Origin of the sequence: Kitasatospora sp. MMS16-BH015 (assembly GCF_002943525.1) — a bacterium.
In the GTDB taxonomy this organism is placed as follows: Bacteria; Actinomycetota; Actinomycetes; order Streptomycetales; family Streptomycetaceae; genus Kitasatospora.
Map to the genome: position 1 here is coordinate 7,861,171 of NZ_CP025394.1, position 56,916 is coordinate 7,918,086.

Sequence of the window (56,916 nt, forward strand, 5' to 3'; positions counted from 1 at the left end):
AGGTGGAGGTCCTCGGGGCGCAGCTGCTCCTGGCGGGGCGCCTGGTGGGTGGCGCTGACCCGCAGCTCGTGCAGGCTGCGGCGGCGGTCCGGATCGGGCAGCGCCTTGAGCCCGGCCAGCACCCCGCCGGGGCCGGCCACGGCCCGGGCCCGGCCGCCGTGCCGGGCCAGGTACTCGGCCTCGTGCCACCAGAACGGCTGATCGGTGCCGATCAGCTCGGCTATCACGAAGGCGGCCGCCGGGATCCGCCGGGCGGCGAGCTGCGGCAGTGCGGTGGTGAGCACGGTGCGGTCGGCGTCGTCGAAGGTGATCAGCACGCTCCGCGGCGGCAGCGGCCGGCCCTCGGCCACCGCCCGCTCCACCTCGAGCAGCGAGACCGGGGTGGCCAGTCGGCGCAGCCGGTCCAGCTGGGCGGCGAAGGAACGCGGGTCCGGCACGCCGTGGTAGGCGAGCACGGCCAGCCGTCCGGCGGCGCGGGTGCGGCGGCGCGGCTGGCCGTGCGAGCGGCGCAGCCGGCTGCGCCGCAGCCGGGACAGCTGGGCGGGGGCGGCCGTCGGCGGGGCGACGGGCTCGGCGGCACTGGTGACGCCGGCGGCCGTACTGGCGCTGACAGTACTGGTGGTGGGCATGGACTGCGGCACGGTTCCCCCCTCGGTCGCCGATGACGGCGCGGCGGTACCACCGGAAGCCGTGCGTGGGCGGCGACCGGTCAACCCGGGCGCGGCGGCTCCGCTCCCTGGCAGGCAACGGACCACGGGGACTCCCGACCCGTGAGTGTCCGCTACCGGATCGCTCAATGTAGTGGAGACCGCCGACGTCCACCGATGGTTGTACGGCAGATGACACCTTTTCTCACAGAGGCGCGCGGCATGCGCACGAGGTCTCCCACCCACCCACGCCGCGCCGCCGCAAGCGGTGCTCCCGTGCGCCCCGGGGTATACGGTTGGGAGCATGGCCGAAACCGAACGTGACCGACCGATGACCCGGGCGGCCCGGCTCTTCACCGGCGGCGCGCTGCGCCGCCACCCCCTCCTGCTCGCGCTGGTGGGCGCCGCCTGCGTGGGCATCGGCATCATGACCGCCGTCGCCGTCCCGGACAGCGACGGCCCCGCCTGGGCGATGGCGGTGGCGGGCTGCCTGGCCGCCGGCGTGATGCTGCTCGGCCGGGTCGCGTTCGCGCGCCTCCGCCCCCCGCTGCGCCAGTGAGCCCCGGACGGTCGTGACTCGGCCGCACCGCGGGTGGGCCGCCGCGTAGGGTCGGCCCCATGCCTATTCCTCCTTTTCTGGCCGAACTCCGTTCGTTCGTCGGCACCCGCCCGCTCTGGCTCTCCGGAGTGGGCGCCGTGGTGCTGGACGGGCAGGGCAGGGTGCTGCTCGGGCGCCGCGCCGACTCCGGCGAATGGGCGCTGATCGGCGGCATCCTCGACCCGGGGGAGGAGCCGGCCGACTGCGTGGTCCGCGAGTGCTTCGAGGAGACCGGCGTGGTGGTCCGCCCCGAGCGGCTGAGCTCGGTCTCGGTCTCCCCGATGACCCAGTACCCCAACGGGGACCAGGCCCGTTACCTGGACCTGACCTTCCGCTGCCGACTGGTCTCCGGCGAGGCCCGGGTGAACGACGACGAGTCGCTGGAGGTCGGCTGGTACGTCCCGGCCGACTTCCCCGAGCTGGACGCGTACACCCGCCGCCGGATCGACATCGCGCTCGCGGACAAGCCGGAGACGGTGTTCGAGACCACCGTCTGAGGCCCCGGCCGAGGCCACCGGCTGAGGCGTCGAGACCCTCAGAGCTTGCGCTGGCGGTACATCTCCTCGGCCGCGTCCAGCACGGCGGCCAGGTCGCCGCCCGCGGTGGCGGTGGCCACGGCGGCCACCGCGCCCTCGACGAAGGGGGCGTCGGCCAGCCGGACGGGGAAGGGCAGGCCGTGCTCGTCGGCGGCGGCCAGCAGGGCGTGCACGGTCGTGACGGCGGTGCCGAGGTCGGCGAGGATGGCCACCCCGTGGCCCTGGTCCACCCGGCGGGCCGCCGCCGCGACCAGGACCGCGCTGGTGCCCGGGCCGTCCGCGAGGCTGCCGCCGGTGGTGGCCACCGGCGCCGGGTCCGGGCCGCCGCCGAGGGCCACGGCCAGCGAGCCGGCCGCCGCGGCCAGCTCCTCGCTGTGCGAGACCAGCACCAGCCCCACCCGCCCGTGCCCGCCGGGCCGGGGCGCGGGGACGGGCGACTCGGCGGTCACGGCGGAGGGGGCGGTCGAGATCGGGATCACCTCGGCGCGGTGGTCGGTGCGGTGCATCGGCTGCTCCAGGGGCAGGTCAGGGCGGCCGGGCGCCGCCGCAGACCGCCGGCGCACCCGGACCCCCACTCTGGCAGCCACCGTGCCCGCTAGCACACTCGCCGCCCCGAAGCGGGCCGATCGGCGCATCTCGGCCCGTGCGGAGGAAGCCTCGCCGAAGCACCCGCCGGGCGGCGGCGGGGTGGATACGCTGGCAGCCGGACGACCGTGGGAGGAGCTGCGCAGTGGCGGCGAACAGTGGGACGCGGGTGGAGGCCAAGCCCGAGCTGGACCTGACGGGGGCCGAGTGGCTCTCCAGCAGTCAGGGGGTGGGCGACGTACAGATCGCCTTCGTCGAGGGCTACATCGCGATGCGGGACGGCCGCCAGCCGGAGGGCCCGGTGCTGGTCTTCACCCCGGCCGAGTGGCGGGCCTTCGTCCTGGGCGCCCGGGACGGCGAGTTCGACCTCACCTGAGGCTCCGCCGAGCGGCGCCTGAGCAGCACCCCTGAGCAGCACCTGAGTACCGGCTCTGCGCCAATCCCCGATTTGTCGTTGACTGTTCGACAAGAAACAGCCCACAGTATGTGCAGCAGGCAGACGCCGTGCCCATCGCCCCCACGCGACCGAGCACGGCGCCTGCTGTGACGCCCGGCACGAGTGCCGAGCTCCTCCCGTGGTGTTGCCCGGACGCACCAGGGTGCGTCGGCCGGTCCCGGCCCCCGAAGGGGTCGGCAGTCGCCGGGAGGCGTGGCACCTTCGTCCGAGAGCGACTCGGGCGCAGGCGCCGGGTTGCCCGCGATCCGCACGCCCCCACGCGGCGGTGTCACGGGCGAGGTTCGCGGTGCGACGGGCCGGGGCCCCGCGAACCTGGCTTGTGGAGTGGTACTTCAGGTGTACGTCAGGTTGGAGTACTACGTCAGGTCTGTCGGTGTTCGTCAGGTCTGAGCGGTGGTTCTGTCGCACGACGATGCGCACAGCTGAAGGAAAGCGCACGCGGGCGCGCCGCGACATGCCGCCCCCCGGTGGATCGAGCCCACAGCGGCTGTCGTGCAGAACCGAACGTAGCCCGGACGGTTGCTCAGAGTCAACATTGGTCTCTGAGCGTGGATCTGGGCCGAGCCGCCGACCCGCCCCGTGAGCAGGCCGTGACGGGCACGTACGATGGTGTCATGTCATTTCTCCGCCGACGCTCCGGCTCGCCCGCAGGACCGGACTTCGACGTGCTCGCGATGGACCCGGGCGACTGGCCCGGCCACTTCGGCGCCATGACGATGACCGGCACGGATGGCTCGTGCCAGGGGATCTTCCTGCGCTACGACCTCTTCGGCGGCCGCGGCCCCGCGATGTTCATCGGCAATCTCCCCGAGGGCTCGCCGGCCCGGGACGCGGCCGACGGAGTCCCGTTCGAGGTCCGTCAGCTCCTGGCGGCGCTCGAGGTCGAGGAACCGGTCGAATTCGTCTCCGCCGAGGACTTCCCGGTGATGCTCGGGGACGACCTGCTGATCGTGAAGAAGATCAAGGTCAGTGAGGGCCGGGTGTTCTGCGCCCAGTTCGGCCGCAGCGACGGCGTGCAGGTCACCATCGCCTCCTGGGACAGACCGATCGCGGACGACCTCTACCAGCTGCTCAAGCCGCTGCCGGCCGACATGTTCCAGCAGGGCTGAGCGCCAGGGCATCGGCAGGGCAGCGGGTAGAGCTGACGGTGCCTTTCGGCCATGCTTGACGTGTTCGATCAACGATTCGTACAGTCACCAGCATGCCGCTCCGCCGCCTGCTGCTGACCGGTCGCAGGTACCTGGATCTGCGGCGCACCGCGAGCGCGGCGTGTCCGGGGACGCGAGTGAGGGCTCTGTAAACCCTGAGGCTCCGTCAACCCCGCACGCCGACGCCCCAGGAGGCGCCGCACCATGACCCCCACGCCCCCCACCACCGACGCCCTGACGGTGGGCCGCACCGTCGCCGACGCCCTCGCGGGCCTGCCCCGGGTGGTCGACCTGCTCGCGGCCCGCGCCGAGGAGCACGACCGGGACGCGACCTTCCCGTACCAAGGCGTCGAGGCCGTGCACGAGGCCGGGCTGCTCACCCTCACCGTGGCGCAGCGCCACGGCGGGCCGGGCGGCGGGCTGGCCGACACCGTGGCCGTGCTGGCCGGGCTCGGCCGCGGCGACGCCTCGGTGGCCGTGCTGACGGCCTGCACCCTGCTGCGCCACGCCGAGCAGGCCCGCACCGGCGGGTGGCCGGCCGCCGCGTACCGCAGACTGCTGACCGAATCCCGGCGCGGGCCCACCCTGCTCAACACGCTGCGCGCGGAGCCCGGCGGCACGGGGGCGCTGCCCGCCACGGTGGCCCGGCGGGACGGCGAGCAGTGGCTGCTGACGGGACGCAAGACCGGCTGCGCCGGGGCCGAGGCGCTGGCCTGGATGGCGGTCTGGGCGCGCACCGACGAGCGGGTGCCGCGGACCGGGCTGTTCCTGCTCCGGGGCGACGGGCCGGGCATCGAGATCGACCCGGTCTGGGACCAGCTGGGCCTGCGGGCCAGCTCCGGGCACGATGTGGTGCTCACCGCGGCGCCCTGTCCGGCCGGGCAGGTGCTCGGGCTGGCCGCGCCCGGCGAGGTGGCGCCGTTGGAGGCGGCCTGGCACGACCTGGCCTTCGCCGCCGTGCAGCTCGGGGTGGCCCGGGCCGCCCAGGACTGGCTGGTGCGCTACCTGGCCACCCAGGGGGCGGCCGCGCGCCACCGGAACGCGCTGGGCGAGCTGGAGGCCGCCCTGATCGTGGCCGAGGAGCTGCTGGCCGGGCTGGCCGGCCGGATCGACCGGGGCTGCCTGACCGCCGCGAGCCGGGCCGGCGCGGCCCGACTGCACGTGGTGCGGACGGCCACCGACGCCGTCCAACAGGCCGTCAGCCTCACCGGCACCCCGGGCCTGAGCCGCCGTCACCCGCTGGAGCGTCACCTGCGCGACTCGCTCAGCGGGCGCGGCCACTTCACCGCCGAGGACCTCACCCTCGACGGACTGGCCCAGGCCGCGCTCGACCGCCGATAACCCCTCAGCGGGTGCCCACCGCCGCGCGGACGGCGCGGCGGGCCAGGGCGGCGTCGTCGTAGAGGCGGCGGATCATGATGCGCTGCTCCTCGCCCGCGCCCGGCACGTCGTGCAGGCGTAGCTCGCGCATCAGCACCAGGACCAGGTTGACCAGGAAGGCGTCGCGGGCCACCGTGCCGCCTGACTGGGCCAGTTGGCTGATCTGGCGGCGGGCGGCGGTGTCGCCGGAGAGCACGCTCCAGAGCACCGCGAGGTCGTAGCCGGGCAGGTACCAGCCGGCCTCCTCCCAGTCGACCAGCACCGGGCCGGAGGGGGCGAGCAGCATGTTGCCGAGCAGTGCGTCGCCGTGGCAGAGCTGGAGCGGGGTGTGCGCCAGGCCGTGCAGCAGGGCGCGCAGGTCGGCCGCGTCCCGGTCGGTGAGCTGGCCGACCGAGTGGAAGCGGGCGATCTCCAGCTGGTAGTCGAGGGGCTTGCCGAACACGTCGGTCGGCGGGCGCCAGAGGTTGAGGGTGCGGACGGCGCCGAGCACGGCGCGCACCTCGCCCGGGGTCGGCGCGTTGACCGGGTGGCGCTCGCGGGAGGCCGGGCGGCCCGGCACGCGCTCCAGCACGAGCACGCACCGGTCCGGGTCGGCCGCGACCAGGCGGGGCAGGCGGATCGGCGGGCGGTGCCGGACGAAGGCCCGGTAGACCGCCACCTCGTGGTGGAAGCGCTCGGCCAGCAGCGCGTGCTGCTCGGTGCGCAGGGCTTGCGGGGCCAGGCACTTGGCCACCACGGGGGCGCGGCCGATGGTGCCGGCGATCAGGATGTGGCGGCTGCCGTCGCGGAGCACCTGGCGCGGCAGGAAGGCGGGGCATATCCGCGAGATGTTGGCGAGCGCGGCCCGCACCCCGGGGGTCTGCAGGGTGGCGGGGTCGATCCGGTCCGGGGTGGGCTCGGTGGCGGGGCGGGCGCGCAGCAGCCGGTCGGCGCCGGGGCGCAGGCCGTACGGCTCGGGGCCGCGGGGGACGGGGGTGTGCGCCGGGAGCGCGGTGCGGCCGGCCAGTGCGCGCTGGTCGCGCAGGGCCGTGGCGGGGGAGGCACCGGGACGCGGGCTCGGGGACGGCCCCTGCCCGGCCCGGCCGCCCACCGTGGTGGGGGGGCGCAGCGCGGCGCGGGGTTGGGTGGAGGTGCCGGTGGTCGCGGAGGAGTACATGGGGTGGTGAGGATCCCTTCCTGGCCGACGGTGGCCTCAGCCTGTGAGAGCTGCCTGGGGTGGTCGCCCCGCCCGAGGGCGGCGGAGCCGGGGAGCGGCAGCTGACCCCTGCTCGCCGGACGGGGAGCAGGGCGGTGGCGGGTGGGGGACGGGGTGGAGCGCAGGCGCCGGGCGCGGAGCACGGCCGCCCGGCTGCCCGCGCCCTGGGGAGAGCGGGTGCCCGTGCCTGCCGTGGCCGTGCCCGGCGCCTCCGCGCCACCCGGCCGCGCCACCCCCTCGGATGAGGCCACGGAAGTGCCGTTGACCGACCGTCAGAACGTGGCGGTGCCAAGCCCTGACGGGGCTTCCGGCCCTCCCGAACCGAAGTTGGGGTGGCGCAGCTCTACATGACACCCGGAAGCCACTGGTACACCATGTGGCGGACCCTGGCGAACCCTGGCGAATGGTTACGTGGCACATGCCGAGAGCACTAGGGTCGGTCGCAAGCCGAGATTTCCTGGGGGCTTACACGTGAGCAAGGGGCCGAACACCAGACTCGCGGACCTCTTCGCCCTGACCGGTTGGTCCAAGGGCGAGTTGGCCCGGCTGGTCAACCGGCGCGGTGCCGCGATGGGGCAGCAGCAGCTCTCCACCGACACCTCGCGGGTGCGGCGCTGGATCGAGCAGGGGGAGGTCCCCCGCGATCCGGTGCCGAGGGTGCTGGCCGCCGTGTTCACCGAGCGGCTCGGTCGTGTCGTCACCACTGAGGACCTCGGTCTGACACGACATCGGACTCCAGGAGCGGGCGGGGCATCCCCTGACGAGCCCGGTGGGCCCTGGGAGCCGGATCGGACGGCTGCGGTCCTCACCGAGTTCACGGGAATGGACCTCATGCTCAACCGACGCGGATTGGTCGGAGCCTCGGCCGCGCTCACGGCCGGGGCCGTCATCGCCGACAACCTCTACGACTGGCTCAGCGGGCACGACGTGGCGTACGCCGCCGGCCGCCCCGGCCCCCGGAAGGTCATCACGCAGGGCGGCGGACGCCCGGCACTGGACGTGTACGAGCCCGGGCCGGTCGGCCCGGACGAAGTGGCGGCGCTGGAGAACGCGGTGGACATCTTCCGCGCCTGGGACGCCTCCCGGGGCGGCGGCCTCCAGCGCAAGGCCGTGGTCGGCCAGTTGAACGAGGTGGGCGGGCTGCTCACCCACGACCTGCACCCGGCGGTGCGCACCCGGCTCTGGACGGTGGCGGCCAACCTGGCGGTGCTGGCCGGCTGGATGTCGCACGACGTGGGCCTGGAGCCCACCGCCCAGCGGTACTTCGTGATCGCGGCCCAGGCCGCCAAGGAGGCGGGCGACCGCCCGCGGGCCGGGGAGGCGATCTCCCGGGCCGCCCGCCAGATGATCCACCTCGGCCGGGCCGACGACGCGCTGGAGCTCGTCCAGCTGGCCCAGGCCAGCGGCGGCGAGCAGGCGCTGCCCCGGACGCGGGCCATGCTGCACACCGTGGAGGCCTGGGCGCAGGCCGCGATGGGCCGCTCGGAGGCCGTCCGCCGGGTGCTCGGCGAGGCCGAGGAGCTGTTCGTCCGGGAGGCCGACGGGCCGGCCCCGAGCTGGATGCAGCTCTTCAACGAGGCCGAGCTGCACGGGATGGAGGCGCTGGTCTACCGCACCCTGGCCGAGCACGACCCCGGCGCCGCCCGGCTGGCCGAGCAGCACGCCCGGCTGGCCCTGGAGCTGCGCGAGCGCACGGGCATGGAGCGCTCCACGCTGTTCGACCGGATCACGCTGGCCTCGGTCTACTGGATCTCCGGCGAGCCGGACGAGGCCCAGGTGCAGGCCAAGCTCGCGCTGGCCCTGATCGGGCAGACCTCCTCCACCCGCACCTGGGACCGGCTCCGGGAGATGTACCGCCTCTCCGGGCGCTACCAGGGCGAGGCCGGGGTGGCGGAGCTGCGGGCGCAGATCGAGGGCGCGATGCCGAGGCGGCGCCGGCCGGTCTGAGGCCGGTGGGTGAGCGCGGTACTGCCCCGGATTGCTCCGGGCACGAAGAAGGCCGAGGCGACAGGGGTGCGCCTCGGCCTGTTCACGACTCTCCCACATCCCGGGCCGGCCGGCGGGCCGTTCCGACAAATTCGCTTGATACGTCCCAGGGGCATATGCATTTCGGCAGGTTGTCGGCCTTGTGTGCGTATAAGGCCCTCAGGCGGTAACCTTCGGTGATTCCGGCGCCCGGGCGCCCACCGCAGGACCCACCAGACCCCCGGCGACGGAAATCCCGTTGCCACTACGATCGCCGCAACGGATGCTGACCTCATGTTCGAGCCAGTGATAGCACCCAGTGCCAGCCTCCTCGGCCTCCTCCAGCGAGGCCGGGGTGACGGTCAGTTGCATGCGCTGGCCGCCGACCGCACCGAGGCGATCGCCGCGCTGGAGCACTGCGTCACGAGCGACCCCAGGGCCGACTGGCAGCTGGAGAACAGGTCGCTCTACTACGCACGCCTCTACATGGAGCTGGAGGCACCGCTCAGCGGTCTGGAGCTGCACCTGCACGCCCCCGAGGACGCGCTGGACGACAGCGAGAGCCGCACCGGCCTCACCCTCGCCGTGCTCGGCCACCTGGCCGGCTACGGGCGGCGCGACGCGCTCGACCTGCTGCGCGGCTACGTGCTGAGCGGCAGCAACTGGGCCTGGGCCCTGGACGAGCTGGCGCTGCGCGACGACGACCAGGCGCTGCTCTCGCTCGCCCCCGCCGTGCTGGCCCGCTTCCCAGCCGACGAGGAGGGCGAGGCCGAGCTGCGCGCCGCCGTCCGCGCCGCCTACGAGCCGCGCCCCTGGCACCTCTGGGCCGCCCACCACCCGCGGGTGGCCGCCGCCACCGAGCAGTCGCCCTTCGACCTGTGGCAGCGCCAGCTCAACCGGGCCGGTGTCACCCCCGGCTGGAGCACGGTGGACGTGCTCGCCTGGGCCGACACCCCCGCGCACCAACCCGGCGACACCCGGGGCGTGGCGCGCCGCGGGGCCGCCGCGGCCCGCTGCCTGGCCGCCGTGGTCCGCCCCGAGGACCGCCCGATCGTGCTCGACGCCGCCCGGGCCGGCGCGCCCGGCGGCAGAGTCGCCGCCCTGCGGTACCTGCTGGACCAGCAGGACGAGGAGACGGCCGGCCTGATCGAGCTCGCCGCCGCCGACGTGGACCACCGCATCGTGGCCGCCGCCCTCGACCTGGTCGGCCGGATGCGCGGCCCCGCCGCCCTGGCCCACGCCCGCCGCTGGGCCGACCCGGCCACCGGCGGCGCCGACAGCGCCCTCGGCGAGGCCGCCGTCCTGCTGCTCGCCGACGCCGGCGAGCCCGGCGACGGCCCTCGGGTGGTCGCGGCGCTGCGCCGCTGGATCTCCGTCCACGGCGTCACCGGCGCCGGCCTCGGCACCCTGGTCGACGGCGTCGGCCGGCTGGCCGCCGCCGGAGCCGTCTCGGCCCTGCGCCACGTCTACGGCGAGGCCGCCTCCTCCGAGCTGCGCGGCCGGGCCGCCCAGGCCCTGGCCCGGGTCGACGGCTACTTCGCCCGCGGCATAGCCGTCGAGTGCCTCTGGGACTGCGAGGAGACCACCCGCGAGCTCGCCGCGCGCCACGTCGCCACCACCGGCGACGTCCGCGTCCTCGAGCGGCTCCGCCGCCTCGCGGCCGATCCGGCCGAGGAGGCCGAGGTGCACGCCGCCGTCCGGGGGCGGCTGACCGCGCGGGACAAGGCGGCCTGAGCGGCGCAGCGGCGCACGGCGCTTCGCGGGTGGGGTGCCGGGCTTCGGTTCCGGGGCGTTAGGCGTCCCACCTGACATTGGGTGGCCGTCGGCGATGCGTGATCGTCGACCCGCTGGGGCATGATGGGCCGGACGCCGTCCGCCGCCTCTTCGAACCCGGAGTGCCCGCCCGCATGAACCGCTCCCGCACCCTCGCCCGCCTCGCCGTCCCGGCCGCCGCCCTGCTCGGCGCCCTCGCGCCGGCCGGCCCGGCCCTCGCCCACGTCGAGGTGGAGCCCGCGACGGCGCAGGCCTTGGCCGTCGGCGCGGTGGTCGGCTTCAACGCTGAGGGCGAATCGGACACCGCCGGCATCACCAAGCTCCAGGTCGTCCTCCCCACCGGCCTCGCCCCGGCAGACATCACCCTCGCCGAGGGCCCCCAGGGCTGGCAGCTCACCCCCGGCCCCGACGGCTACACCCTCACCGGCACCGCCCTCGCCCCGGGCAAGGCCGCCGACTACAAGATCAAGGTCCGCCAGCTCCCCGACGCCAAGGAGCTGGTCTTCAAGACCCTGGTCACCTACTCCGACGGCCACATCGACCGCTGGATCGACCTCCCCACCGGCGGAGCCGAACCCCAGCACCCGGCCCCCATCCTGAAGCTCACCCCCGCCGCCGCAGGAGCCACCCCCCTCCCGGTCGCTTCCGCCTCCGCCACGGCCACCCCGTCCTCCGCCGCCCCGTCGGCGCCTGCCACTCCGGCGCCGGCCACGACGGCCTCGGACAGCAAGTCCTCCTCCTCGAACTCGGGCACCGTGGTAGGCGTAGTGATCGCCATCGTGGTGGTCGCGGTCGGCGGCATCTTCTGGTGGCGCCGCCGCTCCTCCGGCAACTGATCGAGTCCCGCAGCAGCGAGTTGCGGGTCACCGCTCGACAGGTGCGTGGGCCTGGCGGTACCAGCGGTGGTGGACGATCGGCTCGACGGACAGCATCGCCGCGCCCGCCACTGCGCCGATCAGCAGGGAGGCCCACCCGCCGTGGTGGAGGAGTGCGGCGAGGCAGGCGGCGGCGATGGCCAGGGGGCGCAGGAGGGTGAGCGGGCCGAGGCCGATGACCGTGGCCAGGGTGCCGGCGCGGAACGGCAGCACGAAGTAGGCGGTCAGCGAGAGCAGGACGGCGGCGGCGTAGGCGGTGAGCGGGAGCAGGTAGCCGAGTCCGCCGGCGGTCAGTGCGGCGTAGGCGTGGTCCGGGGCGGCGGCGGTGAGCAGGTGGAGGGCGGCGGTCAGTGCCGGGGCGAGCAGCAGGACGGCTCCGACGGCCAGCCCGCGTAGGGCGGCGCGCGTGTTGGCGCGGTGTTTGCGGATGCGGGCGTCGCGGCCGGCGTAGGCGCGGAAGCCGCTGAAGGCCGCGTCGACCAGGCCGAGCGCGGCCAGGGGGAGAGCGGGCGTCATCGGGTGGCCCGGGTGAAGTGTTCGGGGCCGAGGAGTCGGCGGGAGGCGCGGCCGAGGGCCTGGCGCAGGGGGGCTTCCAGCTCCGGGCGTAGGCCGAGGACCGGGCGCAGGGTGGTGCAGAAGGGGTTGGCGGCGCGGCGGGGCTCGTAGAGCAGGGGCCGCAGGCCCGAGGCGGTGGCGGCTCGTAGCAGGGACTCGTCGCTGTGGGCCCGTCGGGCGGAGGCCACGCCGTCGTGGCGGCCCAGGGGGTGGCGCATCCGGGCGCGGTGGAACATCCATGCGCCGATGGGGGCGAGGCCGGTCGCGGCGATGTCGTAGTGGCAGAACGCCAGGGCGGGGGAGGCGCCTTGGGCCCGGAAGAAGTCGGTCAGCGCGGGCTCGGGGAAGTGGTGCAGGACCCCGGTGGAGATGTACACGGTGGCGGGCTCGGGCAGGGCGAAGGCGTTGCCATGGACGAAGCGGCAGTCGAGCCCCTCCTCGCGGGCCAGGCGGGCCGCCTCGCCGACCAACGCGGCGTCGAGGTCGACGCCGACCAGTTCGACGTCGGGGGCGAGTGCGTCGGTGGCGGCCAGCCAGCGGACCAGGTAGCCGAGCCCGCAGCCGATGTCGACCAGGCGGTACGGCCCGGGCCGGCCGGTGGCCCGGATCGCGGTGAAGAGCGGGTCGAGCAGGTGGACGAGGCGTTCGCCGATGCGGAGTTCCTCGCTCAGGCGCTGGAGCTCGGTGTGCACGCTGATCAGCAGGCGGTCGACGGCGTCCGCGTCCAGGATGCCGTCCCGGTCGGCCGGCAGGCCCGCCACGATCCGCGCGGCCCGGTGGTCACCGTTCGCGCGAAGCCGCTCGACCACCTCGGAACGCCGCACCGGCAGCCGCCGGCCGTTGTCCGGGTCGACCGCGGTGATCAGGTCGGAGATCTCCAGCTGGGGCACACGCAGCACTCTACGACGGCAGGGTGGGGATCCGTTCCGTCCGGGGCGGCCGGTCAGTGGGTGGTGAGGCGGGTGTGGAGGGCCTCGGCGTCCGGGAGGAACCAGAGCTGGCGGCCCCGGTTGCTCTCGAAGACGAAATCGCGCAGCGCCGTGCTGGTGTCCAGGTAGGACTGGATCTCGCCGAGGACGGCGAGGCCCAGGCGGTAGGTGGCGAACTTCTGGACGACGGTGCCCGCGAGGCCGGTCCGCAGCTGGAAGAACTCGGGTGGCAGGCGTTCGACCGGGAGGGCGACCCACTCGGCGCCGAGGCCCATGGCGTCGCCGAGGAGGTCGGTGGCCGCGCGTTCGTCGGCGATCGGCGGGCCGTCCGGGGCGCAGGCGAGGACGGGGGTGTCGGCCAGGTGCCGGAGGTGGTCGGGCATGGCGGGGCTGCCTTCCGGAGGGGTCAGGTGGGGCGGTCGACCAGGGAGTGGATGATGTGCAGCAGGTCGGCGGTGCTCTCCAGATCGCCCAGGACGATGAGCTTGAGCGTGGCCCGCTCCTCGTCGTGGACGGCCTCCACCCGTAGGCGGCGGCCGCCCTCGCCGGTGCTCGCGCTGAGGGCGGCGGCCGCGACGGTGTTGGTCAGGCGGGCCGCCGCCGGGGTGTCGACGCCGTCGATCTGGACGATGCTCGACACCTCGGCGTGGTGCCCGGCTTGGGCCGGGGGAGCGGGGGTGCCGGTGAAGGCGGCCAGGTCGGCCCGGCTGATCCGGTACTGGCGGCCGACCTGGCTGGCGCCGAGCCTGCCGTCGCGGACGTACCCCCGGACGGTCTTCACGTGCAGGCCGAGGAGCTCCGCCACCTGCTCGACGGAGTAGTACTGCTGCTCGGGCATGACGGACCCACCACTCCTGCTCATGTTCGCTGTTCTTCCCTCACGTTACCTCAACGTGGCGGATCGAGGGAAGGTGAGGGAGTCAGAGGGAGGGGAGGAGGGAGAAGCGCAGCGGGGTGCCGGGGCGGACCTGCGCCGCTGCCGCGAGGTCGGCGGCGGGCACCACGCCGATCACGGGGTAGCCGCCGGTGGTGGGGTGGTCGGCGAGGAAGACCACCGGGCGGCCGTCGGCCGGCACCTGGACGGCGCCCAGCACCATGCCCTCGCTCTCCAGCTCCGCGGTCCGGGCGCGGGCCAGGGCCGGGCCCTCGGTGCGGAGCGCGATCCGGTTGCTCGCGGCGGCGACGCGGTAGCGCCCGCGCTGGAGAACGGCCAGCGCGTCCGGCGCGAACCAGTCCGCGCGGGGCCCGGGCCGCAGTCGCAGGAGGAGTTCTTCGGGCGGTCGTGCGGACGGGGTGAGCCCGTCTGCCGCGCGCCCGAACTCGCCCCAGGTGGAGGCTTCTTGGGCTTCTTGGGCGAGCCAGGCGGCGCCCTTCGCCGGGGTGGGCGCCGCCGGGGCGAGTGGGGTGCCCACTGGCAGCTGGTCGTCGACTCGGAGCGGCGCGGGGCCGAGGCCCGAGAGGAGGTCGGCCGAGCGGCTGCCGAACGCGGGAGGGACGGCGATGCCGCCCGCCACCGCCAGGTAGCTCCGGACGCCATGGGTGGCGGCGCCGATCTCGATCACCGAACCCGCCCCGACGGCGATCGCCGCGCCCCAGGCAGCCGGCCGACCCGCGACCCGGACCGGCGCCGGGGCGCCCGTGACGGCCACCAGCACCGGTGCCAGCGCCCGCAGGGCCACCCCGCCCAGCGTGGTCTCCAGGCCGGCCGCCCCGGCGGGATTGCCCACCAGACGGTTGGCCGCCATCAGGGCGGGGGCGTCGAGCGCGCCGCCGCGCGGCACCCCGAGATGGGCCACCCCACGGCGTCCGAGATCCTGAACCGTCGTCAGCGGCCCCGGCCGCAGCACCACCAGCACGTCGTCGACCCCTCTCCGCCCCTCAGTATCGACCACGGGCGCAGGCCGGCGCCGCTCGCCCGGGTCGTGGGGCGGGCGCGGTCGTCCTAGGTTGAGGGGAGGGGGAAGGCGCAGCGGCGCGAGGAGGCGGAGCGATGTCCGTCGTGGAGTCGGAACCGAAGGTCCAGGGCGGGGCGAAGGCGCTGGACGAGGAGAAGCAAGGGGCGTTCGCGGGGCGGATGCTTCAGATGATCAATGATTCCTGCCTGGCCCTGATGACCGGGCTGGGGCACGAGAGCGGGCTGTTCGACGTGATGGCGGGGTTGGAGCCGGCCACCAGTGCGGGGGTGGCGAAGGCGGCCGGCTTGGACGAGCGGTACGTGCGGGAGTGGCTGGGGGCGATGGTCACCGGCGGGGTGGTGGAGTACGAGCCGGTGCGGGGCACGTACCTGCTGCCGGCGGAGCACGCGGCCTCGCTCTGCCGGGCGGCCGGGCCGAACAACCTGGCGCGGATCGCGCAGGATCTGGGCATGCTGGCCGAGGTCGAGCAGCAGGTGCTGGCGGCGTTCCGGACGGGGGCGGGGGTGCCGTACTCGGCGTACCCGAGGTTCCAGGCGATCCAGGCGGAGGAGTCGGGCGAGGTGTTCGACCTCGCGCTGGTGGACGGGATCGTGCCGCTGGTGCCCGGGCTGGCGGAGCGGCTGCGGGCGGGGATCGACGTGGTGGACATCGGCTGCGGGCAGGGGCACGGGGTCAACGTGCTGGCCCGGGCCTTCCCGGCCTCGCGGCTGCGCGGGCTCGACCAGTCCGAGCAGGGCATCGCGGCGGCCCGGGCCGAGGCGGCCGAGTGGGGGCTGGCCAATGCGGAGTTCGAGGTCGGGGACAGTGCCGAACTCACCGGCGACTACGACCTGGTGACGGCCTTCGACGTGATCCACGACCTGGCCCGCCCGGCGGAGACCCTCGCCGCCGTGGCCGGTGCGCTGCGCGAGGACGGCGTCTTCCTGATGGCCGACATCTCGGCCTCCAGCCGGTTGGAGGAGAACATCGGGCACCCGCTCTGTCCGGCGCTCTACGCCTTCTCGGTCTTCTACTGCATGAGCGTCTCCCTGGGGGAGGGCGGCGCCGGCCTCGGCACCGCCTGGGGCGAGCAGACGGCGCTGCGGATGCTGGCGGAGGCGGGCTTCGGCCGGGTGGAGACCCGGCGGGTGGAGGACGACATCCTCAACGTGTACTACCTCGCCAGGCGCTGAGCCGTCGTCACCAGCGGCCTGGAGCCCCGGTCCAGCGGACCGGGGCTCCAGGCCGCTCGGGCAGCCGTGTCCGCACGTTCTGTCAGAAGCCTTGACACAGGGGTGAGCCGGGCCGTTCGATGGCCCTCGCCATGTTCGATCAAGTCGAATTTTGGCCGATCATGTTCACTTCTGGGGATCGGTGTCAGGGATGGGGAAGCGGATGGCGACCAAGCGGAATGCGCGGCTGCGACAGGTGGCCGTGGCAGCCGGAGTGCTGGTGGCGGCGGTCGGGGTGGTGCCGCCCGCGAGCGCCGACGCGGTGGCACCCCTGCTCCAGGTGCCGCCGATGGGGTGGAACGCCTGGAACACCTACGGCTGCAACGCCACCCAGGCGCTGGTCGAGTCGGTCGCCGACGCCATGGTGGCGAACGGCATGCGCGACGCCGGCTACCGGTACGTCAACGTGGACGACTGCTGGATGACCCGGGACGCGAGCGGCAACCTGACCGGCAACTCCAACTACCCCGACCTGAAGGGGCTCGGCGACTACCTGCACGCGCGCGGGTTCAAGTTCGGCATCTACGAGTCGCCCGGCGCCAAGACCTGCGCGGGGTACTCGGGCAGCGCCGGGCACGAGGTCAACGACGCGAACACCTTCGCCTCCTGGGGCGTCGACTACCTGAAGTACGACTACTGCCAGACCGCCCCCTCGCTCTCCGCCCAGGTGGACACCTTCGCCACTATGCGCGCCGCGCTGCGCGCCACCGGCCGCCCGATCGTCTTCAGCATCAACCCGAACAGCGGCAGCAACACCGGCGCGGGCGTGACCCGGAGCTGGGGCGAGGTCTCCGACCAGGCGCGCAGCACCGAGGACATCGGGAACCAGTGGTGGGGCCAGAGCTGGCCCAACGGCATCGCCAACATCGTCAGCGAGAACGCCACCCTGGCCTGGCGGGCCCAGCCGGGCTCGTTCAACGACGCCGACATGCTGGAGGTCGGCAACGGCGGGCTGAACGCGACCGAGGAGCAGACCCACTTCGCGATGTGGGCGATGATGGCCTCGCCGCTGATCGCCAGCGCCAACCCGAGCAGCATCAACGCGACCTCGCTGGCCCTGCTGAAGAACCCGCGGCTGATCGCGATCGACCAGGACACCCTCGGCCTTCAGGCCCGGGTGATCGCCGGCACCCGGCTGGTCAACTCCTCCGGCTCGCTGACGCTGGCCAAGCCGCTCGCCAACGGGGACGTGGCGCTCGCGCTCTACAACGGCTCCGACAGCGCGCAGACCCTCGGCACCTCGCTGGCCGCCGTGGGCATCCCCGGCACCGGCACCTGGACCGACCAGTACACCGGCGCGGTCGCCCAGAGCGGCGCCGGCTCGATCTCCGTCCAGGTGCCGGCCCACGGCACCGCCGTGTACCGGGTGACGGCGCCGGGCGCGCCGGCCGGCTGGTACTCCGCGCTGGTCACCCCTTCGGCGGCGGCGCAGACCTACGAGGCCGAGGACCCGGCCCGCTCGATCGTGGCGGGCCGCTGGACGGCCAACTCGGGCGCCGTCTTCTCTGCCTGCCCGGTCTGCTCGGGCGGGCAGAAGGTGAGCTGGATCGGCGGCACCAACAAGCTGTACCTGAACGGGATCTACGCCCGGAACGCCGGCACCTACCCGGTGACCGTGCGGTACGTGAACGGGGGCGGCGACCGCGACGCCTCGGTCTGGACCAACGGCCAGAACCTGCAGAAGGCGACCTTCCACGGCAACGGCAACTGGAACTCGACCCAGACGGCCGTGGTCAACCTGCAGCTGAACGCGGGCTACAACACCGTCAGCTTCGGCAACGAGTACGGCGGCTGGGCCCCGGACATCGACGCGATCTCGGTGCCCGCCACCGGCTGAGCCGGCGTACGGCCCGTCAGCCCCGGGTCGGGGTGAACCTGACCCGGGTGCCCGGGGCGAGCAGGGCCGGCGGCTGCCGGGTCTCGTCCCAGAGCGGGGTGGCCGTGCGGCCGAGCAGCTGCCAGCCGCCGGGGCTGGGGCGCGGGTAGACGCCGGTGTAGGGCCCGGCCACCGCGACCGAGCCGGCCGGGACCGCCGGGCGTGGGGTGGCCCGGCGCGGCAGGTGACGGCCCTCGGGCAGGCCGGTGAGGTAGGCGAAGCCCGGGGCGAACCCGCAGAAGGCGACCCGGTACTCGGGCGCGCTGTGGATCCGGACGGCGGCCTCGGGCGAGACGCCCCAGAGCGCGGCGGCCTCGGCGAGGTCGGCGCCGTCGTAGACGGTGGGGAGCTCGACCAGCGGGCCATCGGCGGGCGGCCGGTCGGGCAGCCGCCAGCCGGCCAGCAGCCGGGCGAGGCCGGCCCGGTCGGCCAGGCCGTCGAGCAGGACGGTGCGGGCGGCCGGCACGATCTCGGTGATCGCGGGGAGCTCGGCCCGGCGGGCGAGCAGCTCGGCGTAGAGCGCGGCGACCCGGCCGGGGGAGTCTGCGGTGAGCAGCAGCGCGTCCTCGCCGACCGCCCGGAGCTCGAACGCCCGGAGGTCCTCCGGGGGGAGGTCCCCAGGGCTGGAAGGTGTGCTCACGCGAAGGCCTCGACGCGGACGCCGGCCGAGGCGAGGGCGCCGCGGACCCGCCAGGCGAGCTGGGCGGCGCCCGGGGTGTCGCCGTGGACGCAGAGCGAGCGGGCCTGGACGGAGACGAGTTCGCCGCCGACGGCGGTCACCTGGTTGTCGCGGGCCAGGCCGACGGCCCGGGCGATCACCGCTTCGGGGTCGTGCACCACGGCCTCGGGGTCGCGGCGCGGGACGAGGGTGCCCGACCAGGTGTAGGCGCGGTCGGCGAAGGCCTCGGTGACCACGGGCAGGCCGACGCCCTCGGCCACCATCAGCAGCCGCGAGCCCGGCAGCCCGAGCACCGGCAGCGGGCCGTCGCAGACCGCCCCGGCGCGCAGCACGCCCGCCACCACGGCCTCGGCCTGCTCGGAGTCGGCCACCACGCGGTTGTAGAGGGCGCCGTGCGGTTTGACGTAGCTGACCCGGGAGCCCGCCGCGCGGGCGAAGACCTGGAGCGCGCCGATCTGGTACGCGATTTCGTCGGCCAGCTCCTCGGAGGGTACGTCCATCGCACGGCGGCCGAAGCCGGCCAGGTCGCGGTAGGAGACCTGGGCCCCGATCCGGACGCCGCGTTCGGCGGCCAGCGCGCAGACCCGGCGCATGGTGGAGGGGTCGCCCGCGTGGAAGCCGCAGGCCACGTTGGCACTGGTCACCACGGAGAGCAGCGCCTCGTCGTCGGTCAGGGTCCAGCGTCCGAAGCCCTCGCCGAGGTCCGCATTGAGATCGATCACCGCACCGGCCACGCCAGACCCGCCTCCCGCGCCACGCTCCTGGGGGTGATGGTAGGGCCTGCCCGGTGGTGCCCACGCCACTGACCCAGGACCGGGGCGGCCGCCGGGGCCCGCAGCCTCACCCGACCGGCCGAGCGGGCCCGGGGCGCCCTCCCGGCCGGGCCTCAGCCGGCCGGACGGTACGGGTGCGAAGCCTCCAGCCGCCGGATGCCCCGCAGCACGATCAGCAGCGGCAGCGCCCCGATCACCCCGAACGACATGTCGATGAATCGCCAGTAGAGCGGAATGCCCCGGAGCGGCCCGCAGATCAGGGCCAGCGGGATGATCCCCGCGCAGGCGATCAGCGCCCAGCGGATCACCCAGACATTGCGGACCGGGTCGCGCAGCGGCCCCCAGAAGGCCACCGCGATCACCAGGTGGGCGAAGGCGAGCCAGTCGGTGCCGTACGCGAGGAAGGGGTAGCGGTCGTCGGTCTCGGCGATCCCGTCCCGGACCCGGTCCACCCAGCCGGCCAGCGCCGGGACGTGCTCGGCGAGCGGCGAGCCGTCCACCGCGGCGGCCAGCCAGCGGGTCTCGTGCTGGAGCGGGAAGGCGGTCAGGCCGCTGAGCACCAGGCAGACGATGAAGATCCAGAGCCAGCGGCGGACAGTGCGCCGGTCCCGTTCGATTTCGCTCATGGCGGGCACTCTAGACCTAGATTTGAACGTGTTCAATTCTGCGGGACAAGAGGTGCGAGCAGGCTCGTTTCGGACCTTGTGGGTGCGAACCCCTAATCTTGTCCACCGTGACCGCCATCGCAGAACAGCCCGCCGACCTCGGGCTCCGGCCGCCCGCCGGGGCAGCCGCCCGGCCCGCGCCCGGCCCCGCCGCCGACGAGGGCCTGGCTCGTCGGCTCAAGGCGCTGGCCTGCACCGCGCCGCTGCACGACCTGGAGAGCCGCAAGGTCAACCTGGCCGGCGAGTACTCCTCGTACGCGATGGCCGAGGTCGGCCTGGCCGTGATCGACCTGGTCACGCTCAACATGGACTTCGACACCGGGGCCGACCGCGAGATAGTGCTGGGCCGCCTGCTGCCGCGGGTCGCCGCGCAGAACCCGCACCGGCCGGGCGCCGAGCACGAGCGGGTCGCCCGCTGGGTGCTCGAATCTCTGATCAACGTGGGCTCGGTCGACCGCGGCTTCCGCGCCGTCTACGGCACCTTCGGCGCCGACGGCAGCTACGTGCGGCGCGACTACGACTTCAAGCTGCTCGAGGAGGTGCCCGGCCCGGACGGCGGGGTCTACCTGCGCTCCACCGACGAGGCCGTCAACGTGCTGGTCGGCGCGCTCGACACCGACGTCACCTCCGCGCAGATCGCCGCCGAGGTCAAGCTGGAGGTGCTGATCCGGCGCGGCCGCCTGGCCGACGCCCAGCTCGCCGCCGAGCAGGCCCGGTACCGGACCGTCCAGTACGCGGAGACGCTGCGGCGCGCTCTGGAGGCGACCCGGCGCAACGTCCGCGCGGTCGACTGGATGCAGGCCATCCCGGACATGATCGACGAGGCCCTCGACCACATCGCCGACCGGTACCGGCACGAGAACGCTATCCTCACCAACATCCGCAAGGCCCGGGACGAGGCAGAGGACACTGAGCACAAGCGCCGCGCCGCCGAGCTGGTCGACATCGTCAAGGACTGCATCCGGCGGCACACCCAGCTGCAGACCCGCCTGCTCGAGGCCGGCCCGCTGTTCCGCGCCGAGCAGGACCGGCAGGCCTTCGCCGCACCCACCGCGAGCAGCGGGGTCGACCTCTACGGCCAGCTGCTGGCCCCCGTGCTCGGCCTGCCGATAGCGCAGGCCACCCGGCCCACCGACGCCTTCTTCCGGCGGGGCATCGGCCTGCGGACCCCGGTCGCCGTCCGGGTCACCGACCTGGTCGACCTGCTGCTCACCCCGCCGGTGGAGCGCGAGCACCTCGGCGCCGAGCTGCCCGACCCCGATCTGGTCGCCACCCCGGACGACAGCCGCTTCTCCGAGGCCCAGCTGGAAGCCGCCCTGGAGCTGCTCGACCTCCCGGCCGACGCCCCCCGCCGGCTCTCCGGCCTGCTGGCCGAGGCCCGGCGCACCGACCCCGAGCTGCCGTACCTGGTCGCCCTGCTCGCCGTCCACGCGGCCAGCCCGCCGGTCGGCACGGCGTACCGGCAGGGCGAGGAGCGCCTGCTCTTCGCCGTCGACGACGGCACCCGGCTGGACGACCCGGAGTTCGGCGGGGCGGACCTGATCGTGGGCAGCGCACTGCTCGACGCCGTCGGGATGGCAGCGGACCGAAAGGACAACCTCTAGTTGCACTATCAGGGGCGCGAGGAACGGCGCGGCCGACCATGCACCCTGGTGTACGTGTGTACGGTGCCGCACTTGCACTGTCCGTTGACGGTGCAACTGGCTCCCTGCGGTAGCTGACACCGACGCTTCTTCCGATTTCGCGCAGTTCCCCGCGCCCCTGAAAACCCCCAAGGACCCCACACCGTGAACTACTACTCAGAGACCGAGAGCGAGCCGGCTCCGGCTGCCGCGTTGACCCCCGCCGATGTGGCGGATGCGGCGCGGCTGGTGTCGTTCGGGTTGCAGGCGAAGCTGCTGCCCGCGCGGGATGCGGAGTACGGGGAGCTGGTGCGGCGGTACCGGGAGGACCCGGGGTTCGCCCGGCTCGCGGACGCGGTGGCGACCGGGATGGGGCTGGTGGTCCTGGAGGTGTCGCCGCGGGCCGGGATGGCGGTGGCGGCGGCCGAGGACTCGGTGTTCGCGGTGCGGATGGGCGACTACTCGCGGCGGGCGGCGAGCGAGTCCACCGACCGGTTCCTGCACGGGCTGGCCCACCTCGCGGTGGCGGCGATGGCCTTCCCGCGGCCGGAGGACCTGGCGGACGACGGGTACCTGGGGCGGATCACCGTGAACGGGGTGGACGCCTTCGTCCGGCAGGCCTGCCGGCGGCTGGAGGAGCAGGCGGACGCGGAGGGGGCCAACACCGACCCGGCCAGCGACGCGCCGGGGCTGGAGGCGGCCTGGCGGGTCTGGGCCCGCCGCAGTGCGACCGGTGCGACCAAGGACGCTCGACGGCTCTCCGGGTCGACCATCGGGATCGTCTCCAAGGCGGTGCTCTTCCTGGTCGACTCGGGCTTCCTGCAGAAGACCTCGGACGACGCCGGCGGCACCTACCGCACCACCGCCCGCTACCAGCTCCAGGTCCGCGACCTGGCGGGCAGCGCGGCGATGGCCGAGCTGCTCGACCTCGGCGTCGTGCCGGTCAGCGACGGCACCGCCACGCTGCTCCCGGCCGACCATTCGGAGGAACTGGTCGCCGACGCCGGCCTGCCCTTCCACTCGCTGTAAGGCGGCGGGCCCGACCCCGTCCTAGCCTGGCCCTACGGGGGCAGGTGCGGACGGCGGAAGGTGGCGGTCGTGAAGGAGCCCGAGGAGTCGAAGGCCGAGCCCGGCGCGCCGGAGTACCGGCCCTACCGCCACCCGGCGGCCGGGTGGGGCGCGGCCAAGAGCGTCACGAGGTTCCTGGTGCGCGCGGGCGAGTACGTGGACGGGCCGCGCGCGGTCATGAAGATGAACCACGAGGACGGCGGGTTCGACTGCCCGGGCTGCGCCTGGCCGGACGACCTCAAGGGGCTCAAGCTCGACCTGTGCGAGAACGGGATCAAGCACGTCACCTGGGAGATGACCCGCAAGCGGGTGGACCGGGAGTTCTTCGCGGCGCACACCGTCACCGAGCTGAGCGGGTGGAGCGACTTCGCGCTGGAGGACCAGGGCCGGCTGACCGAGCCGGTGGTCTACGACCCGGCGAGCGACCGGTACGTGCCGATCGGCTGGCAGGAGGCCTTCGAGCTGGCCGGCCGGGCGCTGCGGGAGCTGGCCGATCCGGACCAGGCCGCGTTCTACACCTCCGGGCGGCTGGGCAACGAGGCGACCTTCCTGTACCAGCTGATGGCCCGTGAGCTGGGCACCAACAACCTGCCCGACTGCTCGAACATGTGCCACGAGGCCAGCGGCCGGGCGCTGCAGGCCGCCCTGGGCACCGGCAAGGGCACGGTGGACCTGAAGGACTGGGAGAGCGCGGACGCGCTGTTCATCCTGGGGGTCAACGCCGCCTCGAACGCGCCCCGGATGCTCACCGCGCTGGCCGAGGCACACAAGCGCGGCGCGCAGATCGTGCACGTCAACCCGCTGGTGGAGGCCGCCGCCCGGCGCGCGATCATCCCGCACGACTTCGTGGACATGGCGCTGAACCGGGCCACGGCCACCAGCACGCTGAACGTCCAGCCGCGGATCGGCGGCGACATGGCGCTGCTGCGCGGCATGGCCAAGGCGATCCTGGCGGAGGCCGAGCGCGATCCCAAGGCGCTGGACCAGCTCTTCATCGAGCGGCACACCAGCGGGTTCGAGGCGTACCGGGCGGTCTGCGAGGCCACCTCCTGGGCGGAGATCGAGCGGCAGTCCGGGGTGGACCGGGCGCAGATCCTGAACGTGGCGCGGGTCTACCGGCAGGCGGACCGGTCCATCGTCAGCTGGTGCCTGGGCGTCACCCAGCACGAGCATGGGGTGGACACCGTCCGCGAGATCGTCAACCTGCTGCTGTTGCGGGGCAACCTGGGCCGGGAGGGGGCCGGGCCCTCGCCGGTGCGCGGGCACAGCAACGTGCAGGGCAACCGCACCTGCGGGATCGACCACCGGCCCACCGAGGAGTTCCTGGCCCGGCTCGACGAGGTCTGCGGGATCACCGCGCCGCGCGCGCACGGCAAGGACACCGTGGCCACCATCGAGGCGATGCGCCGGGGCGAGGTCAAGGTCTTCGTCGGGATGGGCGGCAACTTCGCGCTGGCCGCGCCCGACACCCCGTACACCTACGCGGCGCTGCGCGCCTGCGAGCTCACGGTGCAGGTCAGCACCAAGCTCAACCGCAGCCACCTGGTGCACGGGCGGCGGGCGCTGATCCTGCCCTGCCTGGGCCGGACCGAGAAGGACGTGCAGCGCGCCGGGGAGCAGGCCACCTCGGTCGAGGACTCGATGAGCATGGTGCACCTCTCCCGGGGCATGAAGCGCCCGGCCTCGCCGCACCTGCTCTCCGAGCCCGCGATCGTCGCGGGCCTGGCCCGGGCCGCGCTGCCGGAGAGCCGCACGCCCTGGGCCTGGTACGTGGAGGACTACGACCGGATCCGCGACACGATGGCCGAGGTGCTGGACGGCTTCGAGGACTTCAACCGGCGGGTCCGGCGCCCGCTCGGCTTCCGGATCAAGCAGCCCGCCCGCGAGCTGGTCTTCGGCACCCCCACCGGCCGGGCGGAGTTCTCCGCCGCCCCGCTGCCGGACGTCGTGCCCGCCCCGGGCACCCTCGCGCTCGGCACGATGCGCAGCCACGACCAGTGGAACACCACGATCTACTCCGAAGACGACCGCTACCGGGGCATCAAGAACCTGCGCACCCTGGTCTTCATGAACCCGGACGACATGCGCGAGCGCGGGGTCGGCGAGTTCGACCCGGTCGACATCACCGCGACCGCCAAGGACGGCTCCACCCGGTCCGTCCAGGGCTACCTGGCCGTCCCGTACGACATCCCGCGCGGCTGCGCGGCCGGGTACATGCCGGAGCTGAACGTGCTCTGCGCGATCGGCGACTTCAGCACCCAGAGCGACCAGCCGATCATGAAGCACCTCAAGGTCACCGTGGTCCGCTCGCCGGCCTGACGGGCTCAGCCGCCGTGCAGGAAGCGGTCGAGCAGCAGGTAGGCGCGCTGCTCGCCGGCGGCCAGCACCGCCGGGTCGACGCCCGCCTCCCACAGCTCGCCCGCCGCCGCGTCCTCGGCCTCCCGCAGCTCCACCAGGGCGGCGGCCAGCCGGACCTGGACGGCGGGACGGCCGGGCCCGGTGCCCGGCCGCTCGCGCAGTGACCGCTCGGCGGCCTCGGCCGCCTCGGTGCAGGCGGACAGCGCGTGCTCCACCCGGACGGCGGCCCGGTCGTGGACCACCACCAGCGCGCAGAGCAGGCCGAGAGCGATGCCGAGCAGGCTGCCCAGACCCCGGTCGAGGACCAGGCCCTCGGCGGCGGCCGGGGTGGCCAGCTCGCTCATCAGCAGGGCCAGCGGCGTGACGAAGACGACGCCCAGCGCGTAGTTGCGCACCACGAAGTACTCGAGCAGGAACTCGAGCAGCACGATCACCAGCACCAGTGCCACCGGCCCCGGCCCGGTCGCCAGCACCGCGACGGCGATGCCGAGGCCGGCCAGCGTGCCGAGGGTGCGCTGCAGGGCCCGCTGGGCCGTGGTGCGCACGTTGACCGAGTGCAGGACGGCCGCCGCCGCGATCGCCGCCCAGTAGCCGTGACCGAGCCCCAGCGCCAAGGCCAGCGCCCCGGCCACGCCGGTGCCGAGCGTCATCCGCAGCGCCGGTACGGCGAAGACGCCCAGCCGGCGGGTGTGGCCGCCCAGGAGTTCGGCCGTGCGCCGGCCGACGGCCCCGGCCGGTGGCAGCGGCGCCCGTACGGTGACCGGGCCGGCGGAGACCGACAGCCTGGCCAGCAGCACCGGAGCGCCGCCGCGCCGGGTGGTCAGGAGGCGCACCTGCGAGCGCAACCGGACGGCGAGCGCCGCCGGGTCGCCCGGCGGGCGGTGCGCCGAGCGGATCAGCAGCGACCAGGAGAGATCGGTGAGCCGCAGCGGCACCCCGCCGCGGACACCCCGCTCCCCGGCCGTGGGCGGCTCGGTGCCCAGCGTGCCGTAGGCGCCCAGCACGGCGGCGGTCGCCCGGTGGCGGGCGCGGGTGTGCGCGGCGGTGCCCGGAGCCGTCTCGACCAGGTCGGCCAGCGCGCGCAGTGCGGCGGCGACCGCCAGGCGCTGCGGCCGGTCGGGGTGCCAGAGCCGACCGGCGAGGGAGAGCGCCCAGGCGGTGGCGGCGCCCACCGCGGCGGCCGTGGTCTGCGGGAGGACGTCCGCCCAGGTGGGTGTGGAGTTCGCGGCGACCGCGAAGGAGAACAGCAGCAGTACGGCGCCCAGCCCGCTGAGCCGGGCGGCGTCGCAGGCGAACTTCGCCGCCCCCGCGACGAGGGCGGTGGCGGCCACCACCACGGCGGCGCCCCAGCCACCGGAGCGGGGGTCGGCCCAGACGGCGAGGGCCGAGCCGCCGCCGACCGCCGCGGTCATGGCCAGGGCCACCAGGGCCAGCACCCGGGCCCGCCGCCGGTAGGCCAGATTGCGCCCGAAGGTGGTGGTGAAGGCGCCGAGCATGGCGTAGACGGCCGTCCCCGGCCGGCCGGCCAGGGCGATCGGCAGGGCCGGCAGCGCCATGGCCAGCGCCGCCCGGACGGCGAACAGCAGTGCGCCGTCCACCCGGGTCAACCCGAGGGCGCCCCGCAGGGAGAGCACTCGCGTGATCCCCCGCGCCGACAGCCGCCGGGCTCCGGCGGGGGCGGCGGGCGGGAAAAGCGGTGAACCTGGCATATCCGGTGTATACCAGGTGGCCGCCGCCCGGCCCCGGGGCGGCGGCCGGGCGGCGGGCGGGCGGGCCGGAATGTCGCGATCACTCGATATCCTCTGCTGAGGCCAGGCGCTCCCGCCGGTCGATCGAGAACAGGAAGAGTGCGCAAGGTGTACGAGCTCAACCGGGTCCGCCTGTACTCCATCGGACCTGCGGGCGCCCGCTACGCCGACACGGTGCTCGACCTGCGCGGGGTCGGCGAGCCGGTGGCCGATCCGGCGCCGCAGCAGCCCGGGCTGTTCGGCGAGGAGCCCGAGGGCCCGGCCCGGCGGCCGGCGCCGGCCGGGGTGCTCTTCCTGGAGAACGGCGGCGGCAAGTCCGTCCTGCTCAAGCTGATCTTCTCGGTGATGCTGCCGGGCCACCGCAACACCCTCGGCGGGGCCAGCTCCGGCGTGCTGCGCAAGTTCCTGCTGGCCGACGACTGCGGGCACGTGGCGCTGGAGTGGCAGCACACCGTCACCGGCGAGCTGATCGTGGTCGGCAAGGTCAGCGAGTGGCGCGGGCGCCAGGTCTCCTCCGACCCGCGCAAGTTCGCCGAGACCTGGTACTCCTTCCGCCCCGGCCCCGGCCTGACCCTGGACGCGCTGCCGGTGGCCGAGCGGGTCAGCCTGGCCGACCAGAAGGCCCGGGGCCGGCGCCGCACCATGAAGGGCTTCCGCGACGCCCTGACCGAGGCCGGCAAGGCCTACCCGTACCTGGACCTGGTCTTCGAGGACGGCCACGACCGCTGGACGGAGCACCTCGGCGAGCTGGGCCTGGACCCGGAGCTGTTCCGCTACCAGCGCGAGATGAACGCCGACGAGGGCGAGGCGGCCGGCCTGTTCGCCGTCAAGCACGACGCCGACTTCACCGACCTGCTGCTGCGCGCCGTCACCGACACCCGCGACACCGACGGCCTGGCCGACCTGGTGCACGGCTTCGCCGCCAAGCTCGGCCGCCGGGCCGAGCTGACCGCCGAGCGCGACTTCACCGCCGGCTCGCTCGACCTGCTGCAGCGGATCGTCGAATCCACCACCGTCCGCGAATCCGTCCGCGAGACCCACCGCACCGCCGAGCGCCGCACCCGTCGGCTGGCCCAGGCGCTGACCGTCCGGGCCGGGGCCGAGCGCGAGCGGGCCCAGGACCTGGCGATCGAGGTGGCCGCCGCCGCGAGCGCGGTGACGGCCGCCGAGGCCGACCGCACCCGGCACTCGCTGATCACCGCCGAGCTGACCCACCGGCACGCCACCCTGGGCCTGGCCGCCGCCACCGCCGAGGCCGCCGGGCTGCGCCGCGAGCTCACCGAGGCCCGCACCCTGCACTCCGCCTGGCAGGCCGCCGAGGCCGTGCTGCGCCACCGCGCCGCCGCCGACCGGGTGACCCGGGTCGCCGAGGCGATCCGGGAGGCCGAGCTGGACGCCGCCCCCGCGCTCGCCGCCCGCTCGCGCGCCGCCGGCGCGCTGGCCCGCGCCCTGGAGACGGCCGCGCTGGCCGCCGAGACCCGGGCCGACCAGGAGGAGCTGCGCGCCGAGGAGCTGCAGCAGGACGGCACCGGCGCCCACGCCGAGGCCACCGCCGCCGCGACCGCCGCCCAGAAGGCCCGCAGCGAGGCCGAGCACCTGCGCCAGCGCCTGGCCGAGGTCGAGCAGGAGACCCAGGCGGCCGTCGAGGCCGGCTGGATCGACGGCAGCACGGAGGAGCCCGATCCCGCCCGGGCCGCCCTGCACGCCTCCGACGCCGAGAGCGAGGCCACCGCCGCCCTGGAGCAGGCCCGGGCCGCCGCCGAGGCCGCCGCCGCCCGCCTGCGCGAGACCGGCGCCGCCGAGGCCCGCGCCGAGCTGGCCGCCGCCCGGGCCAGCGACGCGTACAAGGACGCCCACCGCGCGCTGGCCGCCGAGCAGCGCACGGCCGCCCAGCTGGCCGCCGAGCCGCGGCTGGCCGAGCTGCTGGGCCTCACCCCCTACCGCGAGGGCACCGAGGAGGGCGAGCTCACCCCCGCGATCCTCGACAGCACGGCGGAGGACCTGCGCGAGCAGCTGGACACCGCGGTGGCCACCGCCGAGCGCACCCTGTTCGACCTGCGCACCGCCGCGGCCGACGACTCCCGGATCCTGGCCGCCCTCGGCGACGGCGGCCTGCTGCCGCCCGGCCCGGACGTGCTGGCCACCGTCGAGTACCTCGGCGAGCACGGCATCCCCGCCCTGCCCGGCTGGCGCTACCTCGCCCAGTCGGTGGACCCGGCCGACCACGAGGCGATCCTGGCCGCCCGCCCCGAGCTGGTGGACGGCGTGGTGGTCACCGACCCCGCCTCGCTGGAGCGGGCCCGCGAGACGCTGCAGGCAGCCGCTCTGCTGCCGCGCTCCACCGTGGCCGTGGGCACCGCCGCCGCGCTGATCGCCCCGATCGCCGACGAGCCGCCCTTCTTCCTGGTGCCGCCGAACCCGGCCATGCACGACGAGCACGCCGCCGACGACGAGCGCCGCGAGCTGCGCGCCCGGGCCACCGCCCGCGAGGAGCACATCCGCGAGCTGGCCGCCCGGCTCGGCGCCGACCGCGCGCTGACCGCCCGCCTGGCCTCCTGGCAGGAGCAGTGCCCGCCCGGCACCCTGGCCGAGCTCACCGAGGCGGCCCTGGCCGCCGCCGCCCAGGCCGAGACCGCCGCCGCCGAGCTCACCACGCTGCGCGCCGAGCACGCCGAGGCCGAGACCGACCACGCCGCTGCCGCCGCCGCCCACGAGGAGCGCCGGGAGGCCGCCCAGCGCACCCGCCGCCGGGCCGACGCACTGGCCGGCCTGGCCTTCCGGCTGCGCGAGCGGGCCAACTGGACCCGCCGGCAGCGCGAGCTGGCCGAGGACGCGGCCGAGTGCGACCGCCGCCAGAGCGTCTGCGCCGAGCGGGCCCGCACCTGCGACGAGGACCGCCGCGCCGCCCAGCGCGCCGCCGACGACGCCCGCCGCACCGCCCGCACCCTGCGGGCCGAGCGCGCCGAGCTCTCCGTCACCGAGCTGCCCGACTCCGAGGAGACGGCCTCGGCCTCGCTGCCCGCCCTGCGCGAGGCGTACCGGGCCGCCTCCCAGCTGTACGAGAAGGTCGGCGTCGGCGCCGACCTGCGGGCCGAGCAGGCCCGGGCCGAGGGCGACGAGGCGGCCGCCGCCACCGAGCTGGACCGGCTCACCAACAAGGTGCGCACCCGGGCCGAGGAGCTGCTGGCCAGCCCCGACGGCGCCGACGGCCCGGCCCGCCAGGCCGCCGCCGGGCGCGCCGAGGACCTGGTCGCCACCATCGAGACCCGCTCGGCCACCGCCAGCGAGCAGCTCGGCCGACTGCGCGGCGAGGCCGAACGCTCGGCCCCCGCGAGCGGCGAGTCGCACACCGAGCTGCCCGAGGAGCTCGTCCCGACCGACCCCGAGCACGCCCAGGCCCTGCTGCGCACCGCCACCTCCCTGCTGGCCGAGCGCCGCGAGCGCCTGGAGTCGGCCCGCCTGGAGCTGGCCGACCTCCAGCGCACCCTGGACGCCGCGCAGAGCGCCGCCGCCGACTTCGACGAGTCGGCCGCCCAGCTGCGCGACGGCCTGCGCGACCACGCCCCGGAGGAGCCCGAGCAGGCCGTCGAGGCGTACCTCGGCTCGCTCGCCGAGGCCAGGTCGGCCGCCGCCGAGAGCCGCCGCACCCTGCGCGGGGCCGCCACCGAGCTGACCGCCGCCGAACTGGCCGTCCGGGACGCCTCCGACGGCCTGATCCGGCACGCCAACGCGGCCCGGTACGAGGCCGTCCGCACCCCCGCCCGCCAGCAGATCCGCGAGCTGCCCGCCGCCGCCCTGCCCGACCACGCCGCCGCCTGGGCCGCTGCCTTCGCGCCCCGGCTGCGGGTGCTCACCGACGAGCTGGCCCAGCTGGAGCGCAACCGCGGCTCGATCGTGGACCGCCTGCGCGGCCTGGTGGAGAGCTCGCTGGCCACCCTGCGCGCCGCCCAGCGGCTCTCCCGGCTGCCCGAGGGCCTGGGGGAGTGGTCCGGCCAGGAGTTCCTGCGGATCCGCTTCGAGGACCCGGACCACGCGCTGCTGGTCGAGCGCCTCGGCGAGGTGATCGACGAGGCCACCAGCGCCGCCGTGCGCAAGAACAGCGACCTGCGCCGGGACGGCATGTCGCTGCTGCTGCGCGGGGTCGCCGCGGCGATCGGGCCCAAGGGCGTCAGCGTGGAGATCCTCAAGCCGGACGCGGTGCTGCGCGCCGAGCGGGTCAGCGTGGGCCAGATGTCGGACGTGTTCTCCGGCGGCCAGCTGCTCACCGCGGCCATCGCGCTCTACTGCACGATGGCCGCGCTGCGGGCCAACGACCGCGGTCAGTCGCAGCTGCGGCACGCGGGCACGCTCTTCCTGGACAACCCGATCGGCCGGGCCAACGCGACCTACCTGCTGGAGCTCCAGCGGGCGGTGGCGGACGCGCTCGGCGTCCAACTGATCTACACCACCGGCCTGTTCGACACCACGGCGCTGGCCGAGTTCCCGCTGGTGATCCGGCTGCGCAACGACGCCGACCTGCGGGCCGGGCTGAAGTACATCTCGGTCGAGGAGCACCTGCGGCCGGGCCTGCCCGCCCCGCAGGACCCGGACGGCCCGGTGATCCACGGCGAGATCACCGCCACCCGGATGTTCAAGCGGCCGGCCGAGGCACCGGTGGAGTGACCTGGGCGAACGAGGGGAGTTGAAGAACTCTTCACATTCATAGATCCTGTAGCCGGAGCCGCCCGCGCCGGGCGGCGGCCAGGATGGCAGCCGGCACGAGGTTCACGACGGAGGCAGCCGTGACGGACGTCTTCGAGCAGGAGTTGTTGGAGCAGCTGGCCGAGGCGCGCCGGGCCCAGGCGGACGCCCGCGCGGCGGGTGACCTCGACGGGGTCGACGCCTACCGGGGCCGCATCATCGGCCTGCTGCACATCGCGGCGCGGCACGGGATCGACCTGCCGCACACGCCCGAGGAAGAGGAAGAGGACTGAAGCATGCCGGTGCCGCTCTACCAGGCCAAGGCGGAGTTCTTCCGCACCCTCGGCCATCCGGCCCGGATCCGCGTCCTCGAACTGCTCCAGGACGGCCCGCGCCCGGTCCGCGAGCTGCTGGCCGAGATCGACATCGAGGCCTCCAGCCTCTCCCAGCAGCTCGCCGTGCTGCGCCGCACCCAGCTGGTCACCGCCACCCGTGAGGGCAACACGGTGGTCTACGCGCTCTCCACCCCGGACGTGGCCGAGCTGCTGCGCGCCGCCCGCCGGATCCTCACCGACATGATCGCCGATCAGGGCGAGCTGCTCAGCCAGCTGCGCGGTCGCTGACGCTCAGCTGCGCGGTCGCTGAGGCTCCGTCAGTTCTGGTCCGTCCGGGCCGCGTTGAGGATACTGGTGAGCAGGCCCGGGAAGCGCTGCTCCAGCTCCGCCTCGCGCAGGGTGCTCATCCGCGAGGTGCCGCGCCGGTGTTGGCGGATCACCCCGGCCTCGCGCAGCACCCGGAAGTGGTGGGTGCTGGTCGACTTGGTCACCGGCAGTGCGAACGCCTGGCAGGCCAACTCGTGCGGCCCGCCCGCCAGTTCGGTGACGATCCGGAGGCGGATCGGGTCGGCCAGGGCGTGCAGCACCGCCGCCAGGCGCAGCTCGCCGGCGGCCGGCTCCGGCAGACAGTCGCCGGGCGGCGGCTCGGTGTTCGCGGTATCGGTCACCCCTCCATGGTACGAGAGGAGTCGTAGTTCGATGTTCGCCGTAGTTCGACGCTCGTCGTAGTTCGATGGGCTTCGTAGTTTGACAGATCTCGTAGTACGCCCGTTATCGTACAAGGGTCGTCACGTCCTGCCGTGAAGGAGCCCGTCGTGAGTGCCCTGTTCGAGCCGATCACCCTCCGGTCGCTGACCGTGCCCAACCGGATCTGGATGGCTCCGATGTGCATGTACTCGGCCGCCTCCGAAGGCCCCGAGACGGGAGCCGCCACCGACTTCCACCTCGCCCACCTCGGCTCCCGCGCCGCCGGCGGCGCCGGCCTGCTGATCGTCGAGGCCACCGCCGTCCGGCCCGAGGGCCGGATCTCCCCGTACGACCTCGGCCTGTGGAACGACCGGCAGCAGGAGCAGCTGGCCCGGGTCGCCGCGCTGCTGCGCTCGCACGGCGTGGTGCCCGCGATCCAGCTCGCGCACGCCGGCCGCAAGGCCGCCACCGACCGCCCGTCGGCCGGCGGCCGCCCGCTCACCGCCGAGCAGGGCGCCTGGCAGCCGGTCGGGCCCTCGGCGCTGGCCTTCAGCGAGGGCTCCCAGGTGCCGCACGAGCTGACGGTGGCGGAGATCAAGGACGTGGTCCGGTCGTTCGCGGCCGCCGCCGAGCGGGCGCTCGCCGCCGGCTTCCAGGCGGTCGAACTGCACGGCGCCCACGGCTACCTGATCCACTCTTTCCTCTCCCCGCTGGCCAACCACCGCACCGACGAGTACGGCGGCTCCTTCGAGAACCGGGCCCGCTTCGCGCTGGAGGTGGTCGCCGCCGTCCGCGAGGTCTGGCCCGCGGAGCTGCCGCTGCTCTACCGCACCTCCGCCACCGACTGGGTGGAGGACGAGCCGAGCTGGACGGCCGAGGACACCGTCCGCCTGGCCAAGGAGCTCGCCGCGGCCGGCGTCGACCTGGTCGACACCTCCACCGGCGGCCTCGTCCCGCATGCCCGGATCCCGGCCGCTCCGGGCTTCCAGGTGCCGTTCGCCGCCCGGGTCCGCAGCGAGGGCGGGCTGCCCTCCGGGGCGGTCGGCCTGATCACCGAGCCCGCCCAGGCCGAGGCCGTGCTCACCGAGGGCCAGGCCGACGTGGTCCTGCTCGGGCGTGAGCTGCTGCGCGACCCGTACTGGCCGCACCGGGCCGCCCGCGAGCTCGGGGCCAGCTCCAGCTGGCCCGAGCAGTACGGCTGGGTGGTTGGCCGGTAGGAGCCGGCTCTCAGGTCCAGCGGTGCGACCGGTCCTCCACGGGGGTGAGGGCCGGTCGCACCGTGCGTTCCTGCCGGCCCGCCCACTCGGCCTTCTGCGGCTTGGCCCCCGCCAGCGGGGAGGCGGAGTTGGGCCCGCGTCGCCGCTGCGCCGCGATCTGACGCGCGATCACGATGTCGATCAACCCCCAGGCCGTGCCGAACACGCCCAGGGCCGTGGTCAGCAGCGCCGGCATCAGCAGCGTGCTGTGCGCCAGCGAGGCCATCGAGGCCACCAGCAGCGCCACCACGGTGCAGGAGAAGAACAGATAGGCCCGCACCGCCGCCCGCCGCACCTCCTCGGCCATCCGCCGCCGGCGCCGTTCCCCCTTCACACCCGACCCCCCGCCTCCCGGGGACGCACCGCGCACCCCCGCCCAGCAGAGTGCCCCACCGGGGCCCGCTCATGCCCCCGTTCGAGCCAACTCACCCGACGGGGTGTCAGGGACTTCGTCAGAGCACCTCGGCGAGTTCGCGCAGCAGCTTGGCCTTGGCCCGGGCCCCGACCATCGACTTCACCGGTTCACCGGCCCGGAAGACCATCAGTGTCGGCATCGAGAGCACGCCGTACGCGGCCTGGGTCTGCGGGTTGGTGTCCACGTCCAGGCTCACCACCTTGATCCGGTCGGCCTCCTCGGCCGCCACCTGGGCCAGCACCGGGGCGATCATCCGGCAGGGCGGGCACCAGGCGGCGGTGAAGTCCACCAGCACGGGCAGCTCGGAGCCGAGCACCTCGGCGGCGAAGGTCTCGTCGGTCACGGCGGCCAGTTCGTTCGAGGTCATCCGGTTCACTTCTCCTCGTTCACAGGGGTCGACGGGGTGACAGCTCGCAGCGCGGCTCGCCCTCGCCGGCGGCCAGCAACTCGGCCCGGGCCAGCTGGGCCGCGAGCTGCTCGCGGGCCGCCCCGAGCCGGGCCAGCCCGGCGTCCAGCTCGGCCAGCTTGCGGCGGTAGACCTCCAGCGAGGCCGCGCAGGAATCCCCGGCCGGGTGCCCGGCCTGCAGGCATTCCACGAACGGCCGGGTGTCCTCCAGCTCGAAGCCGAAGTCCTGGAGCAGCCGGATCTGCCGCACGAGGTGCAGATCCTCCTCCCCGTACGCCCGGTACCCGTTCCCGGCCCGCCGCGCCCGCAGCAGCCCCCGCGCCTCGTAGTACCGCAACGCCCGCGTGGTCGTCCCGGCCCGCTCGGCCAACTCCCCGATCCGCATCGCCCTGCCCCAGTCCTCGCCGCTCGCCGTCCCCCCGACGGTAGACCTTGCCCCCGACGTCAAGGCCAGCGCCCGGGGCCCGGTGCTGCCGGGCGATACTCGTGCGGTGAACTGGTTCGAACAGGCAAGCGCAGCAGAGGCCTCCGGTGACTGGGACTTGGCGATCACCCTGGTGAGCCCGTACGCCGAATGTTTCTCCGCCGACCATCACCGCCACCACAACCACCTCTGGCACCTGGACCTGCTCGTCCTCGCCCAGCGGTTCGACGAGCTGACCGAACTGGCCCGCACCGACCCCCACGCTCGCCGACGGCTGAACCGAGCCCTGCGCGACCAGGCCGGGGGCGACTGACCCGGCACGGGCCGGGCGTCCCTCCTCATGGCGGTGCCCCCGAGCGGCGGTCGGGGGCACTCGTCCTCGGGTGGGATGCTCTTATAGACGTCAAGCCGCTGGAGCGAGGTCGATTTTTGTGATGTGTCCTACCGGTGTGTGGGTCAGGGCGCGGTAGACCTCGCGGGCGACGAAGCGTTTGAGGCAGCGTGTGATGTCCTTCTTCGACAGCCCTTCCTTGGTGCGGCGGGCGACGTAGGCGCGGGTGCGTTCGTCGTAGCGCATGCGGACCAGCACGATGGTGTGCAGGGCGTTGTTGGCAGCCCGGTCGCCGCCCCGGTTGAGCCGGTGGCGGTGAGTGCGGCCGGAGGAGGCGGGGATCGGCGCGACCCCGGCCAGGTGCGCGAACGCACCCTCGGAGCGCATCCGCTCGGGGTTGTCGCCGGCCGAGGCGAGGAGCTGGCCGGTGGTCTCGGGGCCGACTCCGAACAGGGCGAGCAGCTCAGGTGCGGCATGGCGGACCAGCGAGCCGATCACGGCGTCGAGCTCGGCGATCTCCTCGTCGAGGACCTGGTGGCGGCGGGCCAGGCGCCGCAGAGCGGCCTTGGTGGCGGCCATCGGCGTCGGCAGGTCGGCGCCGGGCCGCAGCCGGGTGAGCGTGCGTATCAGCGCGGTCCTGTTCAGCCCCGCGACCTGCTCGCGCAGCGCGGCCGGGGCGGAGACCAGCAAGCCGCGGATCTGGTTCGTCGCCTGGGTTCGGGCCTTGACCGCGCTGCGGCGGGTGACCCTCAGCACCCGGACGGCCTCGACCGCACCGTCGCGGCTCTTGGGAACGCCGGTGGCCCGGCCGGAAGCCACCGCGGTGGCGGCGGCGTAGGCGTCGACCGGGTCGGACTTGCCCCTCAGCCGCCGCACCTTGCGATCGGGCCGGTCGACGTCGAGGACCGCGACCCCGGCGGCTGTCAGCACCCGGGCGAGTTCGGCACCGTAGGCACCGGTTCCCTCCACCCCCACCGCGCCCAGGGTGCCGTGCGAGCGCATCCATTCCAGCAGGTCCCGGTAGCCGTGGACGGTGGCCGGAAACTCCCGGTCGGCGAGATGCCGGCCCAGCCGGTCGATCACCGCCGCGTGATGGGTGAGCCCGTGCGTGTCGACTCCCCCGGTGATCTCCGGGTCCTCATGCGTCATGCTGGTCATGTCCGTCCTTGCCGCTTGTCCGAGCCGAGGGCGGCACGCGCCGGTCGGGCGGGTGGACAAGACAGTGACGGGGCCTCTGGCCAGGCTTCTATGAAGTCACAAACACCCGTCCGGCCGCGTGCGTGGTGACACCACCGATGAGCCGACAAATCCCAAACAGGACAGTCGGAACGTCAGTCAGCCGAGGGGTCAGACCCACCAGCAGCGCCACCACGAACATCATCACTGTCAGCCGTCCTTGCGGCGGAGGGTGGAGCGGCCGGAGCAGGTCTCGTCCAGGTCGGAGACCAGGCAGAACTGCGGGCCCTTGTTGTCCTTGGTCACCTTGGCCATGAAGGAGCAGCGGAAATGGTCGCCGGTGCTGCCCTCGAAGGTCACCACGTCGCCGGTGGTGTCGGTCACCCCGTTGCCGACGTACCACCTGCCGGTGTCGAGCCCGGGCAGGCAGTCGGCGTCACCGCCGGCGTCCCGGGCCGCGCCCGTGGCGGTGTAGGTGCCCTGGTCGGTCAGGGTGAGGGTGACGCCCCCCTTGCCGGTGGACCAGGTGCCCCGCAGCTCCTGGGTCGACGCCTGGTAGGGCTCGGCCAGCAGGTCGGAGCAGGCGGCCAGGGGCAGGGCGAGGGCCAGGACGGCGATCGCTTGACGGAAGGTCATTCGCTCGGTTCTCGTTCGAGGATGTCGGTCATGGTCGTGAGGGGTGCTCGCCGCGCCGCCGTTCCGGGCTGCTCGGGCCCTGGTCCGTGAGCCGCAGGTGTTCCTCCTGCTCACGGACGAGGGCCCTGTGGTGCCGTCAGGTTTTCCGGAGCTCGGAGATCCAGCCCCTGGATCCGGAGTGCTGCAACGATCCCCCGAAGCTATGGAGTGTCCGGGGGCCCTTCGGGGCTACTCGGGATCAGTCCGAGGATGTTCGGTTCGCTGCCCCCAGGCCGACTGGCCCTTGCCGTCCTTGGTCACCTTGGCGAGGAAGGAGCAGTGGACGGCATCGCCCGTGCTGCCCTCGAAGCGCTGGCCCCCTGGGTACTCGCCCCTGCGGTCGCCCTGGCCGCCCCCGCCCCCGCCTCCAGTTCCGTGGCGCCGAGCTCCGACTCGCCTGGGAAGGCAGACAAGTTCTGCCTGTGGCTGCCTCTGGTCCCGTCCTCATAGGAGGTCCAGAGGCAGCCATCAGAGGTCAACCCTCAGAGGGAGAGCAGCGGGCGCCCGGGTCGATGAACATCACAATCCATCGTGATATTCAGGAGGTAGAACTCCTCTGCCCTCGGGAGGGACGTCAGAAAGGAGGCTGAGCTTCTTGCTGCTCGCTAGCTGGAGGTATCGAACAATCGACCTAGATCGTTGCCCTTGGCAGTAGTTGCGATCCAGAAACCAGCTCCTTGCGGGTCGATTCTGAGCTTTACGAACTCGCTTTTGACGCGTCAAGGCCCCTTCGGGGCATCGTCTCCATCGCCGCGAGGGAGATTTGCATGAGATCTGATTCTGGGGCATTGGCAGCTTCGCGAGACTTCCAGATCGCACGCTGAGGCGCGACCCAGCCTTCAAGGCCCTCGATGAGGATTTCGCGGACTACCGCCTCGGAGTGCATCCCCATGTGTTCAAGACTCTTCGGCCTGATCATGGTGCGGACTGCTTGATGTGGATCTTGTATTCGTGGCCCTTGGCCTCCGTGATGTCAATCGTTTCGCCCTTCGACTTGGACCGCGATGACCTCTCCGAGGCCCTGTCGATCAAGGATCCCGAAGAGGTCATCTGAGGTCACCCCTCGTATGTGATCAGCTGATACTCGAAGCGGTCAAAATCGAGCTCCCGCGTGACCCGCGAGACAAAGAACTCCCTGTGATCAAGAAGTACGTCATAGACGTAGCACGCATCCTCGGGAGGGACGCCAAATAGGGCACCGATCTCCTCATCTGACGTCTCGACCACGGGGATCGACTCGAGCCAGTCACTCTCACCCTTTTTGAAGACATGCAAATATCTCGAATAAGCCACGGCTGACTCCACTACTTGTTTACAGATCGGTCTCTGCCCATTCCGGGCTTGGTCTGCTTTCCGGTGAACGGGTCGAATTCTCCGAGGTGTTCCTTCCCGTTCTTGCTGTACTTTTCCACCTTGCCGTGCTGATAGTCCCATTCAAGGATCTTTCCGTCCTTGTCAATCCAACGCGGCCGCCGACCGCCGCCACCTTGGACCCCTGTGACGGCTTTCGAAGGCTTGGCATCAGGGAATCCGGGAAGGTCACCCCTGTTTCCATTGGGAGGCATCACCCGAGTGCCGATGGAATACGATTCCTTGGCTTCGGAGAATACCTTGCCGAGGTCGTGGCCGAGGCCTTCTGCGCCCTTCCACGCCGCCGCGCCGCCGGCGACGACGGCGCCGGTGCTGACCGCCACCGCCGGGACGCCCACGCCGGCGCCGACGCCGGTGGCGGACATGACGACACCGCCCGCGTCACCGACGGCACCCGCGACGATGCCGAGGGCACCGACTGCCATGGTCGCCGTGTGGACGGCGATCTCCGGCGCGTGCCGCACGATGGCGACGGCAGCCGCCTTGGCGACCCGGACCTGCTTGGCCTGGACGGCAACGTAACTGGAGACGGCCTTGGCGACCGTGTGGACGGCCTTGGCCACGGCCTTTCGGACGGTGGGGCTGTGGTAGAGGTGCGACACGGCCTTGGCCACGGGCGCCAGGGGCGTTGCCTTGATGATCTTCTTGGCGGTCTGGACCGGGTGGGTGACCACCTGGACGACGGTGTGGGCCACGGCCTTGCCGGTGTTGACGACGGCGTTCTTCACCGCCGCGCCCTTGTTGACGACGGCCTTGGCGGCGGAGGTGAGCCACTTGGGCCAGAGGCCGTCAGGGTCGCTCGCCGTGACAGGGCTGTTGTTGGCGTAGGCGTAGCCGTTGATCTGCTGCGGGTCGGTCAGGTCCATCACCGGGTCGGCGGAGATGAACCGGCCGTTCGCCGGGTCGTACTCGCGGGCTCCGAGGTGGGTCAGGCTGGTGGTGTCGTTGGTCCCGCCGACGAAGCCCCTGGTGCCGGGCCAGGCGGTGGGGGCGGTGCCGCGCTGCTCGCCGAAGGGAGAGGTGTCACGGCGGGTGTAGGCGAGGGTGGTGGCGTTGACCGAGGTCTGGTCGGTGCCCTGGTGGTCGGCCAGCAGGTAGCTGGTCGTCCCGTCGGAGCTCTTGACGACGGTGGCGTCCCCGGCCGGGATGTAACGGGTGCCGGTCACCTTGCCGGTGGCCTTGGTGAGCTTCAGCTCCTGGCCGTCGAGGTAGAGGGTGACGGCGTCGCTGTCACGGACGATGAGCCGCTCGCCGTCGGCGTCGTAGAGGTAAGTGGAGACGCGGCCGGCGGTGGTGGACTTGGCCAGGTGGCCTTCGGCGTCCCACTCCAGGGCCTGATCGCCGGCCGCGGTCACCCGGCGGGTGGTGTTGCCGTCGCTGTCGTACTCGAAGGAGTCGCTGCGGGCGCCGGGCCCGGTGGTGGTGATGCCGGTGACGGCGTGCGGGTGGGGGCTCTTGGGCGCCGGGTAGGCGGAGGTGCGGGTGACGTCCTTGGCCGGGGCGAGCGAGGGATCGTGCTTGACCTGGCCGGTGCGGTTACCCACGGCGTCGTAGCTGTAGGACTCCCAGTAGGGGGCGGGGCCGCCGAGCCTGGGCTTGGTGCCGGGGCCGGGCTGCTGGGCGCATTCGTCGCCGGCGGTCCAGGCCTCGGTCACCCGGCGGGCGAAGTCATAGCTGAAGCACTGGGTGTCGGTGGTCTTCTTGTCGTCGCGGTCGTCGTGGATGCGGGTGATGTTGCCCGCCGGGTCGTAGGTGTAGGTCTTGGCGTCGAGGGTCTGCGGGCCGGCGGCCTCGCGGTCGTTGGTGACGGTGGCCAGGCGCCCGGTGGCGTTCTCGTAGGTGAACGTCTGGACGGTGCGCTTGCCGATGTCGCCGAGCACGGTCTGCAGCGTCTCGCCGTAGGGGGAGTAGCTGGTGCCCAGGGAGTAGACGGTGTTGCCGTTGTCGACGGAGGTCTCAAGACCGGTCTCGGTGTAGCCCTGGTAGACGGTCTCGGCGGGTAGGCCGCCGCCGGCCGGGTAGCTGGTGGAGTTGGTGCGGCCGGTGTTGGCCGAGTAGGCCTGCTTGAAGGCGTACGTGCCGGCGAGAGCGCCTTCGGCAGCGGGGACGGTGACGGTGGTGCCGGTGGTGCGTCCCGCGCCGTCGTAGCCGGTGACGGCGGTGGTGTAGGCGTTGCCGTTGTCCCAGCGGGTCATGCTCGCGGGCATGTTCTTGCCGCCGGCCACGGTGTCGTAGGTCCACTCGGCGAGCTTGGTGCCGGTGGTGGAGCCGTCGCGCAGCGAGGTGCGGCGGCCGAGCTCGTCGTAGGTGCTGGCCAGGGTGCGCCCACGGGAGTCGGTGGTGGTGGCCACCGTCCCGTCGGTGTTGTAGGTGGCGCTGGCGGTGCCCTTGTCCGGGTCGGAAGTGGTGGTCTGGTTGCCGCTCAGGTCGTAGCCGTACGTCCAGGTGTTGCCCGCCTGGTCGGTGACCTTGGCCAGTCGACCGGTGGGGTTGTAGGCGTAGGTGACGGACTCGTAGGTGTCGGCGCCGGCACCGGGCAGGGGGGAGCCGTTCTTGTACTGGCGCAGCTCGGTGGTGCGGCCCCAGGCGTCGGTGCGCTTGAGGGTGGCGGTGCCGCCGGTGGGCGGGGTGACGGAGGTCCAGTCGCCGCCGTAGGCGGTGGTGGTGCGCCACTTCTCGATGTTCAGGGAGTTGACGATCTGGGCGGTGGGCCGGCCCTGGCCGTCGTACTCGGTGACCTGCTGGGAGGGGATCTGGTTGTCGGCGACCGCCAGGAGGGCGGTGGAGACGGGCTGGTCGTTCCAGTAGGCCGCGTTGGACTTCACGGTGTAGCCGTGGGAGTCGTAGAAGGTGTCGGCCACCAGGCGGCCGGAGCCGTCGGCGGCGTCGCTCTGGGTCTGGCGGCTGCGCAGCAGGCCGTCGGAGATGGCGGTGCTGGTGCGGTACTTGCCGTTCTCCAGCAGCGTCTTGGTGGTGACGGTCGGTGGCTTGGTGCGGCTGATGTCGTAGCTGTAGGTGGTGTTGGCGGAGGCGGTCTTGGCGCGTCCGGGGGTCCAGACCGAGGTGAGGCGGCCGAGGGCGTCGTAGTCGGTGAAGGTGGTGCGGTTGTTCTCGTCGACGATGCTGAGCGGTTGGCCACGCAGGGGGTCGATCGTGGTGGTGGTGACGAACCCCTTGGGGTCGGTCTCCTTGACCGTGGTGGCGACGGTGCCTGCGGCTGGGGTGTATTCCGTGGTGGTGGAGCGGTTGTTGACGTCGGTGGAGGTGAGGGTTCGGCCGTAGGCGTCGTAGGTGGCGGTGGCGTCGGTGACGTAGACGGGGGTGGTGCCGTCGAAGCGGTCGAGGTCCTCGCTCTTGGTCGTGAAGGCCTGGCCGGCCTTCGGGGCGATGCCGAGCCCCTGCTGGTCGTAGTAGGTGCGGTCCTCGCTGGTGGTGTTGGCCGCGTTCGCCTCGGTGGAGCAGACGGCGGAGGCGGTCCGGACGGAGGACGGGTAGGCGATCAGCCAGTTGGCGGTGTCCGGGGCGACGTAGGTGGTGCGGACGCACATCTCGTCGCCGGTGACGGCGGTGTCCCCGTCCTGGTTGTGGGTGACGGGCAGTCCGTAGACCGGGTCGTAGCCGGTGGTGGAGGTGGTGGTGCGCCAGCTGCCGTCGTCCTGGAGGGTCTTGGCCGTCTCGGTGGCGGGGCGCACGTAGGTGGCGGTCTGGGCGGGCAGGCCGCTGATCGCCCGACTCGCGGTGGTCTTCACCCAGGAGCCGGCGGTGGTGGAGGAGACTTTCTTGCCGCCGTCGCCGTCGTAGGTCGCGCTCTCGCGCACGGTGCCGGCGAGGGCGTCCTCGTCGGTGACGCCTTGGACGGAGACGGAGCGGGTGGTGCCGTCGGCGAGCTTGTCGCCGTCCATGCCGCGGAAGTAGACGGTCTCGTCGAGGGTCTTGTTCGTGGTGCCGGTGCGGGTGCGGACGGTGCCGTAGCCGCGGTAGACGTTCCAGGTGCGGTACTTGTCGAGGGTGAACTCGGAGTCGTCGCGGCGCCAAGCGGCGCCGCCGAGGTACTCGTACTCGGTGACCTTGCCGGTGGACCCGGCGACGGTGTCGTTCTTGGTGACCTTGGTGATGACGTACTTGTGGAACCAGTCGAGGACCGGGTCAGGGCTGCCGACCGGGGTCCACCACGTGGGGAAGCAGCGGCCGGTGTTTGCGTCCGGCTTGGGGGCGGCGCCGGCGGTGCACTCGGTGGGGCTGTAGTCGACGAGGGTGTCGGAGCCGCTCTCCGAGCTGATCCGGGTGATCCGGTACTTGTTGAGCGGAGGCCGACCCTCGTTGGTGTCGACCCGGTTGGGCATCAGGGTGCCGCCGAAGTCGACCTTGGGGAGGGTGACGGGGGTCGCGCCGGACTTGCCGGTGCGGGTGATCGAGTCCAGCCAGAGGGCCGGGCCGCCGGCGTCGCCGACCCCGGGGTACTGCTGGGTCAGGGCCCAGGCGTCGACGTCCTTGTAGGAGCCGCCGCTCTGGACCTGGGTGGTGATGCCGGTCAGGCGCTTCTTGGACCAGAAGGTCGGGCCGGCGACCAGGCAGTCGGCGCCGAGGTCGCAGGATTGGTCGACGGGGACGTCGGGCCAGTTGGCGGCGTTCGCCTTGGTGAAGGAGCAGTCGGTGGCCAGGCAGCGGTCGGAGACGGAGAAGTTCACCTTGGCGGCCGGGTTTGCCGCGTAGACCTGGCCGGCCCGGTGTCCGTACTCGATGTGGTCGAGGTAGCCGGCCCGGGTGTAGGCGGCGTCGGCCTTGGGGGTGCTGGTGGCGCCGGCGGCGTTCTTGGCGTACGCGCCGGTCTCCCGCGCGTAGTACAGCGCCATGGCGTTGTTGTGCGGGTCGACCACGTAGTCGAGGTTCCAGCGCCAGGCTTGGACGGCGGCGGAGTCCTTGAACGCCGCGCTGTTGCCGGGCTCGCCGGGGTTGTTGCCGAAGACCGGGACGGTGAAGGCGGAGTTGGTCTCGGGCTTGCCGCTGCTCCAGCCTGGCAGGCGGTTCTTGCCGAAGAAGTACTGGGTGCCGTCGGTGGTGGTGATCTTCCAGTACTCGTTGTCGCCGTCGCCGTTGGCGGTGTCCGAGGCGGAGCCGTTGAGGTGCTCGACCCGGGAGCCGTCGTCGTCGCCGAGCTTCCAGGTGCCGGTGGCGTCGTCCTTGACGAGCTCGGTGGACTTGCCGTTCAGCGTGACGGTGGCGTTGTCGGACTTCCAGCACAGGTCACCGGTCTTGGCGGGGCTGTTGCTGCCGTTGCCGGTGTCCTCCTTGCAACTGGTGTAGCGGCGCTCCACGGCGCCCAGTTCCATCGTCCAGCCGTCGCCGACCCAGGAGGACTGGTTGTTGGTCGAGGCGGTGCGGCCGTCGATGGCGGCGGAGGAGTAGCTGAGACCCAGGTTGGGATGCTGGCCGCCGGGGACGGAGGGGACGTCCATCGGGTACGACCAGGTGAAGGCGCCGCTGCTGCCGCCGGCGGACCAGGAGCCGGAGGGGGCGAGCGGGGTGGCGCTGTAGTCACCCGAGCCGCCGGAGGGCGCGGCGGTGGCGGCGAGGACGGTGGTCCCGGCGGCCGCCGGCGCTGCCACGGCGAGGGAGCGGGACGCGGCCGCTGCCGGTGCTGTCTGCGTCGCCGGGGCGGTGGTCACCTCGGCGCTGACGGTGCCGGCCTTGGGGTCGTTGACCGCCTTGAGCTCGGTGACGGTGCGGCACTCGGCCTTCTGCGGCTCCGTCAGGGCGCAGGCCGGCAGCTGGACGAGGGTCAGCCGGGAGGCCCAGTCGGCGCCGTGGGCGTTCTTGAAACCGCTGTAGTCGACCTGGACGGTGGCCTTGCCGGGGGTGCTGATGCCGTCGGTGCGGTTGACGCCGAGGACGACTCCGTCGAGGCCGAGCCGGGTGGCCGCGTCGTGGTCGGCGACCTGGACGGCGACCTTGGCCGGGGCGGCCTTCGGGTCGGAGGCGGTGGCGGGTGCCACGGCGACGGGAAGGTTCGGCGCCTTGACCGGGGCCGCGGGCTTGCCCGGGCCGTCGGGGCGGGCCGCGGCGGACAGGTCGATCTCGGCGGTGGCCGGCGCGGGCCAGGCGGTCTTCGGTGCCGGCGCCCAGTGGCGGCTGTCGGTCTGGGAGCTGCCGGCACCGTGCGCCGGCACGGCCGTGCCGGCGACGGAGGCGGTCTTCTGGACGGCGGGGAGCTTGAACCCGGGCAGGGCCTTGCCAGCCGCGAAGGACTCCGGCGGCGGCTGGACGAGCGTGACCAGGACGGCGGCCGCAGCCACGGTGGCAGTGGTCGTGCCGACTCGGCGCCAGGTACGGGAGGCGGGTGGTGGGGCACCGGTGCCTATCGGTTGACGTGATGTCCGACGCAAGCGGGCCATACCTGACTCCTGTGAGCTGAACGGTTCCCGCGAGGTGGCTGACCTCGCGGCGACCGGAAGCTAACAAGGGAGAAAGGTAAAGACAAAGTGAAGAAACTGTTGGATGGAGGTAAATAACCATCGAGTGACGATCGCCCGGGTGTCGGATGCCCGAACGGCGGGCGTGCGCCCCCGCCGAGCGGAGGGGGCAAAACGGGCATTCGTCCCATAGTGGAGATCGACCGCGACGGTCCAGGTGTGCCGATAACGGTATGCATACATATCAGCCTTGTGCGGCAAGGCCACCACATCATCGGATCGCCCAGCATGGGGAGGTACCCCGCGGCGACCGAAAGGCAACGCACCCCCATGAACCCCCGTCCCCCGGCCGGCCCCCACGGCCGCCGTCGCCGCCAGGCAGCCACCACACTGGGCGCGGCCCTCAGCCTGGCACTGCTCACCACGGGCGCCTTGGCCCCCGCTGCGTCGGCGGTCACCCCTGCCGCCCCCGCCGCACCGCAGACCTCTGCTGATGACGAAGCCCAGGCCGAGGCCCGGCGGTCGGGCAAGCCGGTGGAGGTGCTGGAGCGGCGGGACGAGCACACCGAGGTGCTGGCCAATCCGGACGGGACGTTCACCTGGCGTCAGCACGTCCGCCCGGTGCACGCCAAGGTGGGCGGGCAGTGGAAGACCCCCGACGCGACCCTGCGGGCCGAGGGCGGGCGGGTCGCGCCGGTGGCGGCGACCTTCCCGATGAGCTTCTCGGGCGGTGGCAGCGGTCCGCTGGCGACGATGACCCAGGACGGGAAGTCCGTGTCGTTGAGTTTCCCGGTGGCGTTGCCTGCGCCGGAGTTGGACGGGGCGAGCGCGCTCTACCGTGAGGTGCTGCCCGGGGTGGACCTGAAGGTGCTGGCCGAGACCGACGGCTTCGCCCACCATCTGATCGTCAAGACCCGCGAGGCGGCGGCCGATCCGCGCCTTGCCACCCTCAGCTACGGTCTGAAGACCACCGGCGTGTCCGTCGCAGCCGACGCTTCCGGCACCCTCGCGGCCACCGATGCCTCCGGAACCCCGGTCTTCCGCGCCCCGGCCCCCACCATGTGGGACTCCAGCCACCTCCAGGCGGGTGCGCCCGCCGCTGCCCCGGCCGCACCCGCCGCCTCCCCGGCCGCCGCCGCACAGTCGCGCGCGCTCCGCGCTGCCCCCGCACCTGCGGCCGCCACGCCGTCCGCCCCGGCACCGTCCTCAAGCCCCGACAGCGCCGACCACGCCTCCCCCGAGGCGCCTGCCGAGGCCGTGAAGATGCCGGTCGAGGTCATCGGCGGCGAGCTGCGGCTGACGCCGGACCAGAAGCTGCTGACCAGCCCTGACACCGTCTTCCCGGTGGTCATCGACCCGGCCTTCTCGGGCGGCGGCCGGGTCAACTGGACGATGGCGTACAAGCAGCGCAACAACGCGGGCGCCGCCAACACCTCGTACTGGAACGGCGACCACTTCACCGACAAGCTGCCCCGCCTCGGCTACGAGGACGACCCGAACTACGCGACCTACGGCACCGCCCGCTCCTTCTTCCAAATGGACACCCGCGGCCTGGGCGGCGCCCAGGTGGTCTCGGCCACCTTCAACGTCTTCAACAACTACACCTGGTCCTGCACCGCGACCCCGGTCGAGCTCGGCTACACCAACGCCATCGACCCGAACAGCACCTGGAACAACCAGCCGGCCTGGGCCCAGACCCTCCAGGAGAAGTCCTTCGCCCACGGCCGCACCGACTGCGGTGCGGCGGGCGAGGACTTCAACTCCGACGCACTCAAGCAGCTCGTCCAGCGCGCCGCCGACGGCAACTGGAACGACATCACCCTGGGGCTGCGCTCCCGCGCCGACTTCGAGGGCAACGACCAGTCTTGGAAGAAGTTCAACAACGACCCCCACCTGGAGGTCACCTACAACCACCCGCCGGTGCTGAACGAGTACGGCGCCTACCAGGGCCCCTGGTCCCCGGGCTCCACCAGCGCCAAGGCGATCGCCTGCAGCACCGACCCGGCCACCTGGCCGGTGGTCGGCAACAACGACGTGACGCTCACCGCCCGGGTCTCCGACCCCGACGGCGGCAACCTCACCGCCCACTTCGGCATCTGGCAGCACGGCGGAGCCGCCGTCCAGGCCTTCGACCCCGTCGTCGCCTCCGGCACCTGGGCCCAGGGCACCGTGAAGGCCGGTCAGCTCAGCGACGGCAAGAGCTACCGCTGGGCCGTCCAGGCGCAGGACGGGATCACCACCTCGCCGCTGAGCCCGAGCTGCGGCTTCACCGTGGACCGCACGCCCCCGGCCAAGCCGACCGTGACCGCCGCCGACTCCGGCGACCAGCCGGCCCGCACCGAGCGCACCCTCAAGCTGGCCGCCACCGACGCCTTCGGCCTGGACGGCTTCTGCTACTCCCTCAACAAGCCGCTGCCCACCGGCAACACCAAGTGCGCGGGCGGCACCTGGGCCCCGGCCGCCGCCGACGGCACCGCCACGATCAAGCTCACCCCGACTCTCTGGCCCACCAACCAGCTGCACGTCCAGGCCTACGACAAGGCCGGCAACCTCTCCGCCTACGACGGCGCAGCGTCACCCGCCACCAACAGCACCGAGATCAAGACCACCTCCAGCGGCTTCGTCGGCCTGCCCGACGGCGGCAGCAACGGCGACCTCCCCGGTGACCTCGACGGCGACGGTTACGCCGACTTCGTCGCCGACGGCCCCGACGGACAGCTGCGCTTCTACGCAGGCGACGGCACCGGCAACGTCGCCGCCGCCCGGGTGGTCAGCACCTCCGGCTGGCGCGGCGCCCTGATCGCCCACCGCGGCGACTTCGCCTCCAACGTCACCGGGCAGACCAAGGACGGCTACGAGGACTACGTCGTCAAGCTCGGCAGCAAGCTCTACGTCTACCCCAACGACGGCCTGGGCAACCCGCAGTACGACAAGCGCACCGAGCTCAAGCACCCCACCGGCGACTGGTCCGCCACCACCCAGATCCTCGCCACCGGCAACATCGACCGCGTCCCCGGCAGCGACCTGCTGGTCAAGGACGGCGACAGCCTCGTCCTGTTCAGCGGCACCACCGCCGGGCCGCTCGCCACCAGTAACGGCAAGCTCATCCCGGTGACCGTCGCCGCCTCCGGCTTCGCCCGCTACGACCTGCTCGCCCCCGGTGACCTCGACGGCGACGGCGCTGCCGACCTGCTCGCCCGCAACACCACCACCAACCCCGCTGACCCCGAGTTCGGCAAGCTCTACCTCTACCCCGGCAGCAACCCCGAGCGCGGCCAGTACCAGCTCGGCGCCCCCACCGTCTACGCCGCCGGCGGCTGGGACCGCCTGAGCAGGCCGGCACTCACCAGCCCCGGCAACGTCCACGGCAAGGTCGACAAGGCCGCCGACGGCACCCGCACCTTCACCCCCACCGTCGGCCAGGAGAGCCCGGACATCTGGTCGACCACCGCGACCGACGCGAGCGTCGCCTACCAGGACGCCACCGGCGCGAAGAAGGCCGACTGCCCCACCGGCTGCCTGCTCCTCACCCCCGGCACCCCCACCGGCATCGGCACCGCCCCGGCTCTCGTCGGCAACGGCTCCTGGGGCTCCACCTACCCCGCCGACGGCACCCCCGCCGGCACCGCCACCGAGTACAAGCGCCCGGCCGGCACCGCCGGCGCGCCCGGCAGCCCCACCCAGGCCGCCGCGATCGCCCAGACGAGCGCCGTCACCGCCGCCGGCCTGCCGAACGGCGACACCGCATACGTCACCGTCTCCAACGGCCGCGAGTTCATCCAGTGGCACTACGCGGACGGCAGCTGGTCCGGCGTCGAGCTGATCGACACCACCAGTACCTCCGGCACCCGCTACACCGACACCACCGCCGTCGCCGCCACGGCCGACGGCACCGGCCGCCTCCAGATCGTCTCCACCGGCAACGGCCAGCTCCACCACCAGACCTGGACCGCTGCAGGCGGCTGGACCAGGTTCGACACCCCGCCCGGCATCGCCGCCAAGGTGACCGCCGTCGCCGCAGCCGGTCTCAAGGACGGCAGCGCGCAGTTCATGGCCGTGGTCAACGGCGTCGAGTACCACCAGATCCGTTACGCCAACGCCACGTGGAGCGGCTTCAACCTGCTTGGCAACAGCGGCGTCACCGCCGTCGCCGCAGCCGCCACCCCCAACGGCGACGTCCAGTTCATGTCCGTGGTCGGCGGGGTCGAGTACCACCAGGTCCGCTACGCCGCCGACCTCACCTGGAGCGGGTTCAACCGTCTCGGCAACGCCAACGTGACCGCCGTGGCGGCCACCGGGAACGCCGACGGCAGCGCCCAGTTCGTCTCCGTCGCGGGCGGCAGCCAGTACTGGCAGGCCCGCAACATCGACGGCACCTGGACCGCCTTCAACCAGACCGCCACCGCGGTGAAGCACTCCGCCCTCGCGGGCTACCCGACCGCCCCGGCGGGCAGCGCCTGGCTGAACACCACCCGCCTGCTGGGCCTCGCACCGCAGTAGGACGCCGGGCCTCGGCCCCGACGGCCAGGCCGCCGCAGGCATCGCCCTGCGGCGGCCCGATCGTGCTCACTCGAAACGCGCGGGGTCGCCGGCCCCGTACCGGACGATCTCCGGCTCGCCGTTGGAGAAGTCGACCACGGTGGTCGGCTCCGTGCCGCAGTCGCCCGAATCCACCACGGCGTCCAGCACGTGGTCGAGCCGCTCCTTGATCTCCCAGCCCTGGGTCATCGGCTCCTCCTCGCCGGGGAGCAGCAGGGTGCTGGAGACCAGCGGCTCACCGAGCTCGGCGAGCAGTGCCCGGGTCACGGCGTGGTCGGGGATCCGGACGCCCACCGTCTTCTTCTTGGGGTGCAGCAGCCGGCGCGGCACCTCCTTGGTGGCGGGCAGGATGAAGGTGTAGCTGCCCGGCGTCGCGGCCTTGATGGCCCGGAAGACGTTGTTGTCGATCTGGACGAGCTGCCCGAGCTGGGCGAAGTCCTCGCACATCAGGGTGAAGTGGTGCCGCTCGTCCAGCCGCCGGATCGACCGGATCCGCTCGAGCCCGTCGTGGTAGTCCAGCCGGCAGCCCAGCGCGAAGCAGGAGTCGGTCGGGTACGCGATGAGGGCCCCGGCGCGGAGGCTGGCGGCCACGGTGCTGATGGTGCGCGGCTGCGGGGACTGCGGGTGCACGTCGAAGTACGTTGCCATTCGCCCGACCATACGGGATCCGGGCCGGGCGGAGGACGAGGCCGCGACGGGCCGCCGTCGCTCGGACGGCCGTCAGCACCGGCGTGGCGTGGCCGGGGGGACTCTTCGGGCCGCCGCTCGTCCAGCGGCCGGATCGGCCCGGGTCACTCGCCGCCCTGGCCGGCGCTGCCCAGCGGCCCGATCTTCACCGCGGAGCCGCCGCCCTCCGTGACGGGCAGCGAACCCGCGCCCGGCCAGGGCAGGGTGACGGGGTGGGTCTCGTCCGGCGGCGTCACCACCAGGCCGGTGATCCGCACCCCGGAACCGCCCGAGGTGTTGGCCGGGTAGCTGATGCCGAAGTACGTCGACTTGCCGCTCGGCACGACCGCCGCGACCGCCGGCTGCCCGTCCCGCTGCGCGGAGAGCGTCCCGGCGGAGGTCTTGAGGTCGACGCCCGCGTACCCGGTGAGCGCGCAGTCCTTGCCGCTGTGGTTCTTGAGCTCGACCACGACGGTGCGGGTGGCGTCGCCGGTGATGGTGCGGTCGGCGGCGGTGATCGTCAGATCCGCCGTCCGGCACTGGGCCGCCTTCCCGGTGCCGGGCTTGCCGGTGGCGGACGAGGCCGGCGCCTTCGACGTCTGATTACCCGACTGATTGCTCGACTGGCTGCCCGGCTGGTTGTTCGATGCCTGGCCGCTCGCCGCCGGACCGCCGAAGGCAGTGGCGCCGGTGGAGGCGGCCGGGGCGCCCTGCGGGGCGCTCTTCGCGTCGTCCTGGCAGGCGGTCAGGGAGAGGGCGGCGGTGGCGGCCAGGGCGGCGAAGGCGAGCGGGCGGACGCGCATGGTGTGTTCCTCCGGGCGGTGCGAACGGGCTGTCTCCCAGCAGGACCGCGTCCCGCGGGGAGCCGTTCCGCCCGGGCCGTCTTCCGGACAGTGCTGTGACATGTACGGACGGACCCGTGACCCGGAAAGCCTTGACCGACAGTCAGCCGGCGTGCCTACCCGGGCGGTCCGGCCGTCCACGCGCGCTGCTCGGCGGTGTCCGGCACGGCGAGCCCGCGGGCCCGTCCGATCAGCTGCCAGGCGGTCTCGGCGTCCGTGCCGTCCAGGACGAGGATCGTGGCCGCGAGCAGCGAGGACCGCCCGATGCCGGCCCGGCAGTGGGTGACCACGTGCGCCCCGCCGCGCAGTCGCTCGGCCAGCCCGCGCAGCACCGGAAGGACCACCGCCCGCTCGGGTACCCCGAGATCGGGAATCGGCACCGCGACGAACTCCAGCCCGGCCGCCGCCGCCAGCCGGGGCTCCGCCACCAGCTCGAGCTCCACCCGCTCGGGTTCGGTCAGCGCACAGACCAGGATGTCGACGCCGTGCTCCTTCAACGCCGCCATCTCGTCCGCCAGCCACTCGCCACCGCGTGGCCTGGCCATCGTGCTGACCAGCCCGGGGCCGGGGCGGTCGAGGGTGAAGAGGGAAGGGCGCACGGCGGTACCGCTTTCGTCTGGTCGGCTGTCGGAGTTGGCTGAGGGTCGCTTCTGGTCGCCGTCCATGATCTCCCACCCTGCCGCAGGTGCGGACACCGGCTGGGATCACCAACTCCGGCGCCGCTGCGGCATTTTGATTGGCCGTCCACTCGCGGAGTACGGCCCCGGAGCGAGCCCGGCTGGGTGCGTCCGGCGGCGCTGCGTGGTGAGGAGTCGTTGGTGTCGGAGGTCTACCTGTTCGACGAGGCGGAGAGCACGCCGGTCCGGGCCGACGATGGTGTGGCGGACTTCCCCGAGGGCCTCGTCGCCGCTGTCGAGGCCGTCTGCTTTCAGGGGCGTCTGGTGTGGGGCGCCGACCTGGCACCGCTACTGGAGCGGTACGGCGTCGCCCTCATCTCGCCGGAGCTTGCGGGGGCCGGCAGGGACGTTGGCGAAACGGGTCTTCGGTCAGCCTGCACGGCAGGCTGACCGAAGACCCGTCAGGAGCGCCTAGCGGACAGGCGTCACCTCAGGTGGCGGCCGAAGAAGCTCGCCGCGTCCTCGCCGGCGTGCTGCGGGACGCCGGTGTGGCCTCCCATGTTGGCGTGCAGGGACTTCTCCGCGGAGCCGAAGGCGTCGAAGAGGTCGAGGGCGGCCTGGCGGTCGTTGCCCTCGTCGTCCCACTGGAGCAGGACGTGCAGGGGGATGGTGACCCGGCGGGCCTCCTCCAGGATGGCGCGCGGGACGAAGCTGCCGGCGAAGAGGCCGGCGGCCGCGATGCGGGGTTCGGTGGCGGCCAGGCGGACGCCGATGGAGATCACGCCGCCCGAGTAGCCGACCGGGCCGGTGAGTTCGGGCAGGGCGAGGAGGGCGTCCAGGGCGGTCCGCGCCTCGGCGGCGGCCCGGTCGACCAGCGGGAGGGTGAGGGCGTCGATGATCGCCTCGGTGACGGGTTCGCCGGCGGTCATCACCCGCCGGAGGTCGGCGCGGGCCTGGTCGAGGGCCGGCCAGCGGGGGCGGTCGCCGCTGCCGGGGAGTTCGAGTGTGGCGGCGGCGAGGCCGTCGGCCACGGCGCTGCGGGCCCGGTCCAGCAGACGGGGGTACATCCGGCCGAGCCCGAGCGGCGGGAGACCGAGCAGGATCAGCGGAGTGGGGGCGGCGGCGGAGGCGGGCGTCCACAGGAAGCCGGGGATCTCGCCGAGGGTGAACCCGCGCTCGAGGACCTCGCCGTCGAGACGCTGTTCGGAAGTGAACTGAAGGGTCATGATCGTGCCTTTGCGGGAGAGCTGCTTGAACGGCGCTCCCGGACGACCTATCGCCCGACCGTGACCCCGGAGGAGAGCACCCATGTCGATACTGCGTTCACGGGTACCACCTCCTCTTTCGCTCGCACGGCCACCGGAAGGGTAGCAGGGTTCGCCCGCCTTCGGTGCGGGCCGCCGCGGCCGTTGCGCCGGCATTGGCCCGCACCGGTCGGGGCTACTGGATGACGCCGCTGGTCACGCAGGCGGGGTAGCTGGTGTCCCCGGCGCGGGCACCGGTGGTGCGGTCGACGACGGTGGCCGTGATCACGATGTTCTGCCCGTACGAGCAGCCGACCCGGGTGCTGTTGCCGCTGGCCCAGATGGTCCGGCCGTTGGTGCTCCAGGAGACCGAGTACGAGGAGGAGCCGGCGACGCTGAGGTTGCAGTCGATCGTCCCGTTGTTCGCCAAGAAGGCGTCCGGCTCCGAGTCGCAGCCCATCGAAGCCGAGACGGCGGCCGGCGCAGCGGTGGCGGCGGGGGCTCCGAGCAGTGTGGTGCTGGTGGCCAGCGCGGCGCCGAGCAGGGCGAGGCCGGCGCGGCGGGCGCGGCGGGCGGTGGTGGATGGTGCAGCGTTACGGCGCATGTGTGCTCCCGAGTAGGGGAATTGGGAGGGTGGGATGTGCGTCCTGTGCAACGTGCTGCACCAGAGGGTGGCAGGGCACCCGGAGCGTGTCCATGGCAGCGGCCACGGTGACCCGTTGATGTCATCTGGGCTGACCCGTTTGCGGGTGCCTGGCGTCAAGCGGCCAGAGCCGGGACGGCCGCGCGCTCTGGGGTACCTCGGAGCCGGACCGGCTCTTGCTCCGCGAGGCCCGTCGATCTCCGGCCGGGGCGCCGGCTGCGCGGAAGGGAGCTGACGGTGGGTGAGCGGGTGCCGACGGTGTACCTGTTGGTGGGGTTGACCGGGGCGGGGAAGACGACGTACGCGCGGCGGGTGTTGGAGCCGGGCGGGGTGGTGCGGTTGGCGGTGGACGAGGTGGTGTTCGCGCGGTACGGGCGGTACGGGGTGGACTACCCGGCGAGCGAGTACTTCGCGATCGAGGCTCCGGTGGTGGCGGAGCTGCGCGGGCAGCTGGGGGAGCTGGTGGCGGCGGGGCGGGACGTGGTGTGGGACCACGGGCTCTGGCCGCGGGGCGATCGGGAGGCGTTGAAGGCGGTGGTGGAGGCGACGGGCGGGCGGTGGCGGTTGCTGTACTTCCCGGTGGGGAGGGGGGAGCTGCTGCGCAGGCTGGCCGAGCGGAACCGGCGGGGTGGGGCGAATGCGCTGCCGGTGACGGCGGCGGATCTGGACGACTTCATCGGGCGGTTCGAGGTGCCGGTGGGGGAGGGCGAGGAGATCGTGGGGCCCGAGTGGTTCGGTGGGGAGGGCCTCGCGTCGGGTCGGGGCGTCAGCTGAGCTTGAGGGTGAGCCAGAGGGCCGGGACGGCGGTGGCGAGGGTGGCGGGGACGACAAGGAGGCCGAGGCGGGTGAAGTCGCGGAGGCTGACCTCGGTGGCGTGGGTGGTGAGGATGCGGCGCCAGAGGAGGGTGGCGAGGGAGCCGGCGTAGGTCAGGTTGGGGCCGAGGTTGACGCCGAGGAGGACGGCCAGCACGGCGCCGGGGCCGGCGGGGGCGGTGAGGGGGAGGAGGACCAGGGTCGCGGGGAGGTTGTTGATCAGGTTGGACAGCAGGGCGGCCAGGCCGGCCAGGGCGAACAGGGTCGGCAGGGAGGTGCCGGAGGGGACGAGGTGGGCCAGGGCGGCGGCCAGGCCGTTGTCGACCACGGCGCGGACCACGATGCCGAGGGCCAGCACGAAGGCGAGGAAGGGGACCGCGGCCGAGCGGGCGATCTCGGTGGGCGTGGTGCGGCGCTGGGCGAGGGCCCGGCCGGCCAGGACGAGGGCGCCGGCCAGGGCGGCCCAGGCCGGGTTGAGGCCGAGCGCCGAGGTGAGGACGAAGCCGGCCAGGGTGCAGGCGACGGTGACCAGGGCGAAGAGCGGGAGTTCGGGCTCGGCGAGCCCCGGGGAGGTCTCGGCGGGGGCGTCCAGGTCGGCGGCGAAGAAGCGCCGCAGGACGGCGTACTCGACGGCGATCGCCACCAGCCAGGGCAGCGACATCAGGGCGGCGAACCGGGTGAAGGAGAGGCCGCTGGCGGTGAAGGCGAGCAGGTTGGTGAGGTTGGAGACCGGCAGCAGCAGAGAGGCCGTGTTGGAGAGGTGGGCACAGGCGTAGAGGTGCGGGCGCGCGCGGACGCCGAGGCGGGTGGTGGTGGCGAGGACCACGGGGGTGAGCAGCACGACGGTCGCGTCCAGGCTGAGCACGGCCGTGATGAGCGAGGCGATCACGAAGACCTGGACCAGCAGCCGGCGGGGGCGGCCGATCGCCGTCCGGGCCATCCAGGCGCCGCAGGCGTGGAACAGGCCCTCGTCGGCGCAGAGTTTGGCGAGCACCAGGACGGCGGCGAGGAACCCGACCACCGGCCCGAGGCGGCCGGCCTCGGCGGCGGCGTGCTCGGGGGAGATCGCGCCGGTGGCCACGGCGATCCCCGCAGCCGGAACGGCGACCACCGCCTCAGGCCAGCCCCAGGGCCGGACCACTGCGGCGGCCAGGACGAGCACCAGCAGGCCGATGGAGAGTGCTTCGGCGGCGGAGGTGTTCAGGGTCTGCTCCCGGTGACGGCTGTGGCTGCCCCGTTCCGGAGCTGTCCTCATCGAAGCAGAGCGAGGGTGCGGAAGCGCAGGTGGGTGCGCCGAGTCGAGCCGAGAGCAGGTAGGTAGCAGGTGAGGGGTGGAAGCCTAGAGCCTAGGGACTCTAGGTATATGTCAGGAGGCTCAAGCCAGAGTGCCGTGCACCCCAGGGAAATGGCGGGTCACCCCAGGGAAATGGCGGGTCAGCCCAGGGAAATGGCGGGTCAGCCCAGGGTGGCGTCGAGTTCTTCCAGGGCGCCCACGACGATCGTCCGCATGGCCTGCTCGGCCTGCTCGGCCTCGCCCGCGCAGATCGCCTCGGCGACCTCGCGGTGGAGGCGGATGGCGTAGGGGCGGGGCTGGTGGGGCATCAGCTGATGCTCCGTCCGGCCGGTGAGGACGGCGCCGACCGTGTCGCCCAGGTGGGCGAACATCTCGTTGCCGGAGGCGCGCAGCACGGTCGCGTGGAAGGCGATGTCGTGCCGGAGGAAGGCCTCGAGGTCGGCGGCCTTGGCGGTCATGGTGAGCTCCACGGCCAGCGCACTGAGCTCGCGCCGCTGGTCGTCGGTGGCCTGACGGGCCGCCAGCGCGGCGGCGGCCGGCTCGACGGCGACCCGGAGCGAGCCGAGCGAGCGGAGCTGGGCGGCCCGGTCCGCGCCGGCCAGGCGCCAGCGGATGACCAGCGGGTCGAAGACGTCCCACTGCTCCTTCGGCAGTACCGTGCTGCCGACCCGCCGCCGGGACTCCACCAGGCGCATCGACTCCAGGATGCGGACGGCCTCGCGGACCACCGTCCGGGAGACCCCGTACTGCTCCTCCAGCTCCTCGCTGCGCAGCACCGTGCCGACGGGGAGCTCACCCGAGGCGATGGCTGGTCCGAGGTCGGCGAGGAGGCGGCCCGGCAGGCCCTGGATGTCCATCCGACCAGCGTAGAGGCCACCACTCACCCACCCCGGTCCGCCGCGCAAAAGTATGACGATTAGGTTTCTAGGTCTTGAATAAGTCATATCTTTGGGTGCAAGGTGGCACCGACCAGGCAGAACAGGAGCACCACCGCATGGGTCTCAACGTCGAGAACCACGTACCCCACCCGCCGCTCGTCGTGGTGATGGGCGTCTCGGGGGTCGGGAAGACCACCGTCGCCCGGCTGCTCGCCGAGCGGCTGGCGCTCCCGTACGCGGAGGCGGACGACTTCCACCCGCCCGCCAACATCGCCAAGATGGCCGCCGGCATCCCGCTGGACGACGCCGACCGGCAGCCCTGGCTCGCCGCGTTGGCGGGCTGGCTGGGGGAGCGGTGCGCGGCGGGCGAGGGCGGGGTGGTGACCTGTTCGGCGCTCAAGTGGCGCTACCGCGACACACTGCGCACCGGCTGCCCGGAGGCGTTCTTCCTGCACCTCAGCGGTGGGCACCGCCTGGTCGAGGACCGGCTCGCCCACCGGGCCGGGCACTTCATGCCCGCCTCGCTGCTCGACTCCCAGTACGCCACCCTCGAACCGCTCCAGCCGGACGAGCACGGCCTGGTGCTGGACGTCGACCACACCCCCGACCACCTCGTCGAGATGGCCGCAGCCCGGCTGCGGCCCGTCAACGGAGA

At 73.4% G+C, this 56,916-nt stretch carries 50 protein-coding genes (2 of these 50 cut by a window edge); 23 read left to right on the top strand and 27 right to left on the bottom strand.

Features of this window, described 5'->3' with window-relative positions; translation table 11 throughout:
- A protein-coding gene (locus CFP65_RS33800; protein WP_254552705.1) for a polysaccharide deacetylase family protein crosses the window boundary here: on the bottom strand, positions 1-641 show its 5' portion. The gene continues 379 nt to the left of window position 1, outside the view; only the first 641 of its 1,020 coding nucleotides appear in the window; its start codon is at positions 639-641; its stop codon lies off the left edge, out of view.
- Positions 642-951: 310 nt separating this feature from the next.
- On the opposite strand from CFP65_RS33800, the gene CFP65_RS33805 reads away from it, so the two are divergent.
- Together CFP65_RS33805 and CFP65_RS33810 are read left to right on the top strand one after the other, a co-directional pair.
- Positions 952-1,206 carry a hypothetical protein gene (locus CFP65_RS33805; RefSeq protein WP_158702492.1) on the top strand — a complete coding sequence of 85 codons (255 nt, stop codon included), beginning with the start codon at positions 952-954 and terminating at the stop codon, positions 1,204-1,206.
- Between the two features lie 59 nt (positions 1,207-1,265).
- Complete coding sequence (locus CFP65_RS33810; RefSeq protein WP_104819752.1) at positions 1,266-1,742, top strand: NUDIX domain-containing protein; 477 nt, start codon at positions 1,266-1,268, stop codon at positions 1,740-1,742.
- A 38-nt stretch (positions 1,743-1,780) separates the two neighbouring features.
- On the opposite strand, the gene CFP65_RS33815 is transcribed toward CFP65_RS33810, so the two are convergent.
- Positions 1,781-2,287, bottom strand: a complete 507-nt coding sequence (locus CFP65_RS33815; RefSeq protein ID WP_104819753.1) for a PTS fructose transporter subunit IIA — start codon at positions 2,285-2,287, stop codon at positions 1,781-1,783.
- A gap of 224 nt (positions 2,288-2,511) precedes the next feature.
- Here CFP65_RS33815 and CFP65_RS33820 point away from each other — a divergent pair, with 224 nt between their 5' ends.
- The 4 genes from CFP65_RS33820 to CFP65_RS33830 all read left to right on the top strand — a co-directional run bounded on the left by CFP65_RS33820 (position 2,512) and on the right by CFP65_RS33830 (position 5,312).
- The gene (locus tag CFP65_RS33820) at positions 2,512-2,742 is read left to right on the top strand and encodes a DUF397 domain-containing protein (protein WP_104819754.1); all 231 of its coding nucleotides are present in this window, start codon (positions 2,512-2,514) and stop codon (positions 2,740-2,742) included.
- A 695-nt stretch (positions 2,743-3,437) separates the two neighbouring features.
- Positions 3,438-3,932 carry a hypothetical protein gene (locus tag CFP65_RS33825; RefSeq protein ID WP_104819755.1) on the top strand — a complete coding sequence of 165 codons (495 nt, stop codon included), beginning with the start codon at positions 3,438-3,440 and terminating at the stop codon, positions 3,930-3,932.
- A 92-nt stretch (positions 3,933-4,024) separates the two neighbouring features.
- On the top strand, positions 4,025-4,123 hold the full coding sequence (locus CFP65_RS42665; RefSeq protein ID WP_371682493.1) for a putative leader peptide: 99 nt from the start codon (positions 4,025-4,027) through the stop codon (positions 4,121-4,123).
- A gap of 52 nt (positions 4,124-4,175) precedes the next feature.
- On the top strand, positions 4,176-5,312 hold the full coding sequence (locus tag CFP65_RS33830) for an acyl-CoA dehydrogenase family protein (RefSeq protein ID WP_104819756.1): 1,137 nt from the start codon (positions 4,176-4,178) through the stop codon (positions 5,310-5,312).
- A gap of 4 nt (positions 5,313-5,316) precedes the next feature.
- On the opposite strand, the gene CFP65_RS33835 is transcribed toward CFP65_RS33830, so the two are convergent.
- Entirely contained in the window at positions 5,317-6,507 is a 1,191-nt protein-coding gene (locus CFP65_RS33835) for an aminoglycoside phosphotransferase family protein (RefSeq protein ID WP_254552706.1), read from the bottom strand.
- A 510-nt stretch (positions 6,508-7,017) separates the two neighbouring features.
- On the opposite strand from CFP65_RS33835, the gene CFP65_RS33840 reads away from it, so the two are divergent.
- The 3 genes from CFP65_RS33840 to CFP65_RS33850 all read left to right on the top strand — a co-directional run bounded on the left by CFP65_RS33840 (position 7,018) and on the right by CFP65_RS33850 (position 11,120).
- Positions 7,018-8,493 carry a hypothetical protein gene (locus CFP65_RS33840; protein ID WP_104819757.1) on the top strand — a complete coding sequence of 492 codons (1,476 nt, stop codon included), beginning with the start codon at positions 7,018-7,020 and terminating at the stop codon, positions 8,491-8,493.
- Between the two features lie 312 nt (positions 8,494-8,805).
- Entirely contained in the window at positions 8,806-10,245 is a 1,440-nt protein-coding gene (locus CFP65_RS33845; RefSeq protein ID WP_104819758.1) for a hypothetical protein, read from the top strand.
- 173 nt (positions 10,246-10,418) lie between these two features.
- Positions 10,419-11,120 carry a DUF1775 domain-containing protein gene (locus CFP65_RS33850; protein ID WP_104819759.1) on the top strand — a complete coding sequence of 234 codons (702 nt, stop codon included), beginning with the start codon at positions 10,419-10,421 and terminating at the stop codon, positions 11,118-11,120.
- A 27-nt stretch (positions 11,121-11,147) separates the two neighbouring features.
- Here the strand turns inward: CFP65_RS33850 and CFP65_RS33855 are convergent, their stop codons facing one another.
- The 5 genes from CFP65_RS33855 to CFP65_RS33875 form a co-directional block, all read right to left on the bottom strand.
- Positions 11,148-11,675: a hypothetical protein gene (locus CFP65_RS33855; protein WP_104819760.1), complete on the bottom strand. Its 528-nt coding sequence runs from the start codon at positions 11,673-11,675 to the stop codon at positions 11,148-11,150.
- Positions 11,672-12,604 (bottom strand): class I SAM-dependent methyltransferase, encoded by a 933-nt coding sequence (locus CFP65_RS33860; RefSeq protein WP_104821317.1) that lies wholly within the window; start codon positions 12,602-12,604, stop codon positions 11,672-11,674. Before CFP65_RS33860 ends, CFP65_RS33855 begins: the two co-directional genes overlap by 4 nt.
- Before the next feature lie 53 nt (positions 12,605-12,657).
- Entirely contained in the window at positions 12,658-13,026 is a 369-nt protein-coding gene (locus CFP65_RS33865; protein ID WP_104819761.1) for a DUF4180 domain-containing protein, read from the bottom strand.
- 23 nt (positions 13,027-13,049) lie between these two features.
- Positions 13,050-13,481, bottom strand: a complete 432-nt coding sequence (locus CFP65_RS33870; protein ID WP_104819762.1) for a helix-turn-helix domain-containing protein — start codon at positions 13,479-13,481, stop codon at positions 13,050-13,052.
- Positions 13,482-13,563: 82 nt separating this feature from the next.
- Positions 13,564-14,535: a biotin-dependent carboxyltransferase family protein gene (locus CFP65_RS33875; RefSeq protein WP_174805596.1), complete on the bottom strand. Its 972-nt coding sequence runs from the start codon at positions 14,533-14,535 to the stop codon at positions 13,564-13,566.
- Between the two features lie 182 nt (positions 14,536-14,717).
- On the opposite strand from CFP65_RS33875, the gene CFP65_RS33880 reads away from it, so the two are divergent.
- Entirely contained in the window at positions 14,718-15,731 is a 1,014-nt protein-coding gene (locus tag CFP65_RS33880) for a class I SAM-dependent methyltransferase (RefSeq protein WP_371682558.1), read from the top strand.
- A 202-nt stretch (positions 15,732-15,933) separates the two neighbouring features.
- Positions 15,934-17,607, top strand: coding sequence for an alpha-galactosidase (locus tag CFP65_RS33885; RefSeq protein WP_158702493.1), 1,674 nt, complete (start codon positions 15,934-15,936; stop codon positions 17,605-17,607).
- 16 nt (positions 17,608-17,623) lie between these two features.
- On the opposite strand, the gene pxpB is transcribed toward CFP65_RS33885, so the two are convergent.
- From pxpB to CFP65_RS33900, 3 genes are all read right to left on the bottom strand, one after another.
- On the bottom strand, positions 17,624-18,286 hold the full coding sequence (gene pxpB, locus CFP65_RS33890) for a 5-oxoprolinase subunit PxpB (protein ID WP_104819766.1): 663 nt from the start codon (positions 18,284-18,286) through the stop codon (positions 17,624-17,626).
- Positions 18,283-19,059 carry a LamB/YcsF family protein gene (locus CFP65_RS33895; RefSeq protein WP_254552707.1) on the bottom strand — a complete coding sequence of 259 codons (777 nt, stop codon included), beginning with the start codon at positions 19,057-19,059 and terminating at the stop codon, positions 18,283-18,285. Before CFP65_RS33895 ends, pxpB begins: the two co-directional genes overlap by 4 nt.
- A 152-nt stretch (positions 19,060-19,211) precedes the next feature.
- Positions 19,212-19,724: a hypothetical protein gene (locus CFP65_RS33900; RefSeq protein ID WP_104819767.1), complete on the bottom strand. Its 513-nt coding sequence runs from the start codon at positions 19,722-19,724 to the stop codon at positions 19,212-19,214.
- Positions 19,725-19,840: 116 nt separating this feature from the next.
- Between CFP65_RS33900 and CFP65_RS33905 the strand changes: the two genes are divergently transcribed.
- The 3 genes from CFP65_RS33905 to CFP65_RS33915 all read left to right on the top strand — a co-directional run bounded on the left by CFP65_RS33905 (position 19,841) and on the right by CFP65_RS33915 (position 24,772).
- Entirely contained in the window at positions 19,841-21,367 is a 1,527-nt protein-coding gene (locus tag CFP65_RS33905; RefSeq protein WP_104821319.1) for a hypothetical protein, read from the top strand.
- Positions 21,368-21,550: 183 nt separating this feature from the next.
- On the top strand, positions 21,551-22,414 hold the full coding sequence (locus tag CFP65_RS33910; protein ID WP_104819768.1) for a hypothetical protein: 864 nt from the start codon (positions 21,551-21,553) through the stop codon (positions 22,412-22,414).
- 69 nt (positions 22,415-22,483) lie between these two features.
- The gene (locus CFP65_RS33915) at positions 22,484-24,772 is read left to right on the top strand and encodes an FdhF/YdeP family oxidoreductase (RefSeq protein ID WP_254552708.1); all 2,289 of its coding nucleotides are present in this window, start codon (positions 22,484-22,486) and stop codon (positions 24,770-24,772) included.
- Positions 24,773-24,777: 5 nt separating this feature from the next.
- Here CFP65_RS33915 and CFP65_RS33920 read toward each other — a convergent pair whose 3' ends face one another.
- Positions 24,778-26,520, bottom strand: coding sequence for an FUSC family protein (locus tag CFP65_RS33920; RefSeq protein ID WP_104819770.1), 1,743 nt, complete (start codon positions 26,518-26,520; stop codon positions 24,778-24,780).
- Positions 26,521-26,667: 147 nt separating this feature from the next.
- On the opposite strand from CFP65_RS33920, the gene CFP65_RS33925 reads away from it, so the two are divergent.
- The 3 genes from CFP65_RS33925 (at position 26,668) to CFP65_RS33935 (ending at position 31,862) form a co-directional block, all read left to right on the top strand.
- Positions 26,668-31,221, top strand: a complete 4,554-nt coding sequence (locus CFP65_RS33925; RefSeq protein ID WP_104821320.1) for a hypothetical protein — start codon at positions 26,668-26,670, stop codon at positions 31,219-31,221.
- Between the two features lie 119 nt (positions 31,222-31,340).
- Positions 31,341-31,532: a hypothetical protein gene (locus tag CFP65_RS33930; RefSeq protein WP_158702494.1), complete on the top strand. Its 192-nt coding sequence runs from the start codon at positions 31,341-31,343 to the stop codon at positions 31,530-31,532.
- A gap of 3 nt (positions 31,533-31,535) precedes the next feature.
- The gene (locus CFP65_RS33935) at positions 31,536-31,862 is read left to right on the top strand and encodes a helix-turn-helix transcriptional regulator (protein WP_104819772.1); all 327 of its coding nucleotides are present in this window, start codon (positions 31,536-31,538) and stop codon (positions 31,860-31,862) included.
- 29 nt (positions 31,863-31,891) lie between these two features.
- On the opposite strand, the gene CFP65_RS33940 is transcribed toward CFP65_RS33935, so the two are convergent.
- Entirely contained in the window at positions 31,892-32,242 is a 351-nt protein-coding gene (locus CFP65_RS33940; RefSeq protein WP_174805597.1) for a helix-turn-helix transcriptional regulator, read from the bottom strand.
- 147 nt (positions 32,243-32,389) lie between these two features.
- Between CFP65_RS33940 and CFP65_RS33945 the strand changes: the two genes are divergently transcribed.
- Positions 32,390-33,478, top strand: coding sequence for an NADH:flavin oxidoreductase/NADH oxidase (locus CFP65_RS33945; RefSeq protein WP_104819773.1), 1,089 nt, complete (start codon positions 32,390-32,392; stop codon positions 33,476-33,478).
- 10 nt (positions 33,479-33,488) lie between these two features.
- Here the strand turns inward: CFP65_RS33945 and CFP65_RS33950 are convergent, their stop codons facing one another.
- The 3 genes from CFP65_RS33950 to CFP65_RS33960 form a co-directional block, all read right to left on the bottom strand.
- Positions 33,489-33,851 (bottom strand): hypothetical protein, encoded by a 363-nt coding sequence (locus tag CFP65_RS33950; protein WP_158702495.1) that lies wholly within the window; start codon positions 33,849-33,851, stop codon positions 33,489-33,491.
- Positions 33,852-33,969: 118 nt separating this feature from the next.
- Positions 33,970-34,299, bottom strand: a complete 330-nt coding sequence (trxA, locus tag CFP65_RS33955; RefSeq protein WP_305778267.1) for a thioredoxin — start codon at positions 34,297-34,299, stop codon at positions 33,970-33,972.
- Between the two features lie 19 nt (positions 34,300-34,318).
- On the bottom strand, positions 34,319-34,723 hold the full coding sequence (locus CFP65_RS33960; protein ID WP_104819775.1) for a MerR family transcriptional regulator: 405 nt from the start codon (positions 34,721-34,723) through the stop codon (positions 34,319-34,321).
- 106 nt (positions 34,724-34,829) lie between these two features.
- Here CFP65_RS33960 and CFP65_RS33965 point away from each other — a divergent pair, with 106 nt between their 5' ends.
- A complete protein-coding gene (locus CFP65_RS33965) occupies positions 34,830-35,075 on the top strand; it encodes a hypothetical protein (protein WP_158702496.1) in 246 nt (81 codons plus the stop codon).
- Between the two features lie 90 nt (positions 35,076-35,165).
- Here the strand turns inward: CFP65_RS33965 and CFP65_RS33970 are convergent, their stop codons facing one another.
- The 4 genes from CFP65_RS33970 to CFP65_RS42260 form a co-directional block, all read right to left on the bottom strand.
- A complete protein-coding gene (locus tag CFP65_RS33970; RefSeq protein WP_104819777.1) occupies positions 35,166-36,251 on the bottom strand; it encodes an IS110 family transposase in 1,086 nt (361 codons plus the stop codon).
- Positions 36,252-36,479: 228 nt separating this feature from the next.
- Entirely contained in the window at positions 36,480-36,905 is a 426-nt protein-coding gene (locus tag CFP65_RS33975; RefSeq protein ID WP_104819778.1) for a hypothetical protein, read from the bottom strand.
- A gap of 1,095 nt (positions 36,906-38,000) precedes the next feature.
- The gene (locus CFP65_RS33980) at positions 38,001-38,237 is read right to left on the bottom strand and encodes a hypothetical protein (RefSeq protein ID WP_158702497.1); all 237 of its coding nucleotides are present in this window, start codon (positions 38,235-38,237) and stop codon (positions 38,001-38,003) included.
- 11 nt (positions 38,238-38,248) lie between these two features.
- Complete coding sequence (locus CFP65_RS42260; RefSeq protein WP_104819780.1) at positions 38,249-44,608, bottom strand: colicin E3/pyocin S6 family cytotoxin; 6,360 nt, start codon at positions 44,606-44,608, stop codon at positions 38,249-38,251.
- A gap of 447 nt (positions 44,609-45,055) precedes the next feature.
- On the opposite strand from CFP65_RS42260, the gene CFP65_RS41920 reads away from it, so the two are divergent.
- Positions 45,056-49,225 carry a VCBS repeat-containing protein gene (locus tag CFP65_RS41920; RefSeq protein ID WP_104819781.1) on the top strand — a complete coding sequence of 1,390 codons (4,170 nt, stop codon included), beginning with the start codon at positions 45,056-45,058 and terminating at the stop codon, positions 49,223-49,225.
- 66 nt (positions 49,226-49,291) lie between these two features.
- Here the strand turns inward: CFP65_RS41920 and CFP65_RS33995 are convergent, their stop codons facing one another.
- The 3 genes from CFP65_RS33995 to CFP65_RS34005 all read right to left on the bottom strand — a co-directional run bounded on the left by CFP65_RS33995 (position 49,292) and on the right by CFP65_RS34005 (position 51,371).
- Positions 49,292-49,912, bottom strand: coding sequence for an L-threonylcarbamoyladenylate synthase (locus CFP65_RS33995; RefSeq protein ID WP_104819782.1), 621 nt, complete (start codon positions 49,910-49,912; stop codon positions 49,292-49,294).
- Between the two features lie 143 nt (positions 49,913-50,055).
- Positions 50,056-50,733 (bottom strand): DUF4232 domain-containing protein, encoded by a 678-nt coding sequence (locus tag CFP65_RS34000; RefSeq protein ID WP_104819783.1) that lies wholly within the window; start codon positions 50,731-50,733, stop codon positions 50,056-50,058.
- A 155-nt stretch (positions 50,734-50,888) separates the two neighbouring features.
- Positions 50,889-51,371 carry a tyrosine protein phosphatase gene (locus CFP65_RS34005; RefSeq protein ID WP_104821323.1) on the bottom strand — a complete coding sequence of 161 codons (483 nt, stop codon included), beginning with the start codon at positions 51,369-51,371 and terminating at the stop codon, positions 50,889-50,891.
- Between the two features lie 219 nt (positions 51,372-51,590).
- On the opposite strand from CFP65_RS34005, the gene CFP65_RS34010 reads away from it, so the two are divergent.
- Positions 51,591-51,839, top strand: coding sequence for a hypothetical protein (locus tag CFP65_RS34010; RefSeq protein WP_104819784.1), 249 nt, complete (start codon positions 51,591-51,593; stop codon positions 51,837-51,839).
- A gap of 35 nt (positions 51,840-51,874) precedes the next feature.
- On the opposite strand, the gene CFP65_RS34015 is transcribed toward CFP65_RS34010, so the two are convergent.
- Together CFP65_RS34015 and CFP65_RS34020 are read right to left on the bottom strand one after the other, a co-directional pair.
- Positions 51,875-52,615, bottom strand: coding sequence for an alpha/beta hydrolase (locus CFP65_RS34015; RefSeq protein ID WP_104819785.1), 741 nt, complete (start codon positions 52,613-52,615; stop codon positions 51,875-51,877).
- Between the two features lie 214 nt (positions 52,616-52,829).
- Entirely contained in the window at positions 52,830-53,237 is a 408-nt protein-coding gene (locus CFP65_RS34020) for a hypothetical protein (RefSeq protein WP_104819786.1), read from the bottom strand.
- Between the two features lie 276 nt (positions 53,238-53,513).
- Between CFP65_RS34020 and CFP65_RS34025 the strand changes: the two genes are divergently transcribed.
- A complete protein-coding gene (locus CFP65_RS34025; RefSeq protein WP_104819787.1) occupies positions 53,514-54,050 on the top strand; it encodes an ATP-binding protein in 537 nt (178 codons plus the stop codon).
- Here CFP65_RS34025 and CFP65_RS34030 read toward each other — a convergent pair.
- Positions 54,043-55,344 (bottom strand): arsenic transporter, encoded by a 1,302-nt coding sequence (locus CFP65_RS34030; RefSeq protein ID WP_174805598.1) that lies wholly within the window; start codon positions 55,342-55,344, stop codon positions 54,043-54,045. The two genes, CFP65_RS34025 and CFP65_RS34030, sit on opposite strands and share 8 nt — an antisense overlap.
- Positions 55,345-55,544: 200 nt before the next feature.
- Positions 55,545-56,240, bottom strand: a complete 696-nt coding sequence (locus CFP65_RS34035) for a FadR/GntR family transcriptional regulator (protein WP_104819788.1) — start codon at positions 56,238-56,240, stop codon at positions 55,545-55,547.
- Positions 56,241-56,377: 137 nt separating this feature from the next.
- Here CFP65_RS34035 and CFP65_RS34040 point away from each other — a divergent pair, with 137 nt between their 5' ends.
- Positions 56,378-56,916: the 5' portion of a gluconokinase gene (locus tag CFP65_RS34040; protein ID WP_104819789.1), read on the top strand. Its footprint extends 10 nt past the window's final position; 539 of the gene's 549 nt are visible here — the first part of the coding sequence; its start codon is at positions 56,378-56,380; the stop codon falls past the right edge of the window.

Excerpts from the sequence above, each read along its gene's own strand:
- CFP65_RS34030 (WP_174805598.1), bottom strand. The coding sequence starts at position 55,344 with ATGAGGACAGCTCCGGAACGGGGCAGCCACAGCCGTCACCGGGAGCAG.
- CFP65_RS34020 (WP_104819786.1), bottom strand. The coding sequence starts at position 53,237 with ATGCGCCGTAACGCTGCACCATCCACCACCGCCCGCCGCGCCCGCCGC.
- CFP65_RS34015 (WP_104819785.1), bottom strand. The coding sequence starts at position 52,615 with ATGACCCTTCAGTTCACTTCCGAACAGCGTCTCGACGGCGAGGTCCTC.
- CFP65_RS33960 (WP_104819775.1), bottom strand. The coding sequence starts at position 34,723 with ATGCGGATCGGGGAGTTGGCCGAGCGGGCCGGGACGACCACGCGGGCG.
- CFP65_RS33970 (WP_104819777.1), bottom strand. The coding sequence starts at position 36,251 with ATGACCAGCATGACGCATGAGGACCCGGAGATCACCGGGGGAGTCGAC.
- CFP65_RS33815 (WP_104819753.1), bottom strand. The coding sequence starts at position 2,287 with ATGCACCGCACCGACCACCGCGCCGAGGTGATCCCGATCTCGACCGCC.
- trxA (WP_305778267.1), bottom strand. The coding sequence starts at position 34,299 with ATGACCTCGAACGAACTGGCCGCCGTGACCGACGAGACCTTCGCCGCC.
- CFP65_RS33835 (WP_254552706.1), bottom strand. The coding sequence starts at position 6,507 with ATGTACTCCTCCGCGACCACCGGCACCTCCACCCAACCCCGCGCCGCG.
- CFP65_RS33850 (WP_104819759.1), top strand. The coding sequence starts at position 10,419 with ATGAACCGCTCCCGCACCCTCGCCCGCCTCGCCGTCCCGGCCGCCGCC.
- CFP65_RS33810 (WP_104819752.1), top strand. The coding sequence starts at position 1,266 with ATGCCTATTCCTCCTTTTCTGGCCGAACTCCGTTCGTTCGTCGGCACC.
- CFP65_RS33805 (WP_158702492.1), top strand. The coding sequence starts at position 952 with ATGGCCGAAACCGAACGTGACCGACCGATGACCCGGGCGGCCCGGCTC.
- CFP65_RS33870 (WP_104819762.1), bottom strand. The coding sequence starts at position 13,481 with ATGCCCGAGCAGCAGTACTACTCCGTCGAGCAGGTGGCGGAGCTCCTC.
- CFP65_RS41920 (WP_104819781.1), top strand. The coding sequence starts at position 45,056 with ATGAACCCCCGTCCCCCGGCCGGCCCCCACGGCCGCCGTCGCCGCCAG.
- CFP65_RS33825 (WP_104819755.1), top strand. The coding sequence starts at position 3,438 with ATGTCATTTCTCCGCCGACGCTCCGGCTCGCCCGCAGGACCGGACTTC.
- CFP65_RS33900 (WP_104819767.1), bottom strand. The coding sequence starts at position 19,724 with ATGAGCGAAATCGAACGGGACCGGCGCACTGTCCGCCGCTGGCTCTGG.
- CFP65_RS33845 (WP_104819758.1), top strand. The coding sequence starts at position 8,806 with ATGTTCGAGCCAGTGATAGCACCCAGTGCCAGCCTCCTCGGCCTCCTC.
- CFP65_RS33880 (WP_371682558.1), top strand. The coding sequence starts at position 14,718 with ATGCTTCAGATGATCAATGATTCCTGCCTGGCCCTGATGACCGGGCTG.
- CFP65_RS33855 (WP_104819760.1), bottom strand. The coding sequence starts at position 11,675 with ATGACGCCCGCTCTCCCCCTGGCCGCGCTCGGCCTGGTCGACGCGGCC.
- CFP65_RS33830 (WP_104819756.1), top strand. The coding sequence starts at position 4,176 with ATGACCCCCACGCCCCCCACCACCGACGCCCTGACGGTGGGCCGCACC.
- CFP65_RS34035 (WP_104819788.1), bottom strand. The coding sequence starts at position 56,240 with ATGGACATCCAGGGCCTGCCGGGCCGCCTCCTCGCCGACCTCGGACCA.
- CFP65_RS33975 (WP_104819778.1), bottom strand. The coding sequence starts at position 36,905 with ATGACCTTCCGTCAAGCGATCGCCGTCCTGGCCCTCGCCCTGCCCCTG.
- CFP65_RS33920 (WP_104819770.1), bottom strand. The coding sequence starts at position 26,520 with ATGCCAGGTTCACCGCTTTTCCCGCCCGCCGCCCCCGCCGGAGCCCGG.
- CFP65_RS33935 (WP_104819772.1), top strand. The coding sequence starts at position 31,536 with ATGCCGGTGCCGCTCTACCAGGCCAAGGCGGAGTTCTTCCGCACCCTC.
- CFP65_RS33865 (WP_104819761.1), bottom strand. The coding sequence starts at position 13,026 with ATGCCCGACCACCTCCGGCACCTGGCCGACACCCCCGTCCTCGCCTGC.
- CFP65_RS34000 (WP_104819783.1), bottom strand. The coding sequence starts at position 50,733 with ATGCGCGTCCGCCCGCTCGCCTTCGCCGCCCTGGCCGCCACCGCCGCC.
- CFP65_RS33885 (WP_158702493.1), top strand. The coding sequence starts at position 15,934 with ATGGCGACCAAGCGGAATGCGCGGCTGCGACAGGTGGCCGTGGCAGCC.
- CFP65_RS42665 (WP_371682493.1), top strand. The coding sequence starts at position 4,025 with ATGCCGCTCCGCCGCCTGCTGCTGACCGGTCGCAGGTACCTGGATCTG.
- CFP65_RS33995 (WP_104819782.1), bottom strand. The coding sequence starts at position 49,912 with ATGGCAACGTACTTCGACGTGCACCCGCAGTCCCCGCAGCCGCGCACC.